The organism is Bradyrhizobium acaciae, assembly GCF_020889785.1.
GTDB lineage: Bacteria > Pseudomonadota > Alphaproteobacteria > Rhizobiales > Xanthobacteraceae > Bradyrhizobium > Bradyrhizobium acaciae.
In genome coordinates this window covers 57,672-115,342 of the sequence record NZ_JACMYK010000004.1, presented here as the reverse complement: position 1 = coordinate 115,342, position 57,671 = coordinate 57,672, and the positions used below count along the sequence as shown (strand labels likewise).

General features: G+C 58.4%; 43 protein-coding genes (2 of these 43 cut by a window edge). 23 read left to right on the top strand and 20 right to left on the bottom strand.

Annotated features, from left to right (window positions below):
- Positions 1 to 212, top strand: the 3' portion of a protein-coding gene (locus H8A92_RS03610; RefSeq protein ID WP_229194485.1) for a hypothetical protein. The gene continues 34 nt to the left of window position 1, outside the view; only the last 212 of its 246 coding nucleotides appear in the window; its start codon lies beyond the left edge, outside the window; the stop codon is at positions 210 to 212.
- An 859-nt stretch (positions 213 to 1,071) separates the two neighbouring features.
- A complete protein-coding gene (locus tag H8A92_RS03605; RefSeq protein WP_229194529.1) occupies positions 1,072 to 1,794 on the top strand; it encodes an outer membrane protein in 723 nt (240 codons plus the stop codon).
- Between the two features lie 317 nt (positions 1,795 to 2,111).
- On the opposite strand, the gene H8A92_RS03600 is transcribed toward H8A92_RS03605, so the two are convergent.
- Positions 2,112 to 2,837, bottom strand: a complete 726-nt coding sequence (locus H8A92_RS03600; RefSeq protein WP_229194528.1) for a helix-turn-helix transcriptional regulator — start codon at positions 2,835 to 2,837, stop codon at positions 2,112 to 2,114.
- 1,141 nt (positions 2,838 to 3,978) lie between these two features.
- Here H8A92_RS03600 and H8A92_RS03595 point away from each other — a divergent pair.
- Together H8A92_RS03595 and H8A92_RS03590 are read left to right on the top strand one after the other, a co-directional pair.
- Positions 3,979 to 4,122 (top strand): hypothetical protein, encoded by a 144-nt coding sequence (locus tag H8A92_RS03595; RefSeq protein WP_229194484.1) that lies wholly within the window; start codon positions 3,979 to 3,981, stop codon positions 4,120 to 4,122.
- 50 nt (positions 4,123 to 4,172) lie between these two features.
- A complete protein-coding gene (locus tag H8A92_RS03590) occupies positions 4,173 to 4,889 on the top strand; it encodes a sulfite exporter TauE/SafE family protein (protein WP_229194483.1) in 717 nt (238 codons plus the stop codon).
- 952 nt (positions 4,890 to 5,841) lie between these two features.
- Here H8A92_RS03590 and H8A92_RS03585 read toward each other — a convergent pair.
- Positions 5,842 to 6,045, bottom strand: coding sequence for a hypothetical protein (locus tag H8A92_RS03585; protein WP_229194482.1), 204 nt, complete (start codon positions 6,043 to 6,045; stop codon positions 5,842 to 5,844).
- A gap of 246 nt (positions 6,046 to 6,291) precedes the next feature.
- On the opposite strand from H8A92_RS03585, the gene hemN reads away from it, so the two are divergent.
- Positions 6,292 to 7,704, top strand: coding sequence for an oxygen-independent coproporphyrinogen III oxidase (gene hemN / locus H8A92_RS03580; RefSeq protein WP_229194481.1), 1,413 nt, complete (start codon positions 6,292 to 6,294; stop codon positions 7,702 to 7,704).
- Positions 7,705 to 8,216: 512 nt separating this feature from the next.
- Here the strand turns inward: hemN and H8A92_RS03575 are convergent.
- Positions 8,217 to 8,897 (bottom strand): hypothetical protein, encoded by a 681-nt coding sequence (locus H8A92_RS03575; RefSeq protein WP_229194480.1) that lies wholly within the window; start codon positions 8,895 to 8,897, stop codon positions 8,217 to 8,219.
- A 155-nt stretch (positions 8,898 to 9,052) separates the two neighbouring features.
- Here H8A92_RS03575 and H8A92_RS03570 point away from each other — a divergent pair, with 155 nt between their 5' ends.
- A complete protein-coding gene (locus H8A92_RS03570) occupies positions 9,053 to 9,475 on the top strand; it encodes a hypothetical protein (protein WP_229194479.1) in 423 nt (140 codons plus the stop codon).
- A 371-nt stretch (positions 9,476 to 9,846) separates the two neighbouring features.
- On the top strand, positions 9,847 to 11,187 hold the full coding sequence (locus tag H8A92_RS03565) for a carbohydrate porin (protein WP_229194478.1): 1,341 nt from the start codon (positions 9,847 to 9,849) through the stop codon (positions 11,185 to 11,187).
- 701 nt (positions 11,188 to 11,888) lie between these two features.
- On the opposite strand, the gene nopM is transcribed toward H8A92_RS03565, so the two are convergent.
- On the bottom strand, positions 11,889 to 13,640 hold the full coding sequence (nopM, locus tag H8A92_RS03560; protein WP_229194527.1) for a T3SS effector NEL-type E3 ubiquitin ligase NopM: 1,752 nt from the start codon (positions 13,638 to 13,640) through the stop codon (positions 11,889 to 11,891).
- A 656-nt stretch (positions 13,641 to 14,296) separates the two neighbouring features.
- On the opposite strand from nopM, the gene H8A92_RS03555 reads away from it, so the two are divergent.
- Positions 14,297 to 16,117 (top strand): NEL-type E3 ubiquitin ligase domain-containing protein, encoded by a 1,821-nt coding sequence (locus tag H8A92_RS03555; RefSeq protein ID WP_229194477.1) that lies wholly within the window; start codon positions 14,297 to 14,299, stop codon positions 16,115 to 16,117.
- A gap of 645 nt (positions 16,118 to 16,762) precedes the next feature.
- On the opposite strand, the gene H8A92_RS03550 is transcribed toward H8A92_RS03555, so the two are convergent.
- Together H8A92_RS03550 and H8A92_RS03545 are read right to left on the bottom strand one after the other, a co-directional pair.
- The gene (locus tag H8A92_RS03550) at positions 16,763 to 17,806 is read right to left on the bottom strand and encodes a pectinesterase family protein (RefSeq protein ID WP_229194476.1); all 1,044 of its coding nucleotides are present in this window, start codon (positions 17,804 to 17,806) and stop codon (positions 16,763 to 16,765) included.
- A gap of 220 nt (positions 17,807 to 18,026) precedes the next feature.
- Positions 18,027 to 19,610, bottom strand: coding sequence for a glycoside hydrolase family 28 protein (locus tag H8A92_RS03545; protein WP_229194475.1), 1,584 nt, complete (start codon positions 19,608 to 19,610; stop codon positions 18,027 to 18,029).
- A gap of 2,150 nt (positions 19,611 to 21,760) precedes the next feature.
- Between H8A92_RS03545 and H8A92_RS03540 the strand changes: the two genes are divergently transcribed.
- Together H8A92_RS03540 and H8A92_RS03535 are read left to right on the top strand one after the other, a co-directional pair.
- Positions 21,761 to 23,218: an MATE family efflux transporter gene (locus H8A92_RS03540; RefSeq protein WP_229194474.1), complete on the top strand. Its 1,458-nt coding sequence runs from the start codon at positions 21,761 to 21,763 to the stop codon at positions 23,216 to 23,218.
- An 839-nt stretch (positions 23,219 to 24,057) separates the two neighbouring features.
- Positions 24,058 to 25,602: an NEL-type E3 ubiquitin ligase domain-containing protein gene (locus H8A92_RS03535; RefSeq protein ID WP_229194473.1), complete on the top strand. Its 1,545-nt coding sequence runs from the start codon at positions 24,058 to 24,060 to the stop codon at positions 25,600 to 25,602.
- Positions 25,603 to 28,156: 2,554 nt separating this feature from the next.
- Here H8A92_RS03535 and H8A92_RS03530 read toward each other — a convergent pair.
- The 4 genes from H8A92_RS03530 to H8A92_RS03515 form a co-directional block, all read right to left on the bottom strand.
- Entirely contained in the window at positions 28,157 to 28,753 is a 597-nt protein-coding gene (locus tag H8A92_RS03530) for a response regulator transcription factor (protein ID WP_274613209.1), read from the bottom strand.
- Positions 28,750 to 31,431 (bottom strand): PAS domain S-box protein, encoded by a 2,682-nt coding sequence (locus tag H8A92_RS03525; protein ID WP_229194471.1) that lies wholly within the window; start codon positions 31,429 to 31,431, stop codon positions 28,750 to 28,752. Before H8A92_RS03525 ends, H8A92_RS03530 begins: the two co-directional genes overlap by 4 nt.
- A 100-nt stretch (positions 31,432 to 31,531) precedes the next feature.
- Positions 31,532 to 31,978 (bottom strand): hypothetical protein, encoded by a 447-nt coding sequence (locus H8A92_RS03520; RefSeq protein WP_229194470.1) that lies wholly within the window; start codon positions 31,976 to 31,978, stop codon positions 31,532 to 31,534.
- A gap of 29 nt (positions 31,979 to 32,007) precedes the next feature.
- Complete coding sequence (locus tag H8A92_RS03515) at positions 32,008 to 32,376, bottom strand: antibiotic biosynthesis monooxygenase family protein (RefSeq protein WP_229194469.1); 369 nt, start codon at positions 32,374 to 32,376, stop codon at positions 32,008 to 32,010.
- 97 nt (positions 32,377 to 32,473) lie between these two features.
- Between H8A92_RS03515 and H8A92_RS03510 the strand changes: the two genes are divergently transcribed.
- Positions 32,474 to 32,947: a MarR family winged helix-turn-helix transcriptional regulator gene (locus tag H8A92_RS03510; RefSeq protein ID WP_229194468.1), complete on the top strand. Its 474-nt coding sequence runs from the start codon at positions 32,474 to 32,476 to the stop codon at positions 32,945 to 32,947.
- 461 nt (positions 32,948 to 33,408) lie between these two features.
- Here H8A92_RS03510 and H8A92_RS03505 read toward each other — a convergent pair whose 3' ends face one another.
- A complete protein-coding gene (locus H8A92_RS03505) occupies positions 33,409 to 34,128 on the bottom strand; it encodes an aspartate/glutamate racemase family protein (protein ID WP_338026498.1) in 720 nt (239 codons plus the stop codon).
- Positions 34,129 to 34,229: 101 nt separating this feature from the next.
- Between H8A92_RS03505 and H8A92_RS03500 the strand changes: the two genes are divergently transcribed.
- Positions 34,230 to 34,457: a hypothetical protein gene (locus H8A92_RS03500; RefSeq protein WP_229194467.1), complete on the top strand. Its 228-nt coding sequence runs from the start codon at positions 34,230 to 34,232 to the stop codon at positions 34,455 to 34,457.
- 132 nt (positions 34,458 to 34,589) lie between these two features.
- Positions 34,590 to 34,694, top strand: a complete 105-nt coding sequence (locus H8A92_RS03495) for a hypothetical protein (protein WP_338026497.1) — start codon at positions 34,590 to 34,592, stop codon at positions 34,692 to 34,694.
- A 24-nt stretch (positions 34,695 to 34,718) separates the two neighbouring features.
- Here the strand turns inward: H8A92_RS03495 and H8A92_RS03490 are convergent, their stop codons facing one another.
- Together H8A92_RS03490 and H8A92_RS03485 are read right to left on the bottom strand one after the other, a co-directional pair.
- Positions 34,719 to 36,842, bottom strand: a complete 2,124-nt coding sequence (locus tag H8A92_RS03490) for a prolyl oligopeptidase family serine peptidase (RefSeq protein WP_229194465.1) — start codon at positions 36,840 to 36,842, stop codon at positions 34,719 to 34,721.
- A gap of 1,099 nt (positions 36,843 to 37,941) precedes the next feature.
- Positions 37,942 to 38,721, bottom strand: a complete 780-nt coding sequence (locus H8A92_RS03485; protein WP_229194464.1) for an AbiU2 domain-containing protein — start codon at positions 38,719 to 38,721, stop codon at positions 37,942 to 37,944.
- A gap of 537 nt (positions 38,722 to 39,258) precedes the next feature.
- On the opposite strand from H8A92_RS03485, the gene H8A92_RS03480 reads away from it, so the two are divergent.
- Positions 39,259 to 39,837, top strand: a complete 579-nt coding sequence (locus H8A92_RS03480) for a Fic/DOC family protein (RefSeq protein WP_229194463.1) — start codon at positions 39,259 to 39,261, stop codon at positions 39,835 to 39,837.
- 4 nt (positions 39,838 to 39,841) lie between these two features.
- On the opposite strand, the gene H8A92_RS03475 is transcribed toward H8A92_RS03480, so the two are convergent.
- Complete coding sequence (locus H8A92_RS03475; RefSeq protein WP_229194462.1) at positions 39,842 to 40,102, bottom strand: DUF6290 family protein; 261 nt, start codon at positions 40,100 to 40,102, stop codon at positions 39,842 to 39,844.
- A 44-nt stretch (positions 40,103 to 40,146) separates the two neighbouring features.
- Here H8A92_RS03475 and H8A92_RS03470 point away from each other — a divergent pair, with 44 nt between their 5' ends.
- From H8A92_RS03470 to H8A92_RS03450, 6 genes are read left to right on the top strand one after another with little or no spacing between them, the layout of a single operon-like run.
- Positions 40,147 to 40,545 carry a multiubiquitin domain-containing protein gene (locus H8A92_RS03470; protein WP_229194461.1) on the top strand — a complete coding sequence of 133 codons (399 nt, stop codon included), beginning with the start codon at positions 40,147 to 40,149 and terminating at the stop codon, positions 40,543 to 40,545.
- An 11-nt stretch (positions 40,546 to 40,556) separates the two neighbouring features.
- A complete protein-coding gene (locus H8A92_RS03465; protein ID WP_229194460.1) occupies positions 40,557 to 40,943 on the top strand; it encodes an E2/UBC family protein in 387 nt (128 codons plus the stop codon).
- Entirely contained in the window at positions 40,940 to 42,322 is a 1,383-nt protein-coding gene (locus H8A92_RS03460; RefSeq protein WP_229194459.1) for a ThiF family adenylyltransferase, read from the top strand. Before H8A92_RS03465 ends, H8A92_RS03460 begins: the two co-directional genes overlap by 4 nt.
- On the top strand, positions 42,319 to 42,690 hold the full coding sequence (locus tag H8A92_RS41165) for a ubiquitination-like system serine protease family protein (RefSeq protein WP_420831283.1): 372 nt from the start codon (positions 42,319 to 42,321) through the stop codon (positions 42,688 to 42,690). The genes H8A92_RS03460 and H8A92_RS41165 overlap by 4 nt, the downstream gene beginning before the upstream one ends.
- Positions 42,680 to 43,582, top strand: a complete 903-nt coding sequence (locus H8A92_RS03455) for an SDH family Clp fold serine proteinase (protein ID WP_229194458.1) — start codon at positions 42,680 to 42,682, stop codon at positions 43,580 to 43,582. Before H8A92_RS41165 ends, H8A92_RS03455 begins: the two co-directional genes overlap by 11 nt.
- 55 nt (positions 43,583 to 43,637) lie before the next feature.
- On the top strand, positions 43,638 to 43,991 hold the full coding sequence (locus H8A92_RS03450; protein ID WP_229194457.1) for a hypothetical protein: 354 nt from the start codon (positions 43,638 to 43,640) through the stop codon (positions 43,989 to 43,991).
- Positions 43,992 to 44,210: 219 nt separating this feature from the next.
- Here the strand turns inward: H8A92_RS03450 and H8A92_RS03445 are convergent, their stop codons facing one another.
- The 3 genes from H8A92_RS03445 to H8A92_RS03435 all read right to left on the bottom strand — a co-directional run bounded on the left by H8A92_RS03445 (position 44,211) and on the right by H8A92_RS03435 (position 47,257).
- Positions 44,211 to 44,630 carry a hypothetical protein gene (locus H8A92_RS03445; protein WP_229194456.1) on the bottom strand — a complete coding sequence of 140 codons (420 nt, stop codon included), beginning with the start codon at positions 44,628 to 44,630 and terminating at the stop codon, positions 44,211 to 44,213.
- 570 nt (positions 44,631 to 45,200) lie between these two features.
- Positions 45,201 to 45,407 carry a cold-shock protein gene (locus H8A92_RS03440; protein ID WP_338026496.1) on the bottom strand — a complete coding sequence of 69 codons (207 nt, stop codon included), beginning with the start codon at positions 45,405 to 45,407 and terminating at the stop codon, positions 45,201 to 45,203.
- A gap of 221 nt (positions 45,408 to 45,628) precedes the next feature.
- On the bottom strand, positions 45,629 to 47,257 hold the full coding sequence (locus H8A92_RS03435; RefSeq protein ID WP_229194455.1) for an acyltransferase family protein: 1,629 nt from the start codon (positions 47,255 to 47,257) through the stop codon (positions 45,629 to 45,631).
- Between the two features lie 1,026 nt (positions 47,258 to 48,283).
- Between H8A92_RS03435 and H8A92_RS03430 the strand changes: the two genes are divergently transcribed.
- The 3 genes from H8A92_RS03430 (at position 48,284) to H8A92_RS03420 (ending at position 52,448) form a co-directional block, all read left to right on the top strand.
- Positions 48,284 to 50,524, top strand: a complete 2,241-nt coding sequence (locus tag H8A92_RS03430) for a tetratricopeptide repeat protein (protein WP_229194454.1) — start codon at positions 48,284 to 48,286, stop codon at positions 50,522 to 50,524.
- Between the two features lie 363 nt (positions 50,525 to 50,887).
- Positions 50,888 to 52,066 (top strand): MFS transporter, encoded by a 1,179-nt coding sequence (locus H8A92_RS03425; protein WP_229194453.1) that lies wholly within the window; start codon positions 50,888 to 50,890, stop codon positions 52,064 to 52,066.
- 16 nt (positions 52,067 to 52,082) lie between these two features.
- Entirely contained in the window at positions 52,083 to 52,448 is a 366-nt protein-coding gene (locus tag H8A92_RS03420) for a DUF3088 domain-containing protein (protein WP_229194452.1), read from the top strand.
- A gap of 10 nt (positions 52,449 to 52,458) precedes the next feature.
- On the opposite strand, the gene H8A92_RS03415 is transcribed toward H8A92_RS03420, so the two are convergent.
- From H8A92_RS03415 to H8A92_RS03405, 3 genes are all read right to left on the bottom strand, one after another.
- Positions 52,459 to 53,430: a LysR family transcriptional regulator gene (locus tag H8A92_RS03415; RefSeq protein WP_229194451.1), complete on the bottom strand. Its 972-nt coding sequence runs from the start codon at positions 53,428 to 53,430 to the stop codon at positions 52,459 to 52,461.
- Between the two features lie 590 nt (positions 53,431 to 54,020).
- The gene (locus H8A92_RS03410; RefSeq protein ID WP_229194450.1) at positions 54,021 to 56,159 is read right to left on the bottom strand and encodes a prolyl oligopeptidase family serine peptidase; all 2,139 of its coding nucleotides are present in this window, start codon (positions 56,157 to 56,159) and stop codon (positions 54,021 to 54,023) included.
- Positions 56,160 to 56,784: 625 nt separating this feature from the next.
- A protein-coding gene (locus tag H8A92_RS03405; RefSeq protein WP_229194449.1) for an alpha,alpha-trehalose-phosphate synthase (UDP-forming) crosses the window boundary here: on the bottom strand, positions 56,785 to 57,671 show its end. It continues 934 nt past the right edge of the window; 887 of the gene's 1,821 nt are visible here — the last part of the coding sequence; its start codon lies beyond the right edge, outside the window; the stop codon is at positions 56,785 to 56,787.

The window sequence follows — 57,671 nt, the reverse complement described above, 5'->3', positions numbered from 1 at the left end:
CAGACGCTATCGTAAGTATCGCATTTGAAAAAGCGTGGCGCTTTGTCGAGAAGGACCCAGTTCTGGCGCATCATCTCAAGACGTTCCTTCACAGCCGCTTGCGAGCATTACTGGAGTGCTCGATCAGGACCGGTGAACGAAATACCCTGTATCTGGCGAACGAAGCGATCCGCAATTTACGAGCGGAACTGGCGTCGCCGAGCAAACGGTAGGTGGTTCGTTCCTCTAGCTGGCCGCCACCCTTGTTATCGGCAGCACAAGGACGGTGTCGTCAACTCCCGAAGTGTCAGGTCGTGGTCGAGCTGAGTTTTCCCGGCTCACCTTCACCTATACCGACGACTGCGTCAGAGAGCGCTGCTCGTGGAGCTCTCGTCGTCCCCATACCAGTAGGATAGAAACGGGAGCACGCCGGCAAAGAAAGGCGGGACGGGCACGCGTTGCCACGACGTGACACAATGTGCACCGTCGCTGGCAGCTTGGCATGTGTCTCGGCAATTTCGATGCCGGCTTCATCTAGCGCGGTGACCAACATTCTACGACAGCAGACAATCTTGGTGGCGCACCGGCTTGATTGGCTTTCCTGTCGCGGCAAGAGCAGTTACAGCTCGCTCCGGATCTTCAGGTTGTCCAAATCTAGATTGATCAATGGCTCGGATGGGTCATTACCAAGTTACCACCTTCTTAAGGTGCGACACGACTTCTGACTCAAGATAAATCCCGTCCTGATTAGGACGCCATTATCTGTGCGGCTCATGACGACGCCCGCGGAACGAGGCGCATCCGGACGTATCGCCAAGAACCTGGTTGTGGCAGTGCTTAGCAATGCGCTCGCAGCATTGCGTCGCGCAGTTCCATCACGATCGCTTCGTCTTCAGGCAAACGCGCCACGAGGCGCCCTATCAATGTCGCCGCATTTTCGTCGAGGCGCCGCAAGTTAGGCGCCTCACAACCTGACGCACCGTGCGTTTCGACCCATTTCTTGCCGAGGAATGTTGTGCCTCAGTTACAGCAATTCGCAATCATGTTGTTAAGACGCACGGCGCCGGGGGCATCAAAAGGAATGACACTGGAATGAAGAATTTGCTGGTTCTGACCGCAAGCATCGCACTCAGCGCTGCAACTCCCGCATTCGGCGCTGACCTCGGCGGTCAGCCTGTCAACATCAAGGCGGCCACGCTGCCTGTGGTACCTCCGATCAACGACTGGAGCGGCTACTATATCGGCCTCAATGGCGGTTGGGGATCGAGTCACAATTGCTGGAATTTCAGCGGCGTCACTTCCGAGGGCTGCCATAATTCGACCGGCGGCACCGTCGGCGGCCAGATCGGCTATCGCTGGCAGATCTTCAGAACGGTGTACGGCATCGAAGGTCAAGGCAACTGGGCCGACTTCAGCGGCTCTAATGTCAGCACCGCTTTCCCAGCGGACACCGTTGGCACCAAGACAGATGCATTTGGATTGCTCACCGGCCACATCGGCTACGCATTGAATGCCGTGCTGCTTTACGCCAAGGGCGGTGCGGCGGTGACCAGCAATGCCTATCACGTCAACTCGGTGGCTGCTGGCACCGAGCTTGGCAGGACCAACGATGTTCGCTGGGGAGGCGCGCTCGGCGTGGGCGCCGAAGTCGGCCTGACCCCGAACTGGTCGGCTGGCCTCGAGTATAATCACTTGTTCATGCAGGGCAGCAACGTAAGCTTCCCCACGGCCGCTGGTTTCGATCGCGTTCAGCAGGACATCGATCTTGTCACGGCACGGCTCAACTACAAGTTCGGTCCGGCGTTTGCAAAATAGCGAACACCACGCGCGCAAGAGTTAAATCGAGAGCCCCGACTAACGGTCGGGGTTCTTTCTCGAAAGGCTGCCCTACCGCCTCGCAACAAGCCAGCGGAATCGGCGCGAGCTCGTCTAGGCTTGTATCACTGGCTGGCCGAGCGGACCGCGGGCACACCCGAGGAAACCAAGCCGGTGGGCTCGACATGCGTCATCGAACTCCAGAACCTCACGCAACGTGAGTTTCCTGTCGCCTGTCTCAACCAAGCACTGTTCGAATGACATGGGCCCTGCCAAAGATTGGCGTCAATGCCACGTCCTGGCAGTGAGGATGGATCTCAAACAATATTGAGGCGAATGGCTATAGCGGTCGCCTGGATCCGGCTGGTCGCACCCAGCTTTCGCATTGCATTCTTGATATGAAAATTGACCGTATTTTCGCTAATTTTTAGGATCTTCCCAATTTCCCAGGACGATTTCCCCTCTGCCACCCACCGCATGCAACTGATCTCCCGTTGCGACAATGCAATTTGTTTCCGGCAGCCGCCATTAGGGGGTCGAGCAATCTCGCCATAGGCGCTGTGAAAGAGCGAAGCCAGGGCATTTAGATGACCGATGCGATTCTGAGGATCAGCATCGTCGGACGGAGATGCAAAGGACACCACAGATACTTGGCCCAACGGGCCAAATAGAGGCACGCTCATGCCATGCTTCAGCCCGGCCTCCCTAGCCTCATCCAAAACGCGTCTCTCGTCCGGTTGAAGCTGACAATGGTCAGCGAGTTGGTCCCATAGAAACGGACGAGAATGCATCGGCGTCCGCCGGACCACCGGATCGATGGTGTGGTACTTACGTTTGAAGTATCGATCGCACCAGGCCGGCGGCCAATTCACAGCGACAGTCGGCGGTGGATACTCAGCCAACCGAAGTGGCTCGACGAAGTTGAGGGCTCCGTAAGCAACTTCACTGAATCCTTCCTCGGTGGCACGGTTTACGAGAAGATCGAACAACGCTCTCAGCGAATGCGTCTGGTTTGCGCATTCGGTGAAGCTGAAGAGATCCACGATGGGCGCTTCGGCACGCCGAGCAGGCTCGCCATCGCTGCGTTCGATTGCATTTGTTTCAGGCCGAGCCACATTCCATTCCATGAGCTGAACTCTCAGGTTTGCTCTTCGTGAAGTCTGGAGCGCCGCTGCGTCAGACGCCATTCCCGAATTTTTCACCTTCCGCTAGCTGCGGCGCGATAATTGTTCCGCCAAACGCCGGGATCCAGCGGCAATCCTCGTCGGACATCGACGGCACGCCACAACCGAAGCGCCGTCACATTCCGACCGAACGGTCCTGCTCGCCGATGACGCGCTGGCCAAGCAGGCCATCACCGCATTGTCGTTCGTCTGATGGTCTGTGCCCTCGATGCTGCCTTAATAGTGCGGCCAAAGCAGCCATGAACGACAAGATCGGCTCTACTCAGACTAAATGGTCAGCAGCGGCTGTCCTGCCCGAAGGACGCCTGACTTTGCCTCAAGGTTGAGCGCGATGATACCCTGAACGTTGACCTTCGCGATGCAAGCGAGTTGGAGCACGCTGACCAACTTGGCGATGCCGGGCTCGACCTACGCAGTTCCGACATTGGTCTTCTACTTCCTGCCGACAGGAAGGTCATTTTCGTCCCCGTCCTGCGAATTGCTGTCGCGGATTCTTCGCTCATCCTCCGTCCTTCGACGGCGTCGGGGATGCCGTCTGCGAGCAACGCGAAAGAGCCGCACCAGCAGGTGACCGCGTGATATAACGGCCCGGCGGCTGATCAAGCGCGTTGAAGAGGTCCAGCGCACCTGAATTGAAGACACAGATGCTCCGTGCGCCAGGTGCGCGATAGGAGATGCGCGCAGAAACGAGACTTGCCTTCCGCAGAGGACACCTTGCATGCGCATCTCCATAAGGGAGAGGACCTGGGCGCAGATCAGCAAGTGTCGTACCAACTGGCGGCCTCACAAGAATCAATGCTCTATAACCAGGAATTCAAGGCAAGAGCCCGGTTTTCGGCACACGCGCGCTTGAAGCAATGGCGACATCTGGAGGAAACGCGACAGCGCTACTTGCGCTAGGCTTACAGGGCCTGAAGAGTGCCGCTCGGCGCGGCAGCTCCCAAGCCCCCTTACAACAGCCGGGCTGTGCGCACCACTTTCACATCCAGGTCAAGTCCCAATGCTGGCAATTGAAGAAGCCGATCCACAAATGGCATTGGGTTTGGGAAACGTAGCCGGTGCCAATTGCGGCGCGCGGCCGCGCCGCATCCGATTAAAGCGCTCGCTTCGATTTCATCCGTCGCGGAAAGACAACTGGGACTGAATGAAATTAGCGCAAGGCAAGCGAAGAACTTTTCGCAGGGTTGGTGAAGTATGCTTTCTCTGTTCTTCGCGCTTATCTCACTGCTCTATGCAATGGTTGGCCAAGCCGGTGGAACCGCGTTCCTAGCGCTTATGGCGTTTTCTAGCGTGCCCTCCGCAGAGATGCGCCCGACGGCGCTTGGCCTCAACATTGTTGTCGCGAGTTATTCCACGTGGTTCTTAAACCGCAACAAAGTGATCGACTGGACAGCGCTCCGGCCGCTGCTATTGTCATCAATGCCGACGGCACTTGCCGGCAGCTTGCTGGTGCTCGGGGAGAACGTTTACAGGACATTGACTGGTCTTGTCCTCCTTTTGGCGAGCGCTGTGATGATCGTTCGGCGTGGCGACCTTGCCCACCGTATTTTCGAAACTCCGCTCTGGGGAAGCGTGGGCATTGGAGCGGTCATCGGGTTTGTTTCGGGTCTGACCGGCGTGGGCGGCGGAGTATTCCTGGCGCCCGCGCTCATGACACTGAACTTGGCGTCAGTCAGGCAAGTCACCCTGCTGTCGCCTCCGTTTATCCTAGCGAATTCCACAGTGGGCTTCGTCGGAGTTCTTTTCACCGGCCAATTTCCGTGTTCGGACGCGGCCATTTACGCAATGGCCGCACTGGGAGGAGCCATCGCAGGAACGGTCATCGGCCTGAAATGGCTGAGCCAGACAGCTATTAGGTTCGTCCTTGTAGCGGTTCTGCTCATTGCCGGCGTGCAGTTAGTTCGCACCTAGATGCGGTTCGATCTGCCTTTGCTGCGGCTGTCGTTGCAGTCATCGTTCACCAACGGGGGCCATGACAATAGCAGGAACGATTCCAAAACGAACGACCTGAGGCCTCGAAGCAGAACAGACGCGTATCGTCTGACTTGGACGTGCCAGGGAGTACAGAAGCTGACAATGCCCGCGCTTTGCGGTTCCGGCACAGCCTGCGGTCCGGTTGGGAATTGGTGAACTCGCGGCGCTCACAATGGCGCGGCCGAATTAAAGCGCCCCGACGCACCTGCCGGGGTTTGAAGTGCGCCGGGGCAGCCCCCGCATCATCAGTACATCCGTGACGATGCTTGGCGCAATGAGACAAGCGGCATGGCGGAATTGAGGCTGATCCATCTTTACCACGTGGAATGCAAAAATGTTTTTCAGCCGGTTCGACGCCTATTGAAACTCACGTTGCGTCACGTTGTAAGATCTCGCGCCCTGCGTTTCATCAACCGAGACTCCCTGTCTGACAAGGCCCAGCTTGGAGAGCATTCTGCTCGTTGCATCTCGAGGCGCCGCGCTAAATACTATCCCTATTCTCGTTTGCGCATGCCATTTTATCCTGCACAGCCTAGGCAGCCCGGAACGCAAATCGGAACACGACATCCGTGCCATAGCGTTTCCCGCCCATGTCACTGAATGCAAATGGGCTCAAAATCCCGTCTGCGCAGGTTTGAAGAGTGTGACTGACAACGATTCGGCAGATTGTAGACTCAATAGAAGCGCCGACCATCGTTCCTCGACGCGCCCTTCTACCGCAAGAAAAACAAGATCGACGCCGATACACGCCGGCGCTTTCTCACCATTACGTGCAAGCGTGCGGCAAACGCGGCTATTGCGCGAGGGGGAAGTGGCATGCGCGAGCCGAACGGTAGCATGCCCAAGTATCAGTCCGCATAGGGTGTATGAAGTCGAATTCGAAAGAAGCTCAACTACGCGTCGCTTTTGATTGTGACGCTTTGCCCTCCGATGGGGCCGAGCATTCCAGCAGCAATGCATCGAGGCTCGGGATTTCCGGAATCGCCTTGCCGGCGATCGCCTGAAGGTCACCGACCATGGCAACGCCTTGGATCCTGTCGTCGCAAAAGCCTGCGTTGGAGAATGCAGACGCCTCCGATGATTGATTGTTCATGCGCACAATGGTTGGGCGGATCGAGTCAGCGCGGCCCAGCTTATGCGAGATATTCGTTCCTTCACCGGTTGCAAATGACGGCTAGCGCCTGACTTGCTCACCGCTCCCAGTTCGCAGGCTGTGCTGGAAGTTACATCGAAGAGGGGTCTCGAGCTTCAGGATCAGAGCAGTGCTTTTGACCTAACGCAAAGACATAGCAGAGGATATGCATCAGCCTCATACCGTATCAGCGCGGAAAGGTAAGCGTTGCAGACGTCACTCCTAAACAAATATTGCGATGCTCGTCTGCCCTGGTACACCATTTACCCGACGGTACCGGATTTCTCTGATGCGGTCGGCGCCACGACCTATGAGGCGTGGTTGCGGCGGCTGCCGCTTGACGAATCCGTATCGCTCTACCTTCACGTTCCGTTCTGCCGGTCGATCTGCTGGTATTGCGGCTTCCCAACAAGCCTCACTCATAGCGAGCGGCCGATTCGCAATTACCTGCTGACGGTACGTGAGGAAATTCGTCTGGTAACAGAGCAAACGCCTCACGGTCTTCCGGTGAGCGACCTGCATTTCGGCGGCGGCACGCCGACTACTATCCCACCGGCCGATTTCTTGGCTCTGATGGAGCTCTTGCGCCGCCGCTTCGCGTTCAGCAAATCGACGGCGCTCGCCGTCGAGATCGACCCCCGCGCGTTCACGGCCGAGATGGCGGAAACCTTGGGAGTAGCGGGCGTCAGCCGCGCGAGCATCGGCGTGCAAAGCTTCGATCCCGTAGTGCAAAGGGCGGTCAACCGTCTCCAAAGCGAAGCGCAGGTCGCTTCGGCCGTCGAACGCCTTCGCCAACATGGAATAAGACGTATCAATTTCGACCTGCTCTTCGGATTGCCGCATCAGACCGTGCAATCCTGCGTGAACTCAGCGCAGACGGCTTTGACCATGCGGCCCGACCGCCTTGCGGTGTTCGGCTATGCCCATGTTCCCTCCTACATGAAACGTCAGCGCCAGATCGACGAGACGGCGCTGCCCGACAATGTTGCGCGCGCCGAGCAAGCTGCAGCCATGGCAGATACGCTGGTCGCCGCCGGATATCGCCAAATCGGGCTCGACCATTTTGCCCTCCCGGACGACGAGCTGGCGCACTCGCAGGAAACCGGACGGCTGCGCCGCAGCTCGCTCGGATATTCGGCCGATACGTGTAACACAGTGATCGGCTTTGGTCCGTCAGCCATCGGCCGTCTGCGCGATGGTTACGTGCAGAACGAGACGGCAACCAGTTCCTATAGCCGACAGATTAGTGCTGGCCATCTGGCAACCTCAAAGGGCCACTGCCTCACTGCCGAAGATCGCCTTCGGGCCGCAATCATCGAGCGGCTGATGTGCGACTTGCAGGCCGACGTGCCGGCAATCTGCGCCGCCCACGGATTTGCTCCGATGCCCTTTCTCGATTCAGCTGACCGTCTTGGAATGCTTGCCGAAGACGGGATATTAGACATCGAAGAGGGCTTCATCCGAGTCAAACCAGAGCACCGTTTTGTCATTCGCGCTGTTGCTGCTGCGTTCGACGCTTACATCGACCGCGCCCCTATTAGCTGGCCACGAATATGCGCATCGCGAAGGAGCGCTCGGAGGAGTGCCTCGGTCAGCCGATTGTCCAATGGATCGGACTGACTAGTCGCGACCTGCGTTGGGCTGGAAACGCTGACAAGATTGGTGCTACGCAACTCAGCGAGGTCCTGCGTAACGATCTCGCCGGACAACACTACTACGCTTCATCTGACGAAGCGTATAAATGTTGAAGTGCTTGTCGAGCAGTTCAGGGTAGCCATTGAATGGAAGGCGAGCTCTTTCCACCCGAAGACGTACACGGAAGAGCCCTTCTTCGGCATGCTTAGTGAGTTGGCGTTGACGTGAGTCCGCTATATGGACGTCATCATTCTGCCGTGATTGCAAAGGTGGGTACTAAAGGGAGGATTAAATTGGCGTCCCGGCTTTCCGCGTCAATTCGGAAATGGTCAGTTGGTTGGTGGCCAATCGCGCTTGCTTTGCACTGAATGGCCGCGTCCAGTTCGCTGCCCTTCACGTATCGGCTTGATCGAAGCGGGCGAGTTGGTCCGATTGACTGCGCTATAGCTGGCGCGGAACGACAGGTTTGGTGGCGACCAAAATCCGGCCTTTTGATCTTAAGGCGCGCTTGCCTTTGGTGCGATCACCGGCGCCCCTCCAACGGAAACAGGTCCTTGTGTGGACTGCCCGAGCCCTTTCTTGGCCCGGCTCGAAGCAGCGCGGGCGGACGGTGGGGCAGAAACGGAAGGCGTAGAAGCGATAGGCATTATATTCCGCAGCGCCTCGATCCGCGAAGTCAGCACGCTGATCTGATGTAAGATCCCCTTGAGCTCCTCCCGCTGAGCATCGATCCGGCGGCTCAGTTCTGCGATCTCATCGCTGGCTTTCAGCTGTGCCCACTTTATCTCGGATAGGGAAGCCCTGACATCCAGTGACGACCTCATAATCGAAGCGTCTTGGTGGGTTTCCGGTGTCCCGACAAATTCCCAGATGTCGGCCCAAAGCCAAGCGCCAGCAGCACTGGAGCTGACGAGGACAAGGAGGAGCAGCACCATAACCCGGAAAATGCCTCGCGACGGCCCTCTCAAGAGCGGTCGTAAATCCGAAGCAACCACATCGTCAATCATGACCATTGCGGCTCGTCGAGCATTCCTCTTTCGCTCGGTTTGCTTCGCCGATCCGAGGGCTTGCGGTGTTCGCGCGCTCCAGGGGTCCCCACTGCCGATAACGTCATATTCGCGGTCCTCCTCGACCGCTTGCCCTTCTTCCTGCGCGCCTTGAAGGACCTGCCGCTTCACTCAAGACGCGCCGCTTAAGAGAGTCGGCTGAGCCTCAATTCCTTATAGGAAGGGGAACCATTGCGCACGATCAACTACCAATCTCGGCAGGTTGATTGAGATCAGGGCGCATGCCAACCGGGACCAACGAAAGCCGCACACGGGAAGGACCCGCCATGCAAGACAGACTCGGCCGTCCCAACGGCTCTTACGGCGCCAACTGCTCGCCCGCCTCCACCAAAGCGGCTCGAAGGCTGTTTCGTCCATTCACTTGGGACCGCCAGGATGGGCGTCGCCGTGCGATCTTCGAGCGTACGCATTCCAGAGCCGGCTGGTCCCAGACCCTATCGATTGTCTGGCCCAACGGCATCACAAAACTCCATGAACCCTTGGATCGTGCCCCACAGGATTTCCTTCCTGGTGCCAGCCACTTCGTCAGTAAAGCGGTCTTCCAGCAAGGTACCCGCCAACGCCAGGCCACTGTGTCACTGGGCGAGCAGCTAGGCCGTGTTCATAAAGTGAGGGCGCAGGAAAGGGCATTCGTCCTCAACCTCTTGCCGCGCCGGCGCGCACTGCTCTCCTTCGGCGCTCCAGCGTGATGCGCAGGTGAATTGCAGAGCAGATCATCTACTCCCTCCCCGGGAACAGCGATGCCACTTCCTGCCAATCAGGCCGGAGTTCTTTTCAACCACGACCGGCTGACACGGACCCGAACTACGCCATGCGCAATTGGCTTCTTGCGGCGACGTCGCTTCGGACATCTTCGGCCGCCTTGGCATGTGTTTTCACGTTTCGGCCAATCGGCAAGCAATTTAGACGGGCTATCGCAGTTTCGCTGGCGGCTTGCGTGCTCGGCAACTCCGCGCGGGCACAAACCGCCGCTGAGCTTGATACCGGGAGCGACACTGTAGATCAAGCCAGCGAAAGCAGACACGCCTCTGGTCGGGCGACAAAGTTGCGGACCGGGACGATGCGTCAAGCAATCCAGCCTTGGCGCCCATGGTCTGCGGCACGCGCCGATGCGTCTGGCGAAAAGCGCAGCAGTGTTGATAGATTTGCTCAGACGCGAACGCAAAAGCCAATCGATCCCTCCGCCAGGTACGACAATCTGCGTGAAAAGGGGTTATGGCTCGCCATACCAGGCCCCGCAGATACGATTGATAAGGGGAATGGCGGCGTTCGGTCTGCGCTGGCAGATGTCGGCATTGGCTACATCGGCTGGACACACAACATGCTTGTAGATAATCAGCTGCCGAATGCAGCGAGAAGCCAAATCGCAAACCAGCTTTACATGGGCCAGAACCCGACCTTCGCTTCGGCGAACTTCTTGATCGTCACTTACGATCTCAGCCGATTTGGCATTCCCGATGGCCAGATTGTCGTCGGAGCCGCACAGCAATACTGGACGTGGGATCGCCCAGGGCCTGACAGAGTGGGGATCAACACGCTCGCCTACTACCAGACTTTTCTCGACAGGACACTCGAACTCAAACTTGGCTACCTGAGAAACCAAAATGAGTTTACTGGCACATTGTTCGGAGGGATGACCGGATCGAACATGTTCGCCTTGATCCAGGCAGGGGTGAGCACCAATGCTGCGCCCACGCCGGCGGTCAACCTGAAGTACAATTTTGACGATCGCTTCTACAACAAGATTTCTCTCCAGCGCTCACTCAGTCCGGATGGTCCCTATGCCGAGATAAAGGAAAATCCTGCCGGCGTGAACTGGAGCACCGCCAATGCAGGGACGCTTCTTGTCGATGAAGTCGGTTACAGGAGCAAGGCCGGTCCTGGATCGCCCGACACATGGCTGCGGGCCGGCGCTGGTTTCAATACCAGCCGCTACAAGAATTTGGCGGACCCGGATCAACAGCGAGTGAGCGGCAACAATTTCCAGTACGTCGCTGGGGACCGGCAATTTTGGCAAGCTGATGCCACTGGGTCGCCGTCTCGTGGACTCTATGGCGGATTCTCTGTCATGGCAGCTCCGCCTGACCTCAACAGGATCAGCCAGTATTACGAGCTTCGTCTTTATATGAAAGGGCCGTTTGATAGTCGCCCCAAGGATCTGGTTGCTCTTGTCGCCAGCAACACGATCTGGAGCAAGTTTGCCGTGGATGCTGCCTTGGCTAAAGGCCAGCTTGCGCATCGCGATACCCTGGCAATCACGGGCACATATACTGCCCATCTCGCCCCGGGCATCTACGCAAGCGCCGGACTGTCATACATCCACAATCCGACAAGCGTCACACATACGCTTCAAACCCAGCACGCTCTCAATCTGCTGGTGTCTACGCTGGTTTTCTTCTGACCGCGAATTGGTCGACGGATATAACAATCAATCGCCCGCACGGTCCTGCGCCAAATTCAAACATTACAGCGGAGCTCACATAGCCTCTACCAGTCTCCAACAGATAATACGTGAGAGTATCTTGTGGTCCTTGGCATCAACTTTGGCGCTGAGCTTGTCCTGTTGCAGGCGCTCATTGATGACGCACAACGTCTCTTCCTTGATGCAGTTTCTGACCGAAGAACCGCAAGGCTTTCGTGCAGCCCCGCGCGCACGACCTCACCTGCACGACGGCTTGTCCATCGTGAGCTGCCGACGCGGTTCATGCTTGAACTCCGCTAACTTGCCTGCCAAAATGGAGCACGCGGGAGGCGCCCGAAGTCAAATGGACTTGGCGAACAGTTAACTGTCTCGTCAAACCGAGCTTGTTGGCTGCGGCAGCGCCTCCGGAACTGATGATTTCACCGCTACGCACCCTTGGTCTCCTCAACAACTTTTTGACCGATGGAGCTCTCGTCCCATAGCGGATTTCGGCCGGACGTAGATACACTCTTCGCCTCGCGGGCGGGATTCCTCGCTCGGCAAGACCGGAAGGCCCAGATCGACGGCAGCGCACTTTCCAAGGTGCAAAAGCACGTCCGCAGCGATGGGCGAGGCTTCAGGACGATCTTTACGTACCGCCGCAGAGCGATGATAAAAATCTCGGCGGCGGGTTGGGAGCCTCATAGATCGAGGCCGCGCTGTGCGAGCACACGGCCCATGACCTCGCGTTTGATCTCGCCTGCGATCTGGTTTCGGACTTGCGCCCCGAGCACCCGCTCGGCATCCGCGTCGCCCAGCAGACCATGCTCGGCCAGTCGCTGACCGAGGCGGCTTTGAAACTCCTCGCCCATGGCTTCGTGCACGCGGTCTTGCATCGCGGCATGTTCGTCCGGATCGATGCGCTCCAGCACGGTCTCCCAGGGTTGCCAGCGGCTTGCCATGAACTCGGTGAACTGGCTTGCTTCCAGCTCCCGGACCAGATCCAGCGCCTTCTTCGCATCATCCTCGCTTACGTCAGAGACCGCCAAGAAGCGCATGTCAGGGGCGACATGACTAAGCTCCAGCGGCTCGCGCAGCCGATGTTGATAGGCGAGGTAGACTTCGACGTCGTCAACGTTCGGGTCGCTGCGAGCAAGCGATTTGACCCGGTCGCGCGCGATTTCGTCCAGCGCCTCCACGCGAAACGCGAGACGGCCGCACTGGATCAGTTCGTCAAGCCGATTGTCATATAGCCCCTTCTTGACGTCAGCGTTGAGGCGCGCCGTCTGCATACCGTTCCAGTGCAACGTAACACGATCCTCGCAGCTGGTGTTAGCCTCGGAAGCCTGTGCAAAGAACTGCTCGCGCAAATCCGCATTGGCGGACGCCTGCCGCAGATCATTGGCGACTGCTTGCCGAAACGCGTTATTGCCGTAGTTCACAGTGCCACGTAGCCTTTCCAGGAACTGTGCATAGTCCTGGGCGCCGGGCTCGTCGGTAAAGTGCTGCCATTCGGCCAGCGCGGTGGGGTCGTCTGCGAGCCAGTGTGCCGCAGCCTCATGCAGGGATTGCTGCGCACGCTGCGGTGATGGCGCTTCAGCCTCCGCCAGATGAGCGAGTACGTCGTCCGGCAGCGGGTTATCCCCGAACTCGGGGCTCACCAGATGCGGGTAGTAAAGGCTATTCATCGGGATGAGAGCCTCTAAAAGACCTTCAGGCAGGTTGGTCAGCCGATTACCGCTGACGTTGAGCGACTGGAGCGTGCTCGGAAGTGGATCGGGAAGGCTGGCCAATTGATTGCTGCTGACATTGAGGTCAACGAGCCGCGACGGGAGCGACTCGGGGAGATCGGTCAACTGATTGCCGCCGACCGCAAGAGAGGTGAGCTCGCTCGGGAGGGGGTCCGGCAGGCTCGTTAGGCGGTTGTCGTTCGCGTTCAGAATTTCGAGCGCGGCCGGAAGGTTGGCCGGCAGACTGGTCAATCTATTGTCGGCGACCTCCAGCTCAGAGAGGGTCGCCGGAAGATCGTCCGGTAAACTGGTCAAGCGATTATGGCTGATGTAAAGACGATGGAGGCCGGGTGGGAACATGGCGGGCAGGCTGCTTAGCTCGTTATGCCTGGCGCACAGTTCCAGCAATCTTGGCGGCAGGGCGGCAGGTAAAGCGGCCAGCGAGAGTGAGGATAAGTCCAGCGCGCGTGCGCCTGTGTTCTCCGTATTCCTGATTCGTGTGCGCCCCTGCCGCCGATTCTCGGCCTCGCCCTGCCCCACTTCGGCAACCCAGTTGTCAATGACCCGCGCGCGCGCGGAAGCCGGGGTCCGATAACCCGTGAAGGTTTCGACCAAATTCGCCACGGCGCGGTTGAAGCCGCCGAGGTGGCTTTCCTGGTCCGCCTCTTCGGAAGGCGCCGAGGAAGAAGAACCTGCGTTCCACTGTGCCCGTCCCGCGTCCATCAATTTCTCCATCATCAGAAACAAGAATGCCCCCTGCGAAGCAGGCGGTTGCAAAGCGCGAATGTCACTCGATAGCCGCTACAAGTGCTCTATGGTCCCGTCCGAGTGGGTACGGGTTCAAACGAGTCCAAGCGCGGCAAATGGATCGACACTGCTGCGAGTTTTGCCCATTTCGTTGACCAGATAAGTCTGGTAGCACCCGCTCCCAGGGCAGCGTTCCGCAGTTAACAGCCCTACCTGTCGATCAGCTGACGAGTGTCGCTGCAGAACCTCTGGGTTCGCTCGTATGCCACGGGTGAGCGAAGCAATCCAGCTTGCGGATGAACCGCTCAAGCTTTGCAAGGACCAGCTCGGCGCCACTGCAAGGCATCTGAGAGGCGTGAATTGGCCGTTCGGACCTCCTGCCGCGCTTCGTTTCCCGCTACTCGACCGAAAAGGCTCTGCTGGTCGTCGTTGTTGCTTATACCGAAGCTTGGCTATCCGCCGGGACGTGCCGGCAAACTATTCCAAATCGTTGTAGCGACGACCGTGACGGCTTCGTTGGCTCGTTGTCACCTTACGGCGACAGACTCTGTCAGCTTATCGAAAGCTAAATGCCTTAAGCTCTAAAATGTGTCGTCGTGGACTGAGTCTGCTCAGTCTCGTTAGGGGGTAAGATGGATCCTTTTGAGGCAGGACATATTCAGCACGATGGTGGTGCCCCCTCTGCGTCTTCCGAACAAGAGGGCGGCCAAAACGAGACCGCAGCGCAGTGGCAGGTACTCGTGACGGGCTATGCAGCTGCAGCTTCAGACCATGCTCAGGCCAATGAAGATCAGGCGCTTGAAAATTGGGCCGCTGAACCTGAGGTCGGCCCGCTTGAGGATCGCGAAGAAGTGGTCCGACGAGTGAATGCTCGGGGTGACGCCGTCAGACTGGATCTCGAATCGCTGTTCCTTACTGGTCTGCCGAGGCTCCCGGACGATATCGTCGTGCTCGATATTCCCTTCAACCGGCTTACGAGTCTGCCCGACAACCTCCCTGCTTCGCTCCGACGTCTAAACGTCAGTGCCAATCAACTGACCAGCCTGCCCGCGCTTCCAAGCGAGCTCAGAGGCCTGGACGCGAGGTCCAACCGGCTGAGGAGCTCGCCTGAGGGTCTACCTGCCGCACTAGAGTTTCTCGACCTCAGTCACAATCAATTGCTAGATCTGCCCGAGGTTCTCCCTGCTTCGCTCCGGTTTCTCTACGCCAGCCACAATCAGTTGACGAATCTGCCGGAGCTCCTTCCTGCCAGGCTCGAGTATCTCGACGTCAGCGGAAACCAACTCACGCGGTTGCAGGAGGTCCTCCCTACTTCACTGGAGTTTCTCGACGTCAGCCAAAACCAGTTGACGAGTTTGCCCGAGGACCTGCTGACGCGTTTCGGCCCTCATGGCAGCATAGTTCTGACGGATAATCCGTTGCCCGAGCAGGTGTTTGCGAATCTAGATTCAACACTTAACGCCGATGATTATGTCGGTCCGACCGTCTACCTTTCGCGCGATGACGAGAGTGAATCGTCCGGGACGGAAGATGAGCCGGCCGATGCTCTCATCGAGAAGGTCGCAGACTGGCTCCGCGGCAATCCACAGGAGGCTGATCGAGAGGTGCTGGCGGCTTGGCAGAGTCTTGCTGACGAGCCGGGCGCCCGGGAATACACGCTCTTCCTTGGCAAACTATTCGACTCCGTGAACTCAGGTAATGAAGAATTCCGCCAGTCGGTCGCCGATGATCTGCGGCAGGCGGCGAAAGACCCGCAATTATGCAAGCGCTACTTCCAGCTGGCCCTGGACGCGAACCAGAGCTGCGAGGATCGCCGAACTTTGACTTGGAACGGCATGCAGACCGCACGGCTCATCGCAGACGTCGAGAACGGCGCCTACAACACCGAGGCTCGGCTTCCCGATCTGATCGATCTGGGGCGGGTCATGTTCCGCCTGGACGCGCTGGAGACAATTGCGCGCGAAAAGGTTCACTCGCTAGGCTCCGGCAACGACGTCGAAGACATCGACGCCATTGAAGTCTTTCTTGCTTATCAAAACAAGCTCCGCGAGCGACTGGGATTGCAACACGTCGCGCCAAACATGCGCTTCTTTGAAGTCTCCGGCGTCACCGACGCTGACGTTGATAGCGCAGAGGCATCCGTGCGGGAGAGGGAGGCGACGGAGTTCGCCGACTATTTGGCGGTGGACTGGCAACCTTGGGACGACGTTGTGAGTCATATCGCCCCCAAGGACCATGCCATAGCGCAGGACAAGCTCATTGCTGCAATGGGGCCGGAGTTCGCCAGGCGGCTGCAGCAACAGCTCACCGACGAAGGTTTGATCGGGGTCGACGCTGACTTTGTCGAGGATGCCAAGCTACAGTTGGGTGCCGCAGTTCGCAGGGAAATCGCTCGTGAGATCAAGGGCGCTCTCAGAGACAAAGTGCTCAATGATCACGGCCTCAAGCTGTAAATCGCCTTTTGCTGCAGGAAGCTGCTAAGTCTCCTGTTGCAGTTTTCCTCCGGTGGGGCGGTCGGTCGCCGAGGGAATTCGCGTGATGCGCAGCGAGTGCTGCGGAACGCTGATCTAAGCACCGGCGTTGCTACTCATCCATCGGCGTTTTCCCTTAAGCGCGAGGGCCGATCTCGCGCTGATGCGGATGTCCTCGGCGGCTATCGAGGACGGCATGGCTAGACCGAACCGAAATCACAGAGAAGACACGCGCGTTTGTAGGCTTCCGATCCAGGATGGATGAACGTCGGACTCCGCCTGGCGGTATCGGCTGATCGAGCCGACCGCTACTGGCCGAGCTACGCGAGTTCTGAAAATCACCGGCCGAGCGAAGATAGCCGCGAAATTATCAGCTCACTTCATTGTCCGCAGATCTGCGCAAGGAGCTGAACAAGCAAATCAACCGGTGCGGCGTTGACGTGATGGTCCCTAGCGCTTGCCGACACTGAACTGCCAAAAGGAAAAGATGATCTGCGAGCCGGCGCGGACGCATGTGGGCGCGCCGCGAACCGATGAGATCGTCGCGCCGGCCCCTTCTATCGTTTTGACTCGGGCGCCAGTTGGTTTCTGTACAAGAACCTCCATGACAATTGGGCTCTCCTCCCGTCATTCATCCGAGAATCGCCGTCGAGACCCTTCGCCCTGAACGCTGCTCTGTGTTCGATCGTGATGGTTCGTCGGCAACCAATCTGTGGCGTCTCCGAAGAACACGCTCAGCGACCATCTCGCAGCTTCGCCATCTGTCAATTGATGGGAGTGAGGCTCGCGGCCTGAGGGGTTGGCCCCGACGCCGGAGGATCTGTATTCAGCATAATAGCTTGTCTTCAACGTCTTGGTCTTACCGGGCGTCCATTCGCGCCACCCTTCCGCGATCACGGGGGTATCTATCTTCGCCGACAGGAAGACCACTGTGGCGTAGGGGCGCCAAGGGCGGCCAAGGGCGATATAGCCCGCAACAGGGTCGGCAGTTAGCCTGCAATGATCAAAAACGTAGCCACTGTCCTCATCCGGCGCTGCCTTGCTCTGAGCGGTATAGATGACCGCCTGATTGGCGATGCCGTGCAACTCACATTGGCGAAACCAGGCCTTGGCGTTGCCGAATATAAAATCGACATGCCCCTCGATGTAGCACTTCGAGAAGTATTGTCGTGACATTCGGCCGTTCGGTCCCTTGCCGGCAAACAGCGTGTCCTGGGCGCCAAGCAGGCGGACGCGCGTAATGACGTCCCGGTCTCCGGTAACTGACAACGCTACTGCTTGCGAGGGGGGATTGGCTGGATTGAGGGCGTAGTCGTTTTGGATGGTCAGATTTTCGAGCCGGAAGTCATCGCCAGCGGCATCCAGTGTTGCCGAACGCGCGGTTCCTCCCGCATCGATCGCGCCGTCGCCATACACAATCACCGTATCCTCCGGTTTACCGCCAGTCCCCACGATATGAATACCGGACTTTGAGGCTTTGATCTTCTCGCGATAGATCCCCGGCGCGATCCGAACATCCCCGCCTTGCGCTGGCAACGCGTTGATGGCTTCCTGCACGGAGTGATAGTCTGCATTTGCGGCATGCGACACCAATAATGCCTCAGCGTATACTGCCGGGAGACAGAAATATCCGGCCAGAAGGGCGGCGAACATCAAGAATATTCTTCTCATTTGACCTTCCCCTTGGTCGCGTTTGCGGCGCTTCCCTGCAGTCGATATAACGCGCGGCCGCGAGATAACCCGAGGATCCTGAGCGCAACACTCTCAATGCCAGCTTGCTAACCAGTCGCGAAGCGGACGCGGGCCATGAGGCTTTCTTCCGCCAATATCGGCAATCCAAGCCCATCGATGCGGCTTCTCCGCTCCGACGTTCCGCGCCGGGGCCGTATGTTTACCGGTGAACGTCTCGGAATGCGCTGGAACAAGCGTCCGATCCGCGCAACAGCGGTTCTGTCGTTCGCCCCGGCAACGGCGGCCATACGTCAGAGTTATCGGCGGTCACCTTTGCATGTTCGAGCTGCCAGGTCGCGGAACTGGAAAATCGGACATCCTCGAGTGTTACGTCAAGGGCATGGCGCTCGTCTACGCCCCGCATCATCAGCGCGCCACTGTCGCCACGCACATGGCGCAGAACAATCTGCCGATAGACCGGAATCCGCGAGCCCTGTGCACGCGGATCGTATTTCGCATCGAACGCCAGTGGCCACCGGTTGCCCCTTAGACAGATGTTTTCGTAAGTCACGCGCTCGACCAGACCGCCGCGACTGACATCGCTCTTGATGCGCAGACCAGACGTCGTTCCGTCCAGCGTCAGATTACGCACAACTATGTCGCTGGCCCCGGAATTCACCTCGCTACCGATCGACATGCCGTGCCCCCAGCCGAAATAATTATCGATGATGGAGATATGGCTGCTTGAGCCATTATCGCCGGCCTTGATGGCGACGTTGTCGTCTCCGGTTCGGATGAAGCTACCGGTGATGGTCACATCCTGGCTCGCGCCAGGGTCGATGCCGTCGGTATTACGGGCATCCGCCGGGGCATCGATGGTGAGGCCCCAAAACGTGGCACCTTCGACCCGGTTCATCGCGATATGAAAATTGGGCGCATTGCGCAAGGTGACACCCGCGAACGTGATATCTTGCGCATGATCGATCTGGATCAAGCGCGGGGCGTTTTGGTTGCCGCCTTCGGCTTGGGCGCGGCGGGCGAGCTGCCACCAGGTTTCGGCGCCGCCGACCATGGTTGTGCCGCCCTGACCATCGATGATGCCGTCCCCGTAGATACCGCCGCCACGGGTTTTGGAAAAGCTGATGAACGGCCGGCAACCATCGCCCTTGCCCGAGATGCGACCACACTGTCCACGGCCCTTGTCGTAAGCAGCCGGTTCGGGGATGGCGATGAGCTTGGCGCCTCGTCCGATCCATAACGTCACGCCCGATTTCATCTCGAGAGGACCCGACCGGAACTCGCCCCGCCCTAGGTACACGGCGGCCCCCGACGGGCATTGGTCGATGGCATCTTGCAAGGTGACAGTATCTTGCTTGCCGGTCGGCACGGGCCGGTCGCACACCGTCTGAGGTGCAGTAGGCTCGGTAACTTTGCGACGATCTTGTGCATAGGCTTCCGGACAGAGAATGATGCAGGCAATGATGGATAACAGGCTGCATGCTCGAAAAGGCTGTGTCATCGACCTCGTCTCTTCGCCGCGCGATCGATGCGGCCTAATTGTCTTGTGCACGCGAACTGATCCGCCGCGGCTCGCCTCACTCGCCGCGCAAGATGACATTTGTAAGACGCAGAGGATGCAGAGACTTTCACGAGCTCGCAGCAGCAATGCGGCAAGGGCGATGAGCGGCCCTGCAAGGGCGCACACGATTTCCAGCTCACAGCGGAGAGAGAGCCGTGCACGCCCGTCACAGCCGTCTTGCAGGAAGACATACAGGTCGGCCAGTAAGCCGCCGTGTCGTGTCATGATGCTGGGCGGTGGCCAGCGTCCAGTGCTTGCGTTTCATACCTTCGTTTATGACGCTTTCGATAAGGCGGGGCGCATCAGCCTCGATGGGAGCAACAGGTGAGTGCCCGGCACCCGCTGGAGCCGCGGCACGCACGTGCCGGCCCCTGACTGCTGAACTACCGCGCTGTTCTTGAAGCGCCCGCAGGCCCATACCTACGTGTTTGCTCTCCTTGAACACTGTGTCAGAGGCCTGATTTAGTGCATTCCCATCACTGGCTTCGACCGACTGTTCACGCTCGCCGAGGTAATTCGGCCACCCTGTAAAGCATTTGAACATACTTTTTGGCCGTCAAGGGTGACAGTTTCCGGCGAGTACTGAGACCGCTCATCATCCGTGAATGCAATGAAAATCCGCGCGCGAGACATTTGGGCGGCCTGCGGCCGCGGCGTCTGGCAGGCCCAGCGGGAACGGCCACATGCGCTGCATCCAATTGCTGCTCAAAGGCGTACTGTTCCGGCTCGTCCGGTTTCTGATCGTCTCATGTACGATGCCGGAGGTGCTGCATTGGATATGTCGAAATTGCTCGATTCCATGCCAGCATCACCCCGAATCAGTGGGTTAGTCCTTAATCGGGCAAGCTTTCGAGAAGCTGACGAGCTGCGGCCGGCACCGGATCGCATTTCCTGAGCCCCCTCTTCCTATTTAAGTGGCCGCCGCTTACCCGCTCTCTTCCGGATCGCATTGTGATCGCTTGCAGCGACTTCATCATCCACGCGATGCCGGACGCGCATGGTCGGCATCCCCAGTCAGCACCGCGGGGGGCATCGTAAGCTTTGTCCCACGGCCGCGCACCATCATGATCATTGAACGCCCGCTCCAGACTCGTCTACCCGCAATTTGAACGACCTGAAGATGAACAAGACGACCACTCGCCGTGCGTCCAGGTGGAAAGCTTTTGACATTCGGCGAAATCTGCGTGAGCCCCCCGAAACAGGAGGCTCTCGTCAAAACGCTACGATACGGTCCTACAGTCCCAGCAGCGCAACGTGTCCAAAGCGCCTGAGCCTAGCGGCAGGGCCGATCTCGATTGTGCAGTTCGCGCACCGGGTCCGCAACACGATGCATCCAGAGGTCTTCGCCAGGTCCATGACAAACACCTCTCGCCTGCGGCGGCAGAATCATCGGTCCCATGATCGGCTCGAAAACGCTACAGTAGCGTTCTGATCAACAGCATCATCGACGCTTTGGGATTCGCGCGGTCGCGTGTTAGGTATTGAACTATTGACTGTAGAGTTGCGCTGGCGTTCATCGATCGGCGACGAGGCCGATCGCCCCTCAAGTCTGCGCTCGAGCTCCGCCAATTCTGCCTTACATTCGGCTATAACCGATTGGGCACAAAGCATCTTGACCTTGAGCTCGTCCTGTTGCCTGAATAGTTGGTCAGGATCCCAATCGTTCTGCATCAGCTCATCAATCTTCTGCCAGCGCAAGCTCCGATGCCTAGCCGTCGCTCAGCTTCAAGGAAAACGGCTCGGCATCTCGCCGTTGATTGACGCTCACGCTTGCGATGTCGATGAAAGGTCAGGCGATAGATCGCCTTCTGATGTAACACCTTCGATCTGGCATGCGCATTCGTGACGTGCTCCTTGGAAGGTGATTGGTGCCGACCGTCAAATCTAACCGCGATCTGAAGGTGACAAAACGCTGCCATCCAGGCATGCGCGGTGGAGCGCGCCTGGCGAGACCCCTGAAGTCGAACGGATGCGACAATCTTCATTAGAAAGCCCGTATGGGTTACTGGAGAAACATCATGGCCGCATAAATCTCTCACATCTTTCAAGCAATCGACATGCCAATGGCGCTTGAGAGTTTTTCATTGAAGAATGACGCGCCTGTCGTTGCATTAATTCCCTGCAAATGTCCTGTTGTCGCGCTTGAGACAGGCGGCGTCTGAAAGCGGGACAGCCGAGTCGCAATCACAACGCTCATACCAGTGTTCGCTTTTCCTTGCTGGCCAAACGCTCTTACCATTTTTGAGCGGAGCGCCATCGATTGAGAACATGCTATCAGCAATGACAGTGCCGATGACGCGACCCTAGATTGCGGCGCGAATGTCGTGTCAGCACGGCAATTGGCTGAAGCGCGGAATCCGGAGCGGCGGCATTCAATGAGTAAGACAGGGGACGACACGCAGCTATCATCCTGGCGTCGCCAGTTCGCCAAATGGGTGGCTCGCCATCACCTCAGTGGCGAACTCGCCGTAACTGCGACGCTCGCGACCCCGATCGCGCTCACGCAACTTGCGCAGATCGCGATGATGGCGACGGATCTGGCATGGATCGGCCACATCGGCACCGACGCCCTCGCGGCAGCCGCGCTTGCCGGCATGATCTTATCGGTTGGCCTGACCTTCGCAGGCGGCGTAATCTCGGCAGTAGGGCCGCTCGCAGCGCAAGCCCGGGGCGCGGCAAACACCGCCCTGGTACGGAGCTCGCTGCGCATGGGGCTATGGATTGCAGTCGTTCTATGGGCGCCGATGATAGTTTTGGCGGTGCAAGGCGAGCAAATCGTGCTTGCGCTTGGCCAGGAGCCAGCTATCGCGCGGTTAGCTCAACAATATCTGTTCGGGCTCACCTGGGGCATCTTGCCGGCGCTCTGGTTTTTGGCGATCCGCAGTTTCATGGCAGCGGTCGATCGGCCGGCGCCGGCCTTGTGGATCACGCTCGCCGCCATTCCAACCAACGCACTGCTGGCCTATCTGTTGATCACCGGCAAATTTGGCTTGCCGCGACTTGACTTGTTCGGGGCCGGCCTTGCGACCAGTCTGGTGAACAGTGGGACCTTTCTGGCCGGTATTTGGTTCGTTACATACTGCCGTCCTTTTCGCGACTACCAGGTGCTCCGATATCTTTGGCGGTTCGATTGGCCATTGATGCGGGAGCTCCTTGTGGTCGGCACCCCGATTTCGCTCGCTATTTTTATGGAATCAGGTCTTTTCTCTGCGACGGCCCTCCTGATGGGTGTGATCAGCACCACCGCGGTTGCCGCACATCAGATCGCATTCCAGGTTGCAGCCGCCCAGTTCATGATCCCGTTTTGCATCGGAATGGCGGTGAGCCTACGCATCGGACACGCACTCGGCCGCAACGATCTATCAGGTATCAGACAAGCTGGTTTTGCCGCCATGCTGCTTGGAGTTTTGATCGCGGCGGTCGCTACCGTTGCGGTGGTCGGCACGCGCTTTACAATCGCCGAGCTGTTCGTCGACCAATCGGCCAGCAATGCGGACGCCACGATCAAGCTGACTGCAGCTCTCATCCTTGTCGGAGCGAGCTTCTTCGTTACAGATGCACTTCAGAGCATTGCCGCTGGCGGCCTGCGCGGCTTAAGGGACACGCGTGTGCCGCTGCTCTTCGCAGGCGTCGCTTACTGGCTGATCGGCCTTTCGGTCAGCTACGTGCTCGGCTTGAAAACTGGCCTCGGTGCCATCGGTATTTGGATCGGCTTGTCCATCGGCAAGGCCATTTACGCGGCCCTGCTTGTGATACGTTTGCGTCTTTTGGCGAACAGAACTCCCGTAGCAGCCATGAGTCAGGCTTCAGCTGGAGCGGTGGGCCCGCCATGAGCCGAAGCTATAGCGCGACCAGAAAATGCACCTGAATGACAGGCTCTGCAGTCTGTGGAGCGCGGTTCCTCATTCTCCTCGGACCACACATGCAGCCGGCGAGGCGTTCGAGCAGCAGGCAAGCGCCGGCGAGCCTCACGAGGCGACCACGCTGTACGCCGGACCAGTCAGTTTCCAACCAGCGAAACGGTTCAAGGTGACCTACCTCTGAGTGTTTCGTCCGGACGGAGTTCTGGTTCGGCCTGAGTAGCAGTCTCGTGCCCGACGCTGCGAATGTGGTATTGAAATATTTGAGTAGCTGCGCGACAGCGCAGGATCCTTACCGAGCGAACAACGAGTAGCTTTGCAACCTCTTCATGGCGGATGACCTGACGCTCGTCAGCTTATCGACAGCTGAGCTTCCTACCATGCGAAGTCTCGATCTAGCTGATAGTGCCGTCTCATCGGCTAAGTCCAACACGTCATGGAGTTCAATGAATACCGAACGAGCTCAGCCTGGCGCTAGCATGCCTTTCGAATCCGAAAGCATCGAGCCAGCATCTGCGGCCGCCGGGCGGTCCCCCTCATGCCTGCCGCAGTGGGCGTCAGCCCTGACGCGGTGGGTCACGGGAGCGGCCGCCGCCGACCTCGTCTCGTCGCAGGACCGCGCTCTGGCGAGCTGGGCAGCAGAAGAGCGGCAGGGCCCAAACGAGAATCGGCAAGAGGGGGTCAACCGGACGAGGGCATGGCGGGACGAGGGTAATGTCAGAGACGAGCTGAATTTGTCGTCATTGTCCCTGACCACTTTGCCAGCCTCACTCCCGCCCAGGCTCCGAACCGTCAACGTCATCGGTAACCAGTTGAGCAGCCTGCCGGCCCAGCTTCCGGGCGGACTCCGTGACCTCTACGCTTCTGACAACCGGATGACAGGTCTGCCCGCCCTTCCGAGTAGGCTGCGGAACCTCCACCTCATAGCCAACGAGCTGACCAGCCTGCCGGCAGAGCTGCCATCCAGGCTCCGCAGCTTGATGGTGGATGGCAACCAGCTGACCGAACTGCCCGCCCTTCCCGCCACGATCGAGGAGTTCTCCGCCAGCAATAACCAGCTGACCGGTCTGCCCGACCTTCCAGGCAGGCTCCGCCGCCTGGACGTCAGCGAAAATCAGCTGACGAGCCTGCCCGAGCTTCCAGCCAGACTGCGCTACCTGGACGCAAGCGACAACCAGCTGACAAGCCTGCCCGAGATTCCGGCTAGACTTGGTTACCTTGACGTCAGCGAAAATCAGCTGACCAATCTGCCCCAGACACTCCCGGTCAGCCTTGAAATGCTCGGCGCTAGCAATAACCAGCTGACAGGCCTGCCCGCTACCGTGCTGACGCAGCTCGGCAGCGCGTCTAGCATCGACCTGCGGTCCAATCCGATACCGGCCCCGGTGCTGGCCGATTTGGCGTCAGCCACGCGTGGCGTGCATTATGCCGGCCCGCAGGTCTTGCTGTCGATGCCGCTACAATCGGTGGAACATCAGCCGCCATCCCTCCACGAGGTTGTCGCGGATTGGCTCGTGGACGAGCCCGGCGCAGTGGACGCGTGGCAAGGCTTCGCCGAAGAGCCGGGTGCGCAGGACTTCGCACTGTTCCTTGAAAGACTCGCGGGCACCGTGAACTATGGTCATCAGGCATTCCGCGATCGGGTGGCCGAGAATCTGCTACAGGCTGCGATGAGGCCGCAGCTGCGCGAGCAGTTTTTCGAGCTCGCCAATGGAGCGACTGCATCCTGCGAGGACCGCATCACTTTGACCTGGAACGGCATGCAGACCGCACGCGTAAACACTGATGTCAAGGACGGGCTCTATGACAATCGGCTCGACCAATTGCTCCAACACGGCCGTGTGATGTTTCGTTTGGGGGCGCTCGACGACATCGCACGCGAGACGGTCAGCTCTCTGCGTCGTGCCTACCCTGAGGCAGATATCGACGAGATCGAGGTCTATCTTGCCTATCAGACAAAGCTACGGGATCGGCTTGAACTGCGCCACATCGCGCCTGATATGCGTTTCTTGAATCTCGCTGAGGTTACGGCGGACGACGTTGCCAGGGCTGAGGCGTCGGTGCGGGAACAGGAAGCGACGGGCTTTGCGGATTTTCTGGCAACGCGCTGGGAGCCCTGGGATACGGCGGTGGGGCGGATTGCCCCCGATGATCATTCCGCGACGCGAGACCGGATTGTCGATGCGATCGAAAATGAGTTTCCGACGCGCTTGAACGAGCGGCTCGCCGAGCATGGCCTGATGGATGATGTCGATGCCCGGCGGGTGGTCGGAGCCCAGATCCTCAGCGAAATCGCACGCGAGATCAAAGGCGAGCTCGTGCATAAGGTTCTCCGGGAGCACGGCCTCGAGCCCTGATCGATGCGAAAGCCGCCCGATCATGCCGTCTGGTTTGGTCGTTACGGGAAACGATTGTTCAGGTTGAATGGATGCATTCAGTTGCCGGCTGCTGACTACATCCGACTATTTCGGCGTGTTGTTCGCTCGCCGGCTGTACCCGACTCGCAATTCTCAACTTTCGCACAGCTACCGGACCGAAAGGCTGCCGCTGCTGACCATCCGATAGGGCGTCGCGCGATTCAGCTTTAGAATGTCGACAATCCAAAGTTGGCGCGTTCGGCTCGACGCCAACCCGAGGGGAGGCCGGTGGCGTAGGCGTGACGGGCATCGCAGCCAATGTCGTCCTGTCCGAGCGCCCGCAGCTACGCCGCGGCTTCGTCAGCTTTTCGAAAGCTTGCTCGGGTAGGATGTCTGTTCAGGTGATCTTGGACGTGAGGCTACGTGGACCCGCACAATTGTGACCCGTCCAATGTAACAGTTTGGTTGCAGGTACAGCACGTCACCTCGGAAGAGCAGCAAGTGGGTCGACGAGGCAACAAGCGTTTGCGTCGTCCTTGGCAACGGCGCTCCCAGCCAGCGGCGGTACACGTCCTCATCCGACTCAAGAAGATCGGCGCCGTATTGATAACGCGAGGGCTCGGATTCATTGAAAAGGCGCACATTAAGCCTGCGATCACCGCACTTTGCCGATTGCGGGCATGTTCTCCGCTTTCGGCGTCGAGCGTTTGATCTACGCAATCAGCGATCCTATCGCTTACGTTAACAAATTCTAATAGCAAAAGGATGAAGGGCGCGGTTGAGCAATCTTCGTCGTTTGCTGCGAGCCGCCGCTATCCCTGCGATTCCACCTCAGAGGACGACGAGAGTTCCATTGAAATGATGACGCGTGCCAATAGGCGCAGCGAGGCCGCCCTTGACCCGTATTGCCCTGCCCTTCGCAGATTCTCCGACGCGCTTATTCTGGAGGGCCAGACTATATCTGGACTGGACCATGACGCGCGGGTCAAGTCCGCTCGGAGGCTATTCCCGCACGACAAAAGTCTTATCTCCGCGTTAAATTCATTTCGTGCTGCGGAGCTCTGCGACAAATTTGGGTCGTGATCCGCCTTCCGGTCCAGGCGCTTCGAGCAGGCACGTGAGCCTTGCAGCCTGGCGGAGTGGTCTTCTATCGTCATCTGCACGGCTTCGGTTGGTTGGGCGACACCGCACGTGACCTCTTGTGGCATTCAAGCGCATGTCGCTCTGATGGAAAATCGCTATTCCGTGGCGTTGGCAATTAACCCGCCGTCCGACCTAGCCAGGGATGATCGGCCCGCTCTATCCGACAGATGACGGACAATATCCAGGTACGGCGCATCGGCGCCGACGAAGTGGATCAGCGTTGGAGCCTCTCGCCGACATCGCCATTGACTGCGTCGCCCACGGCGACTCGGTCAGCTTTCTGCCATCGCTAGCTCGACGACGTGCACCGGGTACTTGCGCAGCCTATCAGACGCGGTCATTTGCTATGGATTCGTGTTACTAGCTCCGGAAGATGGCGCAGGTCAGATTGTTGGCACAGCGCAGATGGTACCTGCCGGGTCTGAGAACCAATTGCTCAGCGTTCGACTCGTCAAACTCCTGGTTGACAGAAGTGTACGCCGCCGCGGCATCGCGGGTGCCGGATCATCTCGGCCGTCAGCGAGTTAGCACGAAAGGAGGAAAGACGTTGTCAACGCTCAGCACTGCCACAAGTTCTGGCGCGGAGCGTCTTTACGTCAGCGACAATGCCGAGCCGACAATCGGCAAGGTAACGTTGAATTACCGCTACTCTGGCTCTCATTCAATGTGCATAGCGCAGGGGGCGCGGAGGTTGTAGCAATTCCTAGCATGCGCTTGACATACTGACGCCCTAACGACCTCGTCTTGGGGCCTCGAGATAGTGAGGTATGTCGCCGCATTCTCAACATGCGAGGCAAAGGCGATTAGCGAAACGTGAACAGGCTCTACGAAGCCATCGGATTACTTTGCTGCTCGGCCAGCCGTTGGATTAAGCGTGTGAACCAGGCAAACGACCATCATAAACTTTCGTATCGTTACGTGCCCCCCTTGAGGTGCCTAATCTTTACCAAGGTTCGATTGAGCCGCTGATCACGATCCTCTTAGCTACAGGTGCGGCCGGCCACAGCGACATCTGATGCGTCTTCGCCGGCTTCGTCAACTGATAGCTGATCAGGAGGTCGCACATTCTATTTTTCGTCGGAATGGCAGTCTTTGTCGAGACTTGGATAGAGATAGTGATGGAACCATTCGAGCTTGCGTGGTGCGAGTTCGAATACCAACGGGCTCTCAGATGCCTCGGAGAGAGGCAGAAGTGGGCGGACGACGTCTAGTCCCAGAACGCGAAGATTCAGCCGTTCTGATCCCGTCATGCGGAAGGGCCTGTCGGCCACACTTTATGACAGCGCTCGGCCACGCACGCCAGCAATGTCCTTCAGCGCGGCAGCGAACCGGCCACGCACGACCCCGTTCCGGTCGATGGGGTAACAACGGTAGTCTTGCCGGACCCAACAAACCTCGACGCGGTCGCTGTTCACCAGCGTTTCAGCCAGTGATCGCACGGCGTTTTGGAAATCCGCCCGGCGAGCCCAAGCTCGGCGGCTACCCGCTTGTTCATCAGGCCGGCAGCGACCAGTTTCATCACCCGCTGCTCGCGCGGGCTTAAGCTCTCAAATCGACACCGTAAGTGCGCGACAATTTGCCGAGCCTTCCGTCTTTTGCGATCGCGTTCGGTCGCCGCAACCACGGCATCAAGCACTTCCTGATCGCGAACAGTTTGCTGAGAAAATCGAACGTCCCTTCCTTCATGCCCTGACGTCACGGGGATGTCGCCATGGCCGGCAATGAAAATGATCGGAATATGTATACTCAGCCTCGTTAGCTCGGTCTGGTAGTCAAGGCCGCTCAAGCCTGACAGCCGGACATCAAGAACTAGACAGCCAATAACAGCAGGGATTGTGCTCCGCAGCATTTCGTGCGCCGATTCGGATGCAACAACGCCTAATCCTACCAATTGAAAACGATTTCGTAAGCGACGCTTGGAGATGTCATCCTCGACAAAGAAGACAACCGCCCTTGTCGAGGACTCGGCGTTGCTGACTTCACTTGGCGAGTCAAATCGTCCTGTCAGGAGACGGGCCCCTTATGCAGCGGTAGGGCAACCTGGAAGGTCGCGCCCGGTCCACTTTTGTGGACCATTGATAGCCGTCCTCCGTGAGCTTCCACAATCGAGCGGCAGATCGAAAGACCCATTCCAAGGCCCGCCGACTTGGTGGTGAAGAAAGGATCCAAGACGCGCTCCGCGTCGTTCTCGGCGATGCCGACGCCGCAATCGGTCACGGCAAGTTGGATGTGCCCCACATCGTCCTTTGATGATTGAATCAGCAGTTCGCACGTCCGGTCGGTAACTGTCTCCATGGCTTCGATTCCGTTCATCACCAGATTGATGATCACCTGTTGTAGCTGAATCCGATCGCCAAGGATCGGAGGCAGCCCTGCCGTCAACTCGGTTCGTAACGTCACTCGGTGGCTCATCAGCTCTCGTGTTACCAGCGCAATGACCTCCTTAACGACCTCGTTGATGTCGAGCGGCACCATCTCAATGTCGCCCTTCTTCGCGAGCGCGCGAATACGACGGATCACCTCGCTTGCCCGGGTTGCGTCCTCGATGATCCATTCCACCGAAGAGCGCGCCGCGGGAAGATTAGGAGCTTTTCGCCCCAACCAACCGATGCACGCATCGGCGTTGCTGATAATAGCGGCGAGTGGCTGGTTTATTTCATGAGCGATGGAAGTTGTCAGCTCTCCTAAGGTCGTTACACGCGTTACATGCGCAAGCTCCGCTTGTGCCTTTCGTAGCTCTTGTTCGGCTTGATGGGCGCGAATGGTCGCGGTGATGTCAGTGCTGACGCCACGGTAGCCGAGAAAGTTCCCCTTTCCATCGAAAAAGGGCTTGCCACTCGTGCGGACGTGGATCGGAGAACCTGTCCGATTCACGGTGCGGTAGACGAGATCCCGAAACGGAAGGTGGGTCTCCAATGTCGCCCGATGCTGCCGCCACTTCTCCGGCTCCTCCTCGAGGTCGCACGCAATGTCCCAGCGAAGCAGCCCGATCAATCCTGTCGCCAAAATTCCCGCAGCGCTGGTGTGCTCGGATAAGCGAGTGACCCGATGATCCGGGCCAGTCTCCCAGAGCCAGTCGGAAGCTGTCTCGGCGTAGTCGCGAAATCGCTGTTCGCTTTCGCGCAGCGCGACAAGTGTGTTTTCCAGGCGCTCCTTAGCTGCGTGTTGCTCCGTGACATCCATATGTGTTCCGATCAGCTCGCTGACGTTACCATCGCTGTCGACCACCACGTGCGCAACGGAGTGCATGCGTCGTATCCCGCCATCTGGTAGAAGGATACGAAAATCACATTCGAACCGCCCCTCTTTGCGTTCAATCGCCTGGCGCTGCACCTCCTCCAGTCGCGGCAAGTCATCCGGATGGATGCGCGATCGAATGGTGTCGATTGATACCGGCTCTTGTGGGCGGAAGCCGAACAGACGATCGACCTCAGCGGAGCGATACACGAAATCTAGACCGTAGACATCCCAGGACCAGCTGCCCGTGTGACTGAGATGCTGGGCTTCGACCAGATAGGCCTCGCTGCGGCGCAGCTGTTGTTCTGCTCGCCTGGCCGCCGTAATATCCGTGGCTGCCCCAACAAACTCGATCTCACCAGAGGCCGTTCTCGTGGCTCGTGCCTGCGCATGGATGTGCTTTACCGAGCCGTCTGGTAGCAGAAGCCGGTATTCGTGCTCGAAATCGCTCAGGTCTCGCGTCGCGCGCTCGATAATTTCTTGAACCGAAGCCCTATCATCTGGATGAGTGCGCTCAACGACGAGCTGCGGCCCCGGCGGCCTCTGGGGATCTAATTGGAAAATCCGAAATGTCTCCTTTGACCAGAAGGCCTCGCCGGTGGTGGGGTTCCAGCTGAAGCTGCCTGTGTGACTCAACTCCTGCGCCTGGGCCAAATGTGCTTCGCTCCGCTGCAGGGCAAGTTCGGTCCGCCTTCGCTCCGTGATATCTTCGCAGGTGATAAGGACAATGGGCTGCTCGTCCGCCCAGAGCATGGCTTTGGCGCTTTCGCGTACCCACAAGACCGAGCCGTCTTTCCTGACCTTCTGGACGTTCCAAGTGCGCGTTTGTCCGACATCCTCCAGGCACGTCCGAACGCATTCCCGAACGAACGCGCGATCCTCCTCGAGAAATACCTCCAGCACGGATTGACCGATCAGTTCAGCACGAGCATAGCCGAGTTGTGTCGCGCCGAATGTATTGACGTTGAGAACACTGCCGGCTTCATCGACCATGAAGTACATCGCCGGATTGTGCTCGAAGATGGCGCGCCACTGCTTTTCGCGATCCTGCAAATCGGCCGCACTCCGCTGAAGCTTGGCCGCAATCACACGCGCAGCCTCTCTTTCCTGGCGGAGCTTACCGATCAGGTGCGCTCCCACAATCGAGGCAATAAAGAATGCAACAACCACCGGCAGACCTTGGGGGGTATCGATTCGTAGGCTGAATGCCGGCGGCGCAAAGCAGTAAGCGAGAGCAGCGATGGCTACGATCCAAAGCGCCGACGACGCGATCAAGCTGCCCATCAGCGAAAACAGCATGATCACTAACAAATGCGCGAACGCCGTCGTGGCGAAATGCGCGTGAAGGTACAAGCAGGCCAGTGTTACCAAGGTCAGCGTTATGCTGCCGAAGGTAAACTGAAGGGCCGCACGTTCTGCTGCTGATTTGACTGCGCATTCTGATGCCATCCGGCCTGTTCTCCGGCGGAGCGCTATAACATTTCAGGGCGCGTACTCATAAAGCCACGACAATACCGGGCGTCACGTCAGTCGTCCGCGCAGTTCCGGTTCAAGCGGGTTTGCGGCGCAGCCATCGCTTCATTTTGAGACCGTCCCGCATGTTGAGAGCAAGAAGTGTAATGTTTGTTGCGCCCGCGATGAGCTCGATCGCCTGCACAGCATAGAACGTGGCATCGAATTCTGCCGCCTGAGCCTTGGACACAAGGAAGAGAGCAGACGGAATAAGAATCAGGATGCCGTTTCCTGCAATGAATGGCATGCGCTTGAATTTTGCCGCGATCAGTCCGGCCCGGCGCCCCTTTGCCAAGATGACACCTGTACCGCCGGTCGCAGCGAGCGCCGGAATCAGCAAGAAGAAACCCCACGCTATGGTGCTCTTAACCGCTGCAACTGTAGCATGGGACGCGAACAGCTCGCTGAGTACCGTCGATAGCCAAAATGTGCCGATCGTTGCGATCGCCAAGGCGCCGGCGACAGGATGGATCAACTTGATCATGAGTATCTTCCCTTCCTAAAAGCAGCAGGCTACGCAACGCAGATGCCGGACACGCCAACTTTCTGGAACAGATGAGGGGAAGCTATCGCCGAGGCCGGATAGCTTGAGATTTTTGCTAGAAAGTCAGGATGGGTGAAGGCCGCGCGGAAGTGTGCGGTGGATTCCCACACGGCGTAGTTCAGATAGGTCGGGCTATCTCCGAGAGCTCTGTGCAGCTGAGTGGAAATGAAGCCCGGCTGTCGCTTCATGAACGCTGCGTCGTCCTGCCAGGCCTTGAGAAAAGCCGCCTCATCGGCTTTGTCGAGAGTGAATGGGTTCACCAGGACGACAGAATTTGCCTCAATAGCGATCTGGCGGTCGATCGGGAAGGAAGGGTCGAGTGGGCGTAGCAGCGACATGAGTGCCTCCATCGGTTTTTAATATATGATGACTAATTGGTACTATGGGTACATAGTCGATTGACATCATGATGTCAATATAAAATAATGGTGACAAATGAAAAAAGCCACGCGAACCCCGGAGGGCGACGCCCTGACCGACCTTGTTCTCGATCTATTCAGGCTCGACAGCCTACTTCTGACGGTCGGCGACCGTCTGGTCGCCCCGCTTGGCCTAACAAGCGCACGCTGGCAGGTGCTTGGCGCCATTGTGTCCGCCGAACGTCCCCAACCGGTCGCTTGGCTCGCTCGCGACCTCGGCGGCAATCGTCAAAACGTGCAGCGGATTATCAATGATCTGCACAGGGAGGGCCTCGTATCTTTTGAGGTCAACCCGCATCACCGACGGGCGCAACTCGTCGTACTCACTGAGAATGGACAGCGCGCCTTCGAAGCCGCGATGGAATTGCAGGCTCCCTGGATCAACGATCTTTCAAAAGGGCTGTCGGTCAAGGATATACGGATTGTCCATCGCGTGATCACGGCCTTGCGAGATAAACTTGAGGGCAGCCGTGAGGACAAGTCGGCCTGACATGCACGAGGACAGGGGCTGCGGTGCAGTCAAGACGTTGAGCCGGAACAATCAGGCGCGCCTCGGCGGCCTGCGTTGGTAGGGACGAGAATGCTGCTGGTGACGTTGCCAGGCAGACAAAGCGTTTCCGGTCGCAGATTTGGCAAGCTGTTTTCCTTCCTTCGCTGTTCCTCGGGGCGCGAATACAGCACCGCGACCTCTCAGCCAACTGAGCAAACGTCATGCCATGGTCGCACGCAGACAAGAGACGAGTTTGTGACGGTCTCAGCTGGCTAGCGAGCGGAAATAGGGCAGTGAAGCCAATCTGACAAATTGCTAAGATTAAGCGAACAATTGTCCTTGATGCGCTGCGCGCTGCCCGAGATGGCCAGATACACCGCATCGAGACCACTGCAGAGGCCAGGTGGCTTCACCCCGGACGAGACCAGACGTCGATCCTCGATGCGGTCGTCGCCGCGCGCTTAGGGAGGCGGCATGAGCCGACCGCTGCCCTCTGCAAAATCAGCTGCCGCCCTGGCATGCAGCCTCGCCGAATCGAACACTGGCAATTGTGTATGTTCGGGACCGATGAGAAGACCAATCTCCGTGCAGCCAAGGATGAGCGCGTCGGCTCCCTGGGCGCGACCTCGGGCAATGATGTCGATAACTTCCTGGCGCGAGCGATCAGAAACCGTGCCGCAGCACAGCTCATCGAAAATGACATCGTGGATCCGGCTCCGCTCGTGCTCCGCCGGTATGACCGGCGAAAGGCCGAACCGCTGCCGCAGGCGATCACAATAGAACGGCTGCTCCATCGTATAGCGTGTCCCAAGCAAGAGTGGCCGCTTGACCAAAGCGGCAAGCAGAGCCGAAGCGGTCACATCGACGATGTGGATGAGCGGCACACTCAGCTCGGCAGCAACAATGTCTGCAACCACATGCATCGTATTGGTGCAGATCAGGACGCAGCTGGCGCCTGCATCGACCAACTGCCTGGCGATCCTCGCCAGATAAGCAGCGGCTTGCCTCCATTCTCCCGCCTTCTGAAGGGCGACGATATCGCCGAAGTCAACAGAGCGAAGCAAGATGTCTGCCGAGGCGAGTCCGCCGCGGCGCTGACGGACGATTTCATTGATTTCCTTGTAATAGACGGCCGTGCTTTCCCAGCTCATCCCTCCGATCAGCCCAATGGTTCGCTGCACTTTACGATCTCCACTTGATGCGAAGGCGACACTGGCGTACCGCGCCCTCGGCGATAAATCTCGAAGTTGTCTGGCGCAATCTCTCTGGAAAATGCAAATCGATGGCAAAGCTCTTCTCAACGGAGCTACGAAGCCGGCTGAAAGGGCGTGCCGTCGTCGAAACGATTCTGGACAAGTTACAGTTCGACGCAACGCCCCCCCTGACGACGCTTGCCGGATCGAGCGATCTTGCGGTGTCCGCCGTTGGCGGCGCATCGAGCACCGTGAAGGACAGCGGTCTATTCGGCGCGTCGCCCTGGTTGACCGACGCAAATCCAACGTATCGATGAGCGTGTTCATAGGTGTGCGCCGTCGCGCCACTCGATGGCTGGCTTGAGGATTTCCGGCGGGCCATTGCAGATATTACGTAAATCCCCGAATCCTCTCGCTTAACCGGCGAAACCGATTGTCTGCTCCGCCTGGTGGTGCCGGCCGTAGAAACCTATGATGCAGTTTGCAACATGCTGATCGCCTGCCTCGACTTTGCCAACGTCAGCTCGTTCATCAGCATGGAGGAGCTGAGCTAGGACCACAGGGCCCTCGACTTACGCTTAGGGCGCGGCTCCTCGTGGCTCAGGCGAAAGCCGCCTGGATGCGTATGTATATTCCAGAGCCAGTCTTCGCGCATGTTCGATGAGGTTGGCCGCGGCGCTGTGCCCCCCATCGAGGTTCTCAAAGTAAAAATAGGGTTGGCCAAGCGCAGCAAGCTTTGCGGCGGCCTTGCGGCCGTGCGCAGGATTGACGCGGTCGTCCTTGGTGGAGGTGAAAATGAAAGGCTCCGGGTAGCTCCTGCCCGGTACCAGCTTTTGATAGGGCGAGTAGCCCTCTATCCACTCTCGTTGTTCGGGAATGGCCGGGTCGCCATACTCGGCAGTCCAGGACGCGCCGGCGCCCAAGTGGGTGAATCGAAGCATGTCGAACAACGGCACCTGCATGATCGCCGCGTTGAAAAGGTCGGGGCGCTGGGTCATTGCGGCGCCCACCAGCAGGCCTCCTTGACTGCTGCCGATCACGCCAAGCCGGCGCGGACTTGTGACTTTCCGGCGGATCAGATCGTCGGCGACCGCGATGAAATCATCCCATGTCTTTTGCTTCGTTGCCCCCTGGCCAGCCTGGTGCCATGGTGGACCGAACTCGCCGCCTCCGCGCAGGTTGGCAACAACATATGCATTCCCCTGTTCGAGCCATAGCCGCCCCACAGTTCCTGCGTAGGAAGGGAGAAGCGGAATCTGAAACCCGCCATAGCCATAGAGCAGGGTCGGGGTTGATCCGTCGAATCTTGCGCTCCTGGGTCGCACCAGGAAGTACGGAATCCGCGTACCATCGCGCGAAGTTGCCTTGAACTGCTCAACGACATGCTTCGATGCGTCGAACGCCGCAGGTGCTGTTTTCAAGAGCTCGAGCCGTTTGCTTTTAGCGTCAAAGTACCAAAGCGACGTTGGCGCGAGATAGTCAGAGACGCTAAACAGCATCTCGTCCGCTTGCTGGGAAACGGCCGATAGGCTGACGCTCGCATTCTCTGGCAGCGGGATCGGTTTGGCATGCCATCTGCCCTGATCGTACCTGTAGACGAATGCCTTGCTTTGAACATTGTCCAAAATCGTCAGCACCAGGAAATTCCTGCTACTGCCAAATCCGCGGAGTGCCTGCCGGCAATTCGGCTGGAAAACGACAGATGGTTTGGCCCGCAGCGGATCCTGCTTCCATTCGGCCAAGTCATACGAGATCATTGAGCCGGCCTTGAAGCTGGTCTCGCCGCTGCGCTTCCAATCTTCGTCCAGTTTCACAAGCAGGCGGCCACTCACGATGCCGACGATCGCCGACTTCTTCGGCAGATCGAGCTCGATCGGCCCCGCAGGCCCAAACAGCACATACTGGCGCTCGAAGCCGTTGATCCGACGGGCGACGCCGGTCACATGGATCCGCCCTTCACCAAGCACAAATGGCACAATTTCGAAGTCGGTGCGCTGGCCACGAAAGACTTCGCGCGCCTGGTCGAGGGTCTGAGCGCGCTTGAGTTCTTTCAATACGAAAGCGTAGCCGGCTTCGGTCGTGGTCCCCTCGCCCCAATCACGTGCAACAAGGACAGTGTCACGATCGAGCCAGCTGACGTTCTGCTTGCCCTCTGGCAGCTCGAATCCGCCTGTAACAAAGCTTTTAGCGTCGCGATCGAACTCGCGTATGGACACGGCGTCCTTGCCACCATCGGAAAGTTTGACGAGACAGCGGCGCCCAAAGCAGCTGCGCCCCTTGTAGACCCAGTTCTTGTTCTCGGCGGCAGCGAGCGCATCGATGTCCAGGATGGTTTCCCATCGGGGATCCTCGCTGCGATAGCTCTCAAGGGTGGTGCGCCGCCAAATGCCACGCACATGGCGCTCGTCCTGCCAGAAATTTTCGAGACCTCGTCCTCCCAGCGAAACGTACGGAATCCGGTGTTTTTCCTGGAGGATAGTTAGGGCATCCCGATAAAAGCGATCATAGCGAGGGTCCGACTGCAGCGAGCCGAGCGTCTTTTCGTTCTCGGCCTGAGCCCAGGCCAATGCGCGCGGCCCCTCGGCCTCCTCGAGCCAGAGGAACGGATCGTCCACCGGCGTCGCACCAGACTGCCCGTCGAGCAGCGCGACTGTGAGACATATGATCGAGAGCAACCCGGCGCGCAGAACGGACTTTTTCATTGTCTTATCCTCGGACGGGCACGCACAAGGCGAGCCCGCAGCTTCTTGCGACTCGTCGCGAAATTCGCGTTTTGAGCGTGCATGCACTATGTCGCGCCGCCCGCACGTCGGCTGTGCAAGCAGCATGCCGTCCGGAAAACAGCAGTATCTGACGCGTCGTACCGCATCGCCAGGTCAGCTTCCTGACATTGGGTCTGAAGCTGACAATCAGGTGTCCGCCGGACAAGGTTTCGGCATCAGACAGCCTCGCCTGCCCTTTGAGGCCACTGGTTCGACCTGGGAAATCGGCGGTACGATATCGCGGCAGGCTGCTTCTCGCTTGCGCTCGGACAGACGACGCAGTGTTAGCCGCCGGAGCGTTGGCGCGTTCGGGGCTCCGCCTTTGCCAAGTTGAACCTGCCATAGTTCGGCCTGCCGCGAAGCGAGGCGCTGGCGCCAGTAAGAGGATCTTCTGAAAAATGGAAGCGAGCCCGCCTTTTCGCTCGCATCCAGACGCAATTCGTCCTTGAACTGCCATCCCTGCGTTCAACAGTCGCCACTATGCGCAAGGCCGGTGTCCGATATCGCAAAGCGCATTCTGACTTTGGCCACATGAGGCAGAAGCTCGACACAACGCTACCTGACTCTTTTGGCGTAGGGACGGAAGTCCGGCAGCGGCCCGGGGGCGGGCTCGGCCCCCTGGCATCCGGGATCGCTTGGCGACAGCGTGCAGTTGATCGTGGAGCGCAGGTACCAGGCCCTTGCTGCATCGAAGCTAGCGCGGAACAAGCGATACTCGTCCGGGGGCACTGTACCAGCCAGCGCGAACGTACCGGGCGTCGCGGTCGCCGGGAATTTCAAAGGCCGGCGGCACCTGAGTGGACGCGCAACGGAGGTCCGGCCGAGGCCTCCGGACCTTTTTGGGAAGGGCCCCGGAAAGTTCGGGAGACAGTTGGATGCCTTGCACGTTCGCGCCGCCGGCCTAAGACCGATGTTCCAAGCGCGGTCGTAAAGCCGACAAAGGGGAATGAAGCCACGATGGTGGTCGCCGCTGGATCGGTTGTCAGGCTGCGGGTGATGCCTCAGGGCGTCCATGGTGCCGATTTCGGCTCTATCGCACCTACTGTTTCGGATAGGCTGGAGCCTTGGAGCGCTCTATGATTTCGAATTTGCAGCTAGTCCAAAGTTCTTCAGCACACTTCTTGTCGATCTTCCGGGACTCTTCGAACGAAATGCTTACGCCGTTAACCCATGAGTATAGCAACTGAATGATTGCCAACGATCCTTCCAAGATGGGTTTCTCGTCGCCCACCTTCATCGGCGCAATCGTGTTGCCGCTCCGCTCCGCAATGGACTGCGTCAGATAATGGGCGATATGCTTGTCCCGAAGATTCTTAATCGATTTAAGCCCCTCAGATGCCTTGATCTTGCGGGCAAGGGTTATCGCGCTACGCAGCCCCTGAGCTGCGTCAACTGCATGCTCAGCACCGCGCTTTCTATTGGCTTCCTTCAGTAGATCAAGCGTCGCGTCATCGATTTTCTCGCCTCCGGCCGGTTCGGGCAGGCTGATGTATTGGGCGCGGGCATTCTCGGCCAATGCCTGGATGACCTTGTCGTCATCGATTAGCTCCACAACGGTCATGATCGCTTCTTTGTCGATGAAGGCCTGATCCCACAGCGCGCATAGCCTCACCATCTCAATCTGATGCATGGCTTGCCGGAAGACGTTGAACGCATTTGCGGCGTAGGAGCGCGGGATCTGCTTTGATAGTTGGTCGGAATAGACGACGATCGCGTTGTTTTCTCGGATGTCGAGCAAGTAATGGGCATGATCGACCAAGCGCTCGGTAACCCGCTTGGCTTCGGCAATGCGTTTGCTGACATCCCACGTGTCGTACATGCTGGCAGCCTCCCATCTGAAACGAGGCATTTATCTGCCTGCAACCTAATGCTTTACCTCAGCCGAAGCTAGCGCGATACGAGAAACAAGGTCTCCGCCTGATTTTAAGCGGCGCAAAGCCGCAAATGCGATTTACGGCTATGGGACTGCCGGCAAAGCTCGACCCGTGGCCACCTAGAGAGACTAAGGGCGCCCGTGCCGTTAATCTGTTTCCAGCAGCCACTTCCCACCCTTGGCTCGTAAGCGTTTCAGCCCATATAAGTAAGGCCAAGATAACGATGTATTCGGGATCGCGACTTCCGAGAATCCGTGTTATGGTTCTATCATGACCGATAAGCGTAGAGGCTCCAGCACCAACTCCTCCTCCCGCATTTTGGGAGACAAAACTTTTGCAGCCATTTCGGCCGTGGAAGGATTGAAGCTCGGCAAAGCTTCTAGGGAGCGCTTGTCAGCCCTCAACAAAAAGAATCTGACGCCGGCCCAAAAGAGGGCTGAGGTATTGAGGGCGTACGTCCAGCCCAAAGGTCGCTAACGCCATTGAGTCGTTACGACGTTTTTGACGATCCCTACTGCTATAAAGGCACCTTCGTCCTCAAGAACCGAGCCGGCCTCAGGGATGCGAAGACCTTGGACGATTTCGAGCTCGAAATGTCGACGCTGAGATCGCTAGAGCCATTACCGGCGGGCCGCTTTACACCAGCACACTATAGAAGCATCCACCATCATCTGTTCCAGGACGTCTACACCTGGGCTGGAAAATACCGGACTGTTTGGACTTTCAAGGGGGGAAACCCATTCGCCTACCCTGACCATATCGCCTCTTCGATGAACCAGTTGTTCAAGAAGCTTGCGCTGCCGCCGCTCCGACCTGAATCGCGAGTGGATGATTTTCTGAAAGAAGCCACAGACTTCCTTACGACCCTCAACGTCATCCACCCCTTCCGGGAGGGCAACGGTCGATCTCAGCTGTCCTTCATGCACCTCATCGGGCAACGTGCCGGTCATCCGTTCGAATTTAAGCGCGTCGACCGCAAGACCTTCATGCCCGCCATGATCGCGAGCTTCCACGGCGATACCGGCCCGTTAAGAGCCGAACTAGAAAGATTGCTGGGATGATCGACTACTCGCTGCCGGCCTGCCGGGCCAGCAGACGACGCGCGCGCGCCAGCCGGGCTTTCAGGTCCTCCTGAAAGGAGGGGTCTTTACGCCGGCTCTCGATGTGCTCGCTAATAGCCGCACGAATCACGTCCGAAACGGCACGCTGCTCGACCGACGCGACGGTTTCGAGCGCTTCGGCCTGCTCGTCCGTGAGGCGAATGGTCATTGCTTTTGTGGTTTTCATGAGGGGAGTCTGCACCTTAACACCGGCCTTGTCAAGCACTTTGGTTCTATGGTATCTTGGTATCAATCAATGGAGGTACCGAGATGGCTGAGCATGAAGAACCCGGACGGGAAGACCGCGCCAAGGAGCTGGAGGCCTTTAAGGAGCGCCAGCTTCGTGAGCTGCGTGAGTTCGAGGAAAAGCAACTGAAGGAGCTGGAGGAGTTCGAGAAACGCGAACGCGAGGAACTTGAGGAGTTTGAGGAGCGCCAGCACCCGTACGAGATCAAAATCGACCGCACCGAGTTCAAGGTGAAGGAGCACTTCCGGACCGGCGCTCAGCTGCGGGCTCTGCCCAACCCGCCGATCGGTCCTGACCGCGATCTGTTCGAGGTCGTGCCGGGCGGCTCGGACGAGAAGATCGCCGACAACCAGGAAGTGGAGATGCGCGACGGGCTGCGCTTCTTCTCGGCGCCGGCCCAAATCAATCCGGGCTCAACCTAAGGACAACCGCAGTGCTGCCTTCACACGACATCGAATACCTTAACGCCAAGGCACCGGGCCACCAGGTGACCAGCGAAGGCGGCGTGATCTGCGTGGTTGTGCCTAATTACGCCCTGCCTCCAGGGTTTGACCGGGAGGCCAGCGATCTCCTCATTCGCCTGGCCCCCGGTTATCCCGATGTGCCGCCGGATATGTGGTGGTTCCATCCGCCCGTCCGCCGCAAGGACGGCGTCGAAGTCCCGGCCACGCAAGCCCAGGAGGGCCATCTCGGGCGCCAATGGCAGCGCTGGTCGCGGCATTTTATGGCGGGCCAATGGCGCTCGGGCATCGACTCGCTGCAAAGCTACTTTGCCCTGATCAGGAACGAGCTGCTGAAAGCGGCGCCGGGGGGATCATGACCGTCACACTCGTCCTCACCGAACCGTTGTTCCAGGAAATCGAACAGACAGCCAGACTGCCGGTGGAGACCGCAGGCGTGCTGCTTGCCGGGATCGCTCATGCACCGAATGGCGATATCCGGCTGCTCGGGCGCGCCATGCGTTGGGTACCGCAAGACGCCTATCTCGCGCGCGAGGGAGATCACCTTGCAATCGCGTCGCAGGGTTACGTTCCTTCCCTCGCTGAAGCCGACCGTATCGGTGCCGTCCCGATTTGGTTTCACACCCATCCCGGCACGGTCGGTCACCCGACCCCGAGCATGGCCGACCGCAAGGTCGATCAGGATATCTCCGACCTCTTCCGACTGCGTTCGGGCGCAGAACTGTACGTCACGCTGATCGTGTCGCCACGCGATGATGGCATTACCTTTACCGGCGAAGTGAACTTCGGCGACGGCGGCAAAGCCCCAATCGATCGGCTCTGGCGCGTTGGCGACAAGTGGCAGCTCGTCAATTCGTTCAATTCGGCCGCGCCGCAGATCCCCGCGATCTTTGATCGGAGTGTCCGTGCATTCGGCCCTGACATCCAGCAGACGCTTGGCGCCTTGCGGGTGGGCATTGTTGGCTGTGGGGGCACCGGGTCAGCGGTCGCCGAGCAGCTGGTGCGTCTCGGCGTTCGGCATCTGACCCTGACCGATGCCGACACACTGACCGAGAGCAACGTGACGCGCGTCTACGGCTCGACACCTGGCGTGGTTGGCGAACCCAAGGCCTCGATTCTGAAAGGCCACCTGACGGCCATTGCGCCAGACCTCTCCTGCAACGCTGTCACCGCGATGGTGACGTTCGAGAAGACGGCGCGTGAGCTGATCCCTTGCGATGTGATCTTCGGCTGCACCGACGATAATGCGGGCCGCCTGGTTCTTTCCCGATTTTCAACCTTCCTCGCGATACCCGTGATCGATTGCGGAGTGTTGCTGGGCGGCGACGGGACATTGGCCAGCATCAACGGTCGCGTGACAACCCTCACACCGGGGGGCGCCTGTCTGGTCTGCCGCGATAGGATCGACCTTGGTCGTGCGGCAACCGAGTTACGCACGCCGGAGGAACGGATACGGCTTGAGAACGAGGGTTACGCGCCGGTATTAGGCGGCATTGAACCGGCGGTGGTGACGTTCACCACCGGCATCGCCTCCGCAGCAATTAACGAGCTCCTGGAGCGTCTGATCGGGTTCGGGCCCACCCCGAGGCCGACGGAGGTGCTCTTCCGCTGGCACGAACGCGAAATCTCGACCAACAATGCCAAGCCTCGACCAGGTCATTACTGCGACTCGGAAAGCCACAAGATCGGCAAGGGCGATGGCAAACCCTTTCTTGAGCAGGCGTGGCCCGAGGCATGAAGATTCGTTGGTGGCAATGGTTCTGGCTGGACTGGCTTCCGCAGTGGCTAACGCGTCGACGGGTGCACTGCATCGGCCTGGTCGAATCAGCAGATGAGATTCCGGAGAAGCTGCCCAGGAACACCGCCGTTGTTGTCGGCACCGCGGCACGGCCGAAGTGGATCGCGTTCGATTGTCCGTGCCGAAGTGGCCATCGCATCATGCTTAACCTTGATCGCGGACGTAGTCCTTTTTGGCAACTATCTAAGGTTGACGGCCCTCTTTCGCTTTCGCCGAGCGTGAACTACTATGATGGTCGGCGCAGATGCCACTACTTCGTAAGAAACGGAAAAATCGACTGGTCGGGGGACACGTTCAGTGAGCGATAAAGGTCAGGAGCCCTTGGCTTCAACGTCACAAGCCGAGCCGGTTAAGGCTGAGCGTCCGCTCACTAAGACGCCGATGTACGCGGCGATGAACGCCGGCCGCTATCAAAGGCAGGAACTCATCAAGCAGATAAACGCTGCCGAACATACAAATCTGATCTGCTACGTCGGAAGTTTGGAGACCGAGATCGACAGGAACGATGTCATCGGTTTTGTGGAGATGCTTCACAATATACCGGAAAATTCGCCAATCGACCTCCTTCTCAATACCGGCGGTGGTGACGTCGATGCCTGCGAAAAGCTTGTATCGCTCATTCATGCAAAGGCCCGTGACAAAGAGTTTCGCGTTGTCGTCCCTGACCTTGCCAAAAGCGCAGGGACACTCATGGCGTTGGGCGCCAATAAAATTATTATGAGTGACGCTTCCGAGCTCGGCATGATTGATCCGCAATTTCTTATGCGGGATGCTCGCGGCAACGAACTGTTTTTCTCAGTAACAAGTTACTTGGAGGCCTACGAAGAGCATTCCGAAGCTTTGCGCAAAAACGCTCAGGATCAGGTCGCGCTCCTCATGCTGGACGGCTTTGATGCAAGGACGGTCAAGAAATTTCAGGGTATCCGCGATCGGGTGAGGACTTTCGCAGAGGACATGTTGAAGCGGCGCGGCGCACCCAGCTCGACGATTTCATATGAGCTGATGAGTTCGAGCCGGTGGAAGACCCACGGACAACCTATTGGTTACGCCGACGCGACGCAGATTGGCTTGCCTATTGAATATTTGCCGCCGACGGGCGAACGTTGGAGCCGTTATTGGGAGCTGTACTGCTTGCTTCGCCTCGAAACGAAAGAGGGCAAAAAAATCTACGAATCGGCCTATGCTTCGCAAGTAGTGTAAGTCGGTGGAACGCGGTCTTCTAGGCCTAGCGAGAGGGCGACTGGGGACCGACAAGGTGCAGCGCGGTGACACAGCAGGCAGCTGGCATGCGGAGGAGCGGGAGCATCGCCGCCAGGAACGACGGTTCTGGAATGCCTATATTGGTCTGCTCCTGGGGCCGAATTTGCGAACGCCGGCCTTGGCCCGTGGGCCGGCTGTCGGCCGTCCGCGCAAGATAAAGACCGCTCAAGCTGGGCAAACGCCGCATCGTCAAATGGCGGCCGCCTGCGGAAAATTGGTGTTGCTGCCGCGCAGCGGTGCATTCTGGAGCCTTGAGAACGCCAAGCTACGGCTGTACTACAATTTCGTGCTTTATCATCTTCATCCGCATTCGATCCAACTGACGCTCAAAGTCGTGGCGTCCGTGTAATGAACAGTCTGTTCGGCGATGGTGCGGCCGCTGTTGCGTTATCAGCGGGACGGAGCCTCGCTCAACGACACTAAGCGCGGGATGATGTCCGTCAATCGACTGATTGCATACGAGGCATGTTAGGCAGCATCAAACTCGTTTGTCGCGTCTCCTTCGTCGAACGAATCGAATGCCGAACCCATCTTGTGAGGGACGGGGGATAGTTGGCGTCAAGCCGCTTCATGCTGTACGCCGATCAGACCGGGCCTTCCTGCGGCGCCGCCGCGGCCAGCGACGGCGATCGAAGGAAGCACCATGTGGCTCAGCGATATCCAACGCATGCGCATGACGTTCGTTGGACGGAGGATCGATGGTCGGTTGGGGCCTGGGCCTCTCTCTTTGATCGGCGGCCGCTTTTTCGAGCGCAGACAGGAATTGCCGCCCCTCTTGTGTAATTTCCCAGCCGAGAGCATCGCGAAAGACAAACTTCGCCGAAAAGATATTCAGATCTGGGGCATGTTCGGCCAACCGCTTCATGCGATCGGTCCAGTCGCGGCCGCTGTTCATCAGGATCTCCACGGCGCTTCGGACTTCGGCAACAGAGGCCCGCCCGGTGGGCTGACCGGCCAGCACTTTCAGGACGGTCAGCTGGAAGGACACTTCTCGTGTCTCCGATGGGCTGTGTGGTGCAGTTCCCTGCAATGGATCAAGGCTTAGGCTGCGTCGTCAACAACATGGCGCCGTTAACCTCAACTATTTTGGCTAACCCGGCGGCCGCGTCCTGAAATCGCTGCCGGCTCATGCGCGAGCGATCCTCGCGCGGGCAAAGATGTCAGCGCCGCAGGCTCGTATCGTCCAGAACGGACAAATTCCTCTCGGTAAGCTCCCTCACAAGCGACACCACAAACTTTGCACCGTGATCGCCGGCCGGTGCAGTAAGTTGCTGTGAGACATGCGCGGCGTGCATCTCCTCGTCCGCTGGGCAGGAGTGTACGATTTGGACCCTTCATGTCCCTGAGGATATTGTGTCACCCTGCACCAAGGCGAGCAGAATTCGGAACGGCTGTGACACCGGCGAGCAGTGCCGTGATTGAACCTGCCACGGCGCTCGGGCAAAGCCTCAGTTGGAAGCGACATTCGCAAAGGACCGCCCGGCGCACCAGATACAAGGCATCGCCGGACAGGTGCGAGATTACAAGTCGCAGAGGGCAGCCCGGAGGTGCACGTCAATCAGCCAACCCGAAGATCCTCAGCTGAGGTCTTGCCCGAGCGCCCGGCCTTGAGCTCGTAACTGACCCGAGCCCCCTCTTCGAGGGTGGCGTAACCGGCCTTTTCCACGGCACTGATGTGCACGAACACATCGGCACTTCCATCCTCCGGCCGAATAAAGCCATAACCTTTGCTGGAATTGAACCACTTCACAATACCCATTGCCACGGCAGCATCTCCATCAGTGAACCTTCGTGATCTAGCGAAGACTCTCGCGGCCATCAAGATGGGTGGCAAAACGACGCTCGTCGCCCCGGAAGTCACGTCCGCAACTTTCTTGCCCGATGACTGAGGTGCTGACTCTCTTGTGCGGCGGCCGACAGAAAGACCCTGACGCCGGGGGCCCTCGGTTCGGGGGAGCGGATCCGGATTGGCGTTCAGTCCACTGCTCAATCATCGCGCGCCACGTCGTTACAGGAGAGCTGCAGAACCGACGCCGTAGCACGCGCATCCGGTGCCGAGCTGGAGCGAATGCTCCGATCTCCGGTGCAGAACCAGGCCGCCGTAAACTCCTTCGCGCAACCCGGAGCAGGATCATCAATCCCCGCCGCCTCTGTACGAAACATACACTCGCTCTTGCCGTTGCACGCTTCTGCAAGCGCATCCGTGGAGTTGCCGCGCGCTGACATCCAGCGGCAATTGCCCCCATACGTGCCCGAAACAACCGAAATACCCGATTGCGTAATGGCATTCCCGGCCGCACCCCGCAGTGCATACGCGGCCGCCGCACCAACAAGTGCGGCAAAGCCGACAGTTCCCAGTCGCACCAGGAGCCTGCGCTGTTCCGCCGAGACCGCCTGATAAGCACCGCGAATTCGCCTGCGGGCCGGTACCTCGAAGCCGAAATGCAACAGCATCGCGGCGCAAGTCGCCAATACGAAAGCGAGAGCGAACGCACCGAGATGGCCAAGCAGTTGGCTCGCCGTTTCCCAACGCACCACCGGAAAACGCCGGAAGATGATGATGTGTATAAGATAAAGGGCAAAGCTGGCCTCGCCCAAGAAGACAAGCCACCTAGCTGACAACAGCCGTCCTGCGGTGCTGCTCGGCTGAGCCGCCGCGACAAGGATGAGCGCAACCGGCGCCGCCAGAGCGATATTGTTGCGCGTAATATCGAACAGGCTCATGGAAGCCTCAAATGGCGGCTTATGGGCGGTATACCAAAACACCCAGCTAATCGCGCCGACGCCAACGAGCGCCGCGACGTCGAGCAGAGCACGAGAGGGCCTGAAATCCTGCGCCGACCACACTTCATGGAGCCTTGCCAGGCAACAGCCGAGAACGAACTCCCACACCCTGCAAAACGGCGAAAAGTAGACCATCCAGAGGATCAGCGTGTTCTTCCAGTTCGGCAGAGCCGCCTCCGTGCCATAGGCATGAAGCGCAAACAGGTTGATGCGGCCCTGCAGCATAAGGACCGCAAGGTCGATGCCAAGCTCGATTGCGATGGCTCCGACGGCGCAAACAACCGCGGCGGGCACAGTTCTGATCCGCGCAAGGAGAGGGCAAACGAGGGGAAAAACGAGATAGAAGAACCACTCGGTGCTCACCGACCAGGAGACGATGCCGACCTCCTCGTACTGCCAGACGGGAGCTACACCGGCGATATTTGCGAAAAACCAGGTTTGAACCATCCCGAGTTGAAACGGGACAAGGTGCGTTGAGAATCCTTCGACCGGCGCCTCGGTTCCGAGGAGCCACGGCCAGACAAACGGTCCAGTCAGCAATTCGACGAGAAAGAGAACAACAAACAGAGGATAGATTCGCGCGATGCGCGCCACGAGAAAGTCCGGGATCGCTTTCCGCGGGCTGCTCACAATCGAGCTGCCATAGTTATATTGAATGACAAAGCCACTCAGCGTGAAGAAGACCGACATTCCGAGCAGGCCGAGTGTCCCGACGCTGATATCGAGTCCGAGGCTCGGTCCCTGCAAGAACACGCTGCCGCCGTGAGACAATGCCACCGCTGCCGCCGCGACAAACCGGATACCGGTCAGCGCGGGTATCTGCTTAACCATCGATGTCGCTCGTCATTTGCGAGGTGGGGTACAAATCCTAGCGATCGATGGCACCAAAGGCTGGCTGAACACACCGCTGAAGGCATTAAGACTGATCGCATCGCGCAAACGTGCCATGTGATCAGCCAAACTCCTCCGGACGCTCAAATCGGTGATAAGAGCGCCTGTGCAGCTTAGTGGGTATCCGGTCAGCGCCGAAACTCTGACTTCTGGTAGGGCTGCTCGGATCGAGGTCCATATGTCGAGCAAAGCCCTTGAGGATTTTAGGATTACCAAGGTCTCGCAGCAATGATGGCAGTTTAGCCGGGGGCGCTCTGGCCCAAGCTACGTCCCCTCACCTGTCATACTTGAACCGCGCCATTGTCTCACCCGAAGCCTTCTTTGAATGGGGTGGCACCAGCCAATTTGCTCCTCTGCGAACGGAGCTTGGGGCGCAAGGTACCCGATGAAAGTCCAGGTCGAAGCAATACGCTGTCGTCACTGGCAGCTTCAAAACGGATACATGCACCAGTTCACGTCCTAAGCGAAAAAACGCGACGGCCATCATCAGCCAGACACTAGGAAGTTCGCGTGCAGCAGCGGAGTGCACAAGGTGCCTCTCCTCGCGAGGCTCTTGCGACGAGGTTCGTCCGCCCCCGCCACCAGCCGGCCCAAGGCAGCCGCGAGCGAGATCGCTAACTGAACGCATCACAAACGGAACGGGCAGCCAATCCGAGCCGCGCGTTCAATCTTTTTGACAGCGACTGCTAAGCAATTTCGCTCCGGATTGGTGCAGCAATTTACTATTCTTGTCCTGCACGCCGGACGCGCTTTCGCTTGGGTCCGGCGTGTCAGAGAAGGAAAGGAACACGTGATGAAAAAGAAGATCGCTGAGATCAAGACCACGATCCGCACCACCACTCCGTACACGGGTACACTCTAGTTGGTGCGACGGATGCCTTGGATGCATCTACCTGATGAGAGCATAGCGGCATCGGAGGGTGGTCGTTTCGACCACCCTCTTTTGTGACAGTTCGGGAGAGTTAAATGGTTGATCTGATCCAGCAGCGCGTGCTTTCAGCCATATCGGCATCCATCGAGCTCAGTCCGATCACGATTTTGAAGGCGGAAGCGGGTATGGCACCGGTGCCAACGATCAAATCGGCACTCGCGAGCTCCAACTCCAACTTCTCTATCACTGACGGCGACTGGCGGACCGGCGGCTATCTTGCCGGCCTGCAAGCGCTCATTGACGCCGAACTAAGGTGGGCCAAAGAAAACAGGCCCAAACTGGTTGGAGCGGCACAACAATCCTTGAAGCGGCTATTCCCCCTCCTAGACAGCGACGCCTTTACCGTGCCCAAGGATCTCACGAATACCTCGAGCAAGGAAGAGCGTACCCGGTTCTATCATCATGAATATCAAAACAAGCTCCTGGTCGGACTAGCCGAATTCCTGATCAACTGCGCCCGGCAGCTCAACGAGCGTCACATCATCGTCATCGATCGGGCGGCGGCGCTGTCCGGCTCGGCTAAGAACCTGATCAAGCTCCTCGTCAGGCTGGACGACGATGCGCGGCTGTTTCGGTTCGTTCTGATCGATTATGAACAACGTCTCTATTTCCCGGACGCCAACGAGGTTCATTTCGGCAGATATAGTTCGCAGGAGCTAGGTTCGATCCTTGACCAAGACCTACCCGCCGAGAAACGACGGCAGATCTACGAGGCTAGCGGCGGCAACCCGTTGATTGCGGAGGCTTTGAACAAATGCGCCGCAGCAGGATTACCAGTCGTCGGCTATCTTGACCCGACCGCGACGGTGGATCTCTATCTGGCCAGCCTCAACACGGGGGAACGGCATAGCCTTCTCAAATCTTACATTGAATCCGATTGCACCGCGCCCGATCTGATCGCGCAGCGAAACTATGCGATCTTCGAGGCGGCGACCGCAGATCATCTGCACGAGCAGTTGCACCACGCGTGCCTGGAGCGCTATCTGGCTTGCAAGGCGCCTCTCGTCATGCTTCATGCGCTATCGATACGGGACAAGTACAAGCGCCTGGAGCTGCTTGCAGAACCGAGTCAGATCCTCCAGAGCATTGGCCTGTACGATCTCTGGTTTGGCTATTTCGGGGAAATTTTCGCCGACCCTGGGCTTCGCACCTACGGCTCTGGAGATGCTACCGTGAATGCCGCCTTCATCAACGCGGCTTTCGTGCTGTACTCACTCGGCTGCGGGCGGGTGTCAGTGCCTTATCTGGATGAATTCTACAAAACATTCCCAAAGAGCCGATACACGCCGACGGTTCTCTACGCCCAATCAATGACGTATGGACGCTACCAGCAGCCGGTCAACCTCACGCTGGCCGAAGAGTACGCGTTAAGGAACCTGGAGACCATCGAGCGGGATTTCAGGGGGCACGACAAGTACGACTACATCAAGGTGTTTGCAGAGAACGCCTATGCTTACATCAAGGCTAAACAGCAGAAGTACGACGAAGCCCTCGCCCTTTGCGCCGAAGGTCTTGGCAAGATGCTCAGGGCGTATGGCGACGAGCGCTTCAAGCTTCACCAATCGATTTTGATCTACAATACCAGTCAGGTCTATGAACTCATCGACGAACTTCCTCAAGCCGAGAAGCAGTTGCGTGAGGCCATTGCGTATGATCCCTACTATGGAGAGTATCACAATGACCTTGGCAACCTGCTTTCGAAAGTAGCTGGAAGGGAAGCTGAGGCTCTGGAGGCCTATGCGCGCGCTATTGACCTTTGCCCACCGTATTATGAGGCTCACCTGAACAGGGCCGCACTTCGCAACAGAATGGGGGATGCCGCCGGCGCACTCGCCGATCTCGATAGGACACTTGTCATCAAGCCAAACGAATGGCGAGCTCACTTCGAGAAGGGCAACATTTTGATGCGGCAGGACAGGCCGAAGGCTGCTCTGGAGTCTTATCTGGCGGCGGCCGAGATCAATTCCAAAAACCCCGACCTACAGAGCAATATCGGGCTTGCCTACTCCGAGCTTGGCAAGGCGAACGAGAGCATCGCGTACTATGTTCGAGCCCTTGAACTCAACCCTCGTCATGCACTCACTCACAACAATCTCGCCATCGAATACTTCAACGAGGGCCGGCCGGATATTTCGTTGAACCATGCGACGGTCGCCGTCGAGATCGGGGGAGATCCGGACTACCTCCTTACCCGCGAGCACATCGAGAAAAGCCTGCAGGCTGACCTTGCCTCGCGCCGGGACCGAGCTTCTGCATCTTCCACGAAACCTATGTGAGCTTGCGGCTCATGGCGCTCTTGCCATTCGAGCCGCGTGAGACAGGATCGCTCAGGAAATGATGGCTGCATTTCAGAGCTTCGGCCGGGTTTGGCGGATGCTGTCACGGCAGCCGCTACAACACAGACTGACCGGCAAGGAAAGCGCCTCGGCCGTCCTTATCGTGAGTGCGCGAACGCCACAGCGAGGTACAGGGAGGGAGGTAGATAGGTAAACAAGATGTCTTTTGAAAAGCCGTCCTATTGCCGGAGCGTTCATCGTTGGCTTACGGGCTCGTCGCACCGATGTGGCACCCCGAAGCCAGTGCCATCCACCTGTCCGTCCGCGTCAAGCGAGCCGATGATCCTGATGAGCTAAGTAACAATGAGCGGGTCGAGCACACGGCAGTTCATTTATCTCTCGCATTTGATCATCCAGATCGGCGGCTGGGCGTTCCGTATCGGCATCCTGATCGGCCTTTTGCAATCCGGCATGAGCGCCGCGGGTCTTGGCATCGCGGTCACTTTCGCGCCGATCATGCTTGGCAGCCTCTTCCTGTCTCCGTTGGTGGACAGAGGCGATCCGATCTCAGCCATGGTGATCGTCAATGCTGTTCGCATTTGCGCGCTGCTCGCCATCTTCGGCGGCGACGGAGCCGATTCGTTTCTGAGCTATGCCGCAATGGCCGTCCTGAGTCTGGTCCAGCCCGTCTACTTGTCTGCAGAGATTGCTTTCTTTCGTCGTATTACATCCGAAGACGGCATGATCTCGGTGCTGCGCAATATCGCCAATATCGACTGGCTCACCTATCTCTTGGGGATGTTTGCAGGCGCCATGCTGTCCGACCAATTGCACTTGCCTGGCGTTTTGGCCTTCAATATGTCGGCGATCATGTTGTCCTTGGTCGTGCTCCTTGGCATCAAGCAGCAGTTCAGAAGGACGCCAGCCGTGCTTGAGGCGCGGCCTTCCGGAACCGTGCTGGACTTGGCACCCCTCTATCCCGCGTTCCTGGCGGTCTTTCTGCTTAACCTAGGAGCCGGGATCATCAACGTTTATCCTGCGATACATGCCACAGCTGACGGGGTTCTCGACAAAAGCGTTCTACTGAGGATCGTCATGACGAACGGCGTTTTTGCTGTGCTAGGCTCGCTCGCCGTCAAGCCGATTTACGAGCTGATGGGCGCTTTGCCAACCATCGCTGGCGCCGCAGTCCTGCTTGCGGCATGCCTTGCGATGATGTCACTCGATGCGGGCCTGCCCGTGGTGATCGCGTCCAGCAGCGCAATGCTTGGTTTCGGCCAGATATTTGCGGCTGCCGCTCACGCGCACATGGTGTCTTCAGTGGCTCCGGACCGCGCCGGTCGCCTCTCCGGCCTATTTCAATGTTGCACCTATAGCGGCGTTGCGGGAAACGGCATTGCCTTATCGCTTCTAGGTGATTGGCTTGCTCTGGGAACAATCCTTCTCCTATGCGCGGCAAGCGCATTTGTTGCCTTCGCCGTTGCGACCTTCGCGGTGGTCAGATCAAGGGATACGCAAGCTTCACGTCCCGCCGATCGCTAGATCAGGGATCCACGTCATGCCATGGGATCAGCTGTTCATTCTAGAACACCCTTTTGAGGATCCGGCTATACCGGGACGACAATTCTATTGCTGGCAATGCTTGCTGTTGGATGGGTTGCTGTCCGCGTTTCCAAGCCGCGCTGCGAGGCTCGACGTTCGTCGGATTTCCTGGGCGAGACCACGAGCCGCGCTCATCGAACGGCTTGGTCAGGGTCATCAGTCCGCGCCGGTTCTGATTTTGGAAAAAAGAGGTCCTTTACCTGAGAATGCCAAGTACGCGAACGGGCTCGCCTATGTTGACGATGTGTTTGCAATCCTTGATGTTATGGCCGCGCGCCACGGATTTCCGGCGCCTTACCCTCGAACAGTCGGCACCTTGTAGGCCATGATCATCAACGGCTTGATGCCAGCAGGAACCGATCGGGAATCTTCAATCGAGCGGCTCGCTTGATCTGCCGGGTTGGGGCCTCGAAAGGCGATGGCTGATCGTCCGGCATCAATATTTCTGACAACGCCCAGCGCTCAAACTGTTTGACGGTCGCGCTATTGCGGGCTTGTCCGTTGACAAACATGTAGATTGACCGATTGACCGGGACGAAGCCCAATGGAGCTATAAGCTCTCCTTTCTCAAGGTTGCTTCTGACCAAAATCTGGGAGGATATTGCAGCTCCCAGCCCACTTTTTGCTGCCTCCATAGTCAAGGAAAATGTATCGAAGACGACCTTGCGCGATCCTTGCAAGCATATTGCAGCTGCGCTGGCCCATTCGCTCCAGGCGTCCAGCCTGTCGGCCTCGTGCAACAGAGAGATCGACAGAAAAGCTTCCGGGCTTTTGATAGCCTCGAGCGCAGCTGGCGCACAGACCGGACCAATCATCTCATTTGAAGCGTGCACCTCGCGGACGGGAAACGGCCGCTTCAGTGGGCCGGCGACAAACAATATGTCCAACGCACCAACAGCGAGTGCGTCAAGATCGGCTTCGGTTTCAAAGACTAGGTCAATGTCCGGATAGAGTTTGCGGAACGGACCGATACGGGGCAACAGGCCGTGCGACAAAAAAATGGTCGAGCCCCCGACCACGACGGAGGGTCCCGCATGGCGCTTTCGTAGCTCGTAGCATCCCTTCTCGAGCATGGTGAACGCGCTCGCGCAGCTGCGCTTGAGCTGTTCGCCGTCGGATGTCAGACGCACGCCCGAACTATGGCGCACGAATAGTTTCCTACCGAACCAATCCTCAAGCAGGCGCATTTGGTAGCTTACCGCGCCGGTGGTCATGTTTAGCCGCTCGGCTGCCCGTGAGAAGCTTGGAAACTCGCTGACTGCCTCAAACAGATGGAGGCTTCTCAGGATCGGTAGCTTGCGCATCTTTCTTCCTGCCTCTCACTGGCATAGCTGTTGTGGAGCCCTGCACTGTGTGCCGATTTTCCCAGGCATCGACGACCGCCGTCGTTCACTGCCGGAACTGGCCACGACGAGACCTCCCAGGTATTGGCCCTGTCACGGCGAACTCAACGACCTGGCTCCCTGCCCAGCCGGTCGAGCAGCCGTCGATCTTGGCACATATCCCTTCAGATCCGGTGCGCCTGAGGCACAGTTAGATACCATCTACGGTGCAGGGTTCATCGCTGCGCTCTCTCACGTCAAAACTAAAACCAAGCTTGAGATTAGAACGCCAACTCATGGCCTATCTGGCTCAGCAAAAGCTCGATCCTTCATGAGGAAGCGCCTTGCAAGCCAACTTGCATGACAAGCTGGACTTGCGGTCTCATGTCCGAGCAGCTCTAGCTTTGCCGAACTCGTCCAGTTCCCGTTAAACTTTGCAACATCAGGTCCGCCGATTGGCTGGTTCTGGGCATCACTTCGCATCTCGCCTCGATTCGTCAGCTGACGGATGTAATGACCAGGCATCATGAATGGACTGGAGAATGGTTCGATTGACCCGTCGCCGGCTTTATTCAGAACAAAAGCCGCCTCGATGCATAGGTGTATTCAAGGGCTAGTCGACGCGCCGCTTCGATGAGGTTGGCCGCCGCGCTGTGCCCCCCATCGATGTTCTCGTAATAGAAGTAAGGCTGGCCCAGGGCGGCGAGCTTTGCTGCAGCCTTGCGACCATGCGCGGGATGCACACGATCGTCCTTGGTGGAAGTAAGAATGAATGGCGCGGGGTATGGCTTGCCCGGCACCAGTTTCTGATAGGGCGAGTAGCCTTCGATCCACGCGCGCTGCTCGGGAAAATCAGGATCGCCGTACTCGCCGATCCAGGAGGCACCGGCACCCAGTTTGGTGTATCGAAGCATGTCAAACAGCGGCACCTGAATGATCGCCGCGTTGAAGAGCTCGGGCCGCTGGGTGATTGCGGTGCCAACGAGGAGCCCGCCCTGGCTGCCGCCAATGACGCCGAGCCGGCGCGGACTTGTGATCTTGCGGCGAATCAGGTCCTCGGCAACGGCGATGAAATCATCCCACGTCGTCTGCTTCGCCGCCAGCTGGGCTGCTTGATGCCATTGCGGGCCAAACTCGCCGCCCCCGCGCAGATTTGCAACCACATAGGCATTGCCCTGTTCGAGCCAGAGCCGCCCCACAGGGCCTAGATAAGAGGGCAGAAGAGAAGCCTGGAACCCACCATAGCCATAAAGAAGAGTCGGAATGGCGCCGTCAAATCTCGCGTCTTTCGGTCGGACCAGAGAATATGGAATTGACGTGCCATCACGCGAAGTCGCTTCGAACTGCTCTACGATATGCCTGGAGGCATCGAAGGCAGTAGGTGTCGTCTTCAATTCCTCGAGTTTTTGAGTTTTAGCATCAAAATACCAGACTGACGTTGGCCTGAGATAACTTGAGACAGCGAACATGGCCTGATCCGCTTCGTCGGAAGCGGCTGTCACGCCGACATTGGTATGTTCTGGCAGCGGGATGGGTGTCGCCGACCAGGCTCCCTGATTGTACTTGTAAACGAAGGCTTTGCTTTGAACGTTATCCAGGATCGTCAGGATCAACAGGTTCTTTGTGAAGCTAAGCCCACTCAGGGCCTGACGAGGCCCTGGCTTGAAGACAAGCGAGGCTTTCGCGCGCAGCGGGTCCGCCTTCCATTCGGTCAAGTCATACGAGATCAGCGAGCCGGCACTGAAGTTGACGTCCCCCGACGGCGTCCACTCCTCGTCAAGTTTCACAAGCAGGCGATGGCTCACGAGGCCTACGATCTCCGCTTTCTTCGGCAGATTGAGTTTGACGAGGCCATCGGGGCGGAAAAGCACATACTCATGCTCAAAAAACCCGATCGCGCGAATGGCCCCCATCGCATGGACATGTCCTTCATTGTCTCTAAGCACCAAGGGTAACGCCCGAACATCGTTGGGTTCGCCGCGAAAGACCTCGCGCGCCTCGCTGAGCGGTTGACCGCGTTTGAGTTCCTTGACCACAAAGGGGTAGCCGGCCTGCGTCAAGGAGCCTTCGCCCCAGTCCCGTGCAACAAGGAGCGTGTCCCGATCGACCCAACTGACGCTTTGCTTGCCCTCTGGAAGATAAAAGCCATCCGCAACGAAGCTCTTTGCCTTGCCATCGAACTCGCGTATGGACGCGGCATCCTTGCCGCCGTCGGAAAGGCTGATCAGGCAGAGGCGCTCGTCAGGCGGCAGGCAGCTGGCGCCCTGAAAGATCCAATTCTTGTTCTCGGCAACCGCCAAGGCGTCCACATCAAGGATGGTTTCCCACCGTGGGTCTTGGCGACGATAGCTTTCAAGCGTGGTGCGCCGCCAGATGCCGCGGACATGGTCCTCGTCTTTCCAAAAATTCTCCAACCCGCGACGTCCCAGGGATACGTATGGAATTCGATCCTTGGCCTGCAAGATTGAGAGCGCCTGTTCGTAGAAACGGTGATAGCGAGGATCTGATTGGAGCACGCCGAGTGTCTTCTCATTCTCGGCACGGGCCCATGCCAAAGCGCCCTGTCCTTCGATCTCCTCGAGCCAGAGGAATGGATCCTCAGTGACCGCGGCAGTCTTTCGCTCCTCTGAAAGTGAACGCTCCTGCGAAAGCGCGGCGGAGGTGACGCAGGCAATCGAAAGCAGCGCTGCGGAGAGGACTGAGGTGTTCATGGACTTGCTCCGGCTGAGGTCGAGCGGCCACGCGGGCCTGACGCGTCAAGCAGAAGCCACGGAACGTTACGCAACGCATGACATGGCTCGGCTCGCGCTATCTCGCGGAGCGATCCTGCAAGCTGCATGCCGACCAAAGCGCCGCAAGTTTCAGCCGCTTAGGCCGCACGAGGATGTTTGCTTGTCGACATTGGTTGCCAAGCAGACAAGCGTGATGTCGGCAAGACCGAGTGTCAGACAGCACCGTCGAATCTTTTCTGGCCAAGTACCAAAACAGGGCACCGCCCGCCTCCGGCCATCGGAACGCTTAGCTCCAAAATGCGAGTATATCTTCCGAGCTGGATCATCGGGCAGACTTGTCGACGCGGGTCAGCATGACATAGAGCAGCACGTTGATCAGCAACCAAATCGCGATCAAGCTGAGGGCAGTGCGCATGGTGATCTCCGATTCGTGACTGTAAGGATCCACTGAGGCGTTGTGTTCATCATGCGGGCCAGCGCGGGCCGAAGCACCGCGCCAGCCGCCAGTCCTGTTTGTGCCTCTCGCCTGCTACAGAAGCGCAATCCGCCGTGTGCTGTTCACCCCGTCGGTCCTCCTCGGCATCGGACTGTTAGGCGACCAGAACTAGGCCAAGCTGTCCGGTGCCGGCAGCACCCAGAGTCTGTCCTGCGTATGCATCAATGACGCCGCCAGCGCCTCAAAGCTTGACTTAACGTCTGCATAGGCGGCCTCCTTCAAGGCGGCATCTCCGGGGTCGACCTCGTTGGAAGCAGTCAAAGCCGTGGCATAATTCTGGTACAGCGGCATGTGAGCTTCGTTGGTCCAGCCAAGACCGAGATGGTGGAACTGATCAGCCGGAACAGTGACGCGGCTTTTGTCCAATTCGCTAACGTAGTCCGCCGCCCAATCGTGGATCGTATAGGATTCAATCTTGTCCATCATCGAGCGCCAGCGGGTGACACGCTCCTCAAGTGGCATGTGAATCGCCCTCGAAATAGCGGCTGCGATCTCTTCAGGGTGGTTCGGATCCACCAGAAGCGCTTCGTTCTCGTTGAAGTCTTCGGCTGCGCCCGCGAACTTGGATAGGACCAGCACGCCGGGATCCTTCGGGTCTTGTGCCGCAACATATTCTTTCGCCGCGAGATTCATGCCGTCGCGCAACGGGGTCACGACACCGACATGGGCGGCGCGGTAAAGCCGCGCAAGTGCCGCCTGGCTGAACGAATCGTTCTTGTAGTGGATCGGGCTCCACTTGTCTGTGCCATGCTCGGCATTGACGCGATTGATCGCGCTCTCCACGTCTTCCTTATATTTCTGATACTGTTCGACATCGGCGCGCGAGGACGGTGCGATCTGCAGCAGCGAGATGCTGTGGGGTTCCGTCCTTAGAAGCTGATTGAACCCTTCGACCCGTTTGTCGATACCCTTCGTGTAATCAAGCCGGTCCACGCCGATCGCAAACTTCGATCCCTCGAAGTTTTGCAACAGCGACGAGACTTTTTCCTGCTCTG

What these genes read in the sequence shown, in the direction of transcription:
- H8A92_RS03525 (WP_229194471.1), bottom strand. Translation starts at nt 31,431, where the DNA reads ATGGCATCAGAATGCGCAGTCAAATCAGCAGCAGAACGTGCGGCCCTT.
- H8A92_RS03585 (WP_229194482.1), bottom strand. Translation starts at nt 6,045, where the DNA reads ATGAACAATCAATCATCGGAGGCGTCTGCATTCTCCAACGCAGGCTTT.
- H8A92_RS03415 (WP_229194451.1), bottom strand. Translation starts at nt 53,430, where the DNA reads ATGCGCAAGCTACCGATCCTGAGAAGCCTCCATCTGTTTGAGGCAGTC.
- H8A92_RS03515 (WP_229194469.1), bottom strand. Translation starts at nt 32,376, where the DNA reads ATGTCGCTGCTACGCCCACTCGACCCTTCCTTCCCGATCGACCGCCAG.
- H8A92_RS03520 (WP_229194470.1), bottom strand. Translation starts at nt 31,978, where the DNA reads ATGATCAAGTTGATCCATCCTGTCGCCGGCGCCTTGGCGATCGCAACG.
- H8A92_RS41165 (WP_420831283.1), top strand. Translation starts at nt 42,319, where the DNA reads ATGAAGATTCGTTGGTGGCAATGGTTCTGGCTGGACTGGCTTCCGCAG.
- H8A92_RS03590 (WP_229194483.1), top strand. Translation starts at nt 4,173, where the DNA reads ATGCTTTCTCTGTTCTTCGCGCTTATCTCACTGCTCTATGCAATGGTT.
- H8A92_RS03435 (WP_229194455.1), bottom strand. Translation starts at nt 47,257, where the DNA reads ATGGTTAAGCAGATACCCGCGCTGACCGGTATCCGGTTTGTCGCGGCG.
- H8A92_RS03550 (WP_229194476.1), bottom strand. Translation starts at nt 17,806, where the DNA reads ATGAGAAGAATATTCTTGATGTTCGCCGCCCTTCTGGCCGGATATTTC.
- H8A92_RS03460 (WP_229194459.1), top strand. Translation starts at nt 40,940, where the DNA reads ATGACCGTCACACTCGTCCTCACCGAACCGTTGTTCCAGGAAATCGAA.
- H8A92_RS03490 (WP_229194465.1), bottom strand. Translation starts at nt 36,842, where the DNA reads ATGAAAAAGTCCGTTCTGCGCGCCGGGTTGCTCTCGATCATATGTCTC.
- H8A92_RS03570 (WP_229194479.1), top strand. Translation starts at nt 9,053, where the DNA reads ATGCAAGACAGACTCGGCCGTCCCAACGGCTCTTACGGCGCCAACTGC.
- H8A92_RS03540 (WP_229194474.1), top strand. Translation starts at nt 21,761, where the DNA reads ATGAGTAAGACAGGGGACGACACGCAGCTATCATCCTGGCGTCGCCAG.
- H8A92_RS03565 (WP_229194478.1), top strand. Translation starts at nt 9,847, where the DNA reads ATGCGTCAAGCAATCCAGCCTTGGCGCCCATGGTCTGCGGCACGCGCC.
- H8A92_RS03510 (WP_229194468.1), top strand. Translation starts at nt 32,474, where the DNA reads ATGAAAAAAGCCACGCGAACCCCGGAGGGCGACGCCCTGACCGACCTT.
- H8A92_RS03500 (WP_229194467.1), top strand. Translation starts at nt 34,230, where the DNA reads ATGGCAAAGCTCTTCTCAACGGAGCTACGAAGCCGGCTGAAAGGGCGT.
- H8A92_RS03595 (WP_229194484.1), top strand. Translation starts at nt 3,979, where the DNA reads ATGCTGGCAATTGAAGAAGCCGATCCACAAATGGCATTGGGTTTGGGA.
- H8A92_RS03410 (WP_229194450.1), bottom strand. Translation starts at nt 56,159, where the DNA reads ATGAACACCTCAGTCCTCTCCGCAGCGCTGCTTTCGATTGCCTGCGTC.
- nopM (WP_229194527.1), bottom strand. Translation starts at nt 13,640, where the DNA reads ATGGACGCGGGACGGGCACAGTGGAACGCAGGTTCTTCTTCCTCGGCG.
- H8A92_RS03545 (WP_229194475.1), bottom strand. Translation starts at nt 19,610, where the DNA reads ATGACACGACACGGCGGCTTACTGGCCGACCTGTATGTCTTCCTGCAA.
- H8A92_RS03470 (WP_229194461.1), top strand. Translation starts at nt 40,147, where the DNA reads ATGGCTGAGCATGAAGAACCCGGACGGGAAGACCGCGCCAAGGAGCTG.
- H8A92_RS03605 (WP_229194529.1), top strand. Translation starts at nt 1,072, where the DNA reads ATGAAGAATTTGCTGGTTCTGACCGCAAGCATCGCACTCAGCGCTGCA.
- H8A92_RS03485 (WP_229194464.1), bottom strand. Translation starts at nt 38,721, where the DNA reads ATGTACGACACGTGGGATGTCAGCAAACGCATTGCCGAAGCCAAGCGG.
- H8A92_RS03425 (WP_229194453.1), top strand. Translation starts at nt 50,888, where the DNA reads ATGAGCGGGTCGAGCACACGGCAGTTCATTTATCTCTCGCATTTGATC.
- H8A92_RS03420 (WP_229194452.1), top strand. Translation starts at nt 52,083, where the DNA reads ATGCCATGGGATCAGCTGTTCATTCTAGAACACCCTTTTGAGGATCCG.
- H8A92_RS03430 (WP_229194454.1), top strand. Translation starts at nt 48,284, where the DNA reads ATGGTTGATCTGATCCAGCAGCGCGTGCTTTCAGCCATATCGGCATCC.
- H8A92_RS03555 (WP_229194477.1), top strand. Translation starts at nt 14,297, where the DNA reads ATGGATCCTTTTGAGGCAGGACATATTCAGCACGATGGTGGTGCCCCC.